This is a genomic window from Thalassobius vesicularis, assembly GCF_004799325.1.
GTDB lineage: Bacteria > Pseudomonadota > Alphaproteobacteria > Rhodobacterales > Rhodobacteraceae > Thalassobius > Thalassobius vesicularis.
Genome location: NZ_SSMD01000002.1, coordinates 164,341 through 218,268, shown reverse-complemented (window position 1 = coordinate 218,268; position 53,928 = coordinate 164,341). Strand labels below are relative to the sequence as shown.

61 protein-coding genes and 1 tRNA gene (2 of these 62 cut by a window edge) are annotated in these 53,928 nt (G+C 63.8%); 27 read left to right on the top strand and 35 right to left on the bottom strand.

Annotation, left to right across the window (positions count from 1 at the left end; genetic code table 11):
* Nucleotides 1-110, bottom strand: partial view of a hypothetical protein gene (locus tag E7681_RS04820; protein WP_136338143.1) — the 5' end (the start) only. The gene continues 475 nt to the left of window position 1, outside the view; the window shows 110 of its 585 coding nt (coding positions 1-110); it begins with the start codon at nucleotides 108-110; its stop codon lies beyond the left edge, outside the window.
* A gap of 367 nt (nucleotides 111-477) precedes the next feature.
* Between E7681_RS04820 and ppk2 the strand changes: the two genes are divergently transcribed.
* The 3 genes from ppk2 to E7681_RS04805 all read left to right on the top strand — a co-directional run bounded on the left by ppk2 (nucleotide 478) and on the right by E7681_RS04805 (nucleotide 4,154).
* A complete protein-coding gene (gene ppk2, locus E7681_RS04815) occupies nucleotides 478-1,497 on the top strand; it encodes a polyphosphate kinase 2 (RefSeq protein ID WP_136338142.1) in 1,020 nt (339 codons plus the stop codon).
* Nucleotides 1,498-1,601: 104 nt separating this feature from the next.
* Nucleotides 1,602-2,657, top strand: coding sequence for an NAD(P)H-dependent flavin oxidoreductase (locus E7681_RS04810; RefSeq protein WP_136338141.1), 1,056 nt, complete (start codon nucleotides 1,602-1,604; stop codon nucleotides 2,655-2,657).
* Nucleotides 2,658-2,795: 138 nt separating this feature from the next.
* Nucleotides 2,796-4,154: an MATE family efflux transporter gene (locus tag E7681_RS04805; RefSeq protein WP_136338140.1), complete on the top strand. Its 1,359-nt coding sequence runs from the start codon at nucleotides 2,796-2,798 to the stop codon at nucleotides 4,152-4,154.
* 81 nt (nucleotides 4,155-4,235) lie between these two features.
* On the opposite strand, the gene E7681_RS04800 is transcribed toward E7681_RS04805, so the two are convergent.
* Both E7681_RS04800 and E7681_RS04795 read right to left on the bottom strand, forming a co-directional pair.
* Complete coding sequence (locus E7681_RS04800) at nucleotides 4,236-4,643, bottom strand: hypothetical protein (protein ID WP_136338139.1); 408 nt, start codon at nucleotides 4,641-4,643, stop codon at nucleotides 4,236-4,238.
* Nucleotides 4,640-5,842, bottom strand: coding sequence for a pyridoxal phosphate-dependent aminotransferase (locus E7681_RS04795; protein ID WP_136338138.1), 1,203 nt, complete (start codon nucleotides 5,840-5,842; stop codon nucleotides 4,640-4,642). The genes E7681_RS04800 and E7681_RS04795 overlap by 4 nt, the downstream gene beginning before the upstream one ends.
* A 93-nt stretch (nucleotides 5,843-5,935) precedes the next feature.
* On the opposite strand from E7681_RS04795, the gene E7681_RS04790 reads away from it, so the two are divergent.
* From E7681_RS04790 to E7681_RS04780, 3 genes are all read left to right on the top strand, one after another.
* On the top strand, nucleotides 5,936-6,337 hold the full coding sequence (locus E7681_RS04790; protein WP_136338137.1) for a helix-turn-helix domain-containing protein: 402 nt from the start codon (nucleotides 5,936-5,938) through the stop codon (nucleotides 6,335-6,337).
* A complete protein-coding gene (locus tag E7681_RS04785; RefSeq protein ID WP_136338136.1) occupies nucleotides 6,334-6,597 on the top strand; it encodes an FAD assembly factor SdhE in 264 nt (87 codons plus the stop codon). Before E7681_RS04790 ends, E7681_RS04785 begins: the two co-directional genes overlap by 4 nt.
* Before the next feature lie 90 nt (nucleotides 6,598-6,687).
* Nucleotides 6,688-7,185 carry a MarR family winged helix-turn-helix transcriptional regulator gene (locus tag E7681_RS04780; RefSeq protein WP_136338135.1) on the top strand — a complete coding sequence of 166 codons (498 nt, stop codon included), beginning with the start codon at nucleotides 6,688-6,690 and terminating at the stop codon, nucleotides 7,183-7,185.
* A 73-nt stretch (nucleotides 7,186-7,258) separates the two neighbouring features.
* On the opposite strand, the gene E7681_RS04775 is transcribed toward E7681_RS04780, so the two are convergent.
* The 3 genes from E7681_RS04775 to E7681_RS04765 are packed head-to-tail and all read right to left on the bottom strand — an operon-like array spanning nucleotide 7,259 to nucleotide 9,977.
* Complete coding sequence (locus E7681_RS04775; protein ID WP_136338134.1) at nucleotides 7,259-7,687, bottom strand: VOC family protein; 429 nt, start codon at nucleotides 7,685-7,687, stop codon at nucleotides 7,259-7,261.
* 24 nt (nucleotides 7,688-7,711) lie between these two features.
* Nucleotides 7,712-9,085 carry a tetratricopeptide repeat protein gene (locus E7681_RS04770; RefSeq protein WP_136338133.1) on the bottom strand — a complete coding sequence of 458 codons (1,374 nt, stop codon included), beginning with the start codon at nucleotides 9,083-9,085 and terminating at the stop codon, nucleotides 7,712-7,714.
* On the bottom strand, nucleotides 9,069-9,977 hold the full coding sequence (locus tag E7681_RS04765; RefSeq protein WP_168733158.1) for a phage tail tape measure protein: 909 nt from the start codon (nucleotides 9,975-9,977) through the stop codon (nucleotides 9,069-9,071). Before E7681_RS04765 ends, E7681_RS04770 begins: the two co-directional genes overlap by 17 nt.
* 209 nt (nucleotides 9,978-10,186) lie before the next feature.
* On the opposite strand from E7681_RS04765, the gene thyX reads away from it, so the two are divergent.
* From thyX to E7681_RS04750, 3 genes are all read left to right on the top strand, one after another.
* Nucleotides 10,187-11,092 (top strand): FAD-dependent thymidylate synthase, encoded by a 906-nt coding sequence (gene thyX, locus E7681_RS04760; RefSeq protein WP_136338131.1) that lies wholly within the window; start codon nucleotides 10,187-10,189, stop codon nucleotides 11,090-11,092.
* Nucleotides 11,062-11,880, top strand: a complete 819-nt coding sequence (locus tag E7681_RS04755) for a hypothetical protein (protein ID WP_136338130.1) — start codon at nucleotides 11,062-11,064, stop codon at nucleotides 11,878-11,880. Before thyX ends, E7681_RS04755 begins: the two co-directional genes overlap by 31 nt.
* Before the next feature lie 199 nt (nucleotides 11,881-12,079).
* Nucleotides 12,080-12,391: an HPF/RaiA family ribosome-associated protein gene (locus E7681_RS04750; protein ID WP_136338129.1), complete on the top strand. Its 312-nt coding sequence runs from the start codon at nucleotides 12,080-12,082 to the stop codon at nucleotides 12,389-12,391.
* Between the two features lie 65 nt (nucleotides 12,392-12,456).
* Here the strand turns inward: E7681_RS04750 and E7681_RS04745 are convergent, their stop codons facing one another.
* Nucleotides 12,457-12,663 (bottom strand): cold-shock protein, encoded by a 207-nt coding sequence (locus E7681_RS04745; protein WP_136338128.1) that lies wholly within the window; start codon nucleotides 12,661-12,663, stop codon nucleotides 12,457-12,459.
* 209 nt (nucleotides 12,664-12,872) lie between these two features.
* Here E7681_RS04745 and E7681_RS04740 point away from each other — a divergent pair, with 209 nt between their 5' ends.
* Entirely contained in the window at nucleotides 12,873-13,190 is a 318-nt protein-coding gene (locus E7681_RS04740) for an ArsC/Spx/MgsR family protein (RefSeq protein WP_136338127.1), read from the top strand.
* A 44-nt stretch (nucleotides 13,191-13,234) separates the two neighbouring features.
* Entirely contained in the window at nucleotides 13,235-13,603 is a 369-nt protein-coding gene (locus tag E7681_RS04735; protein WP_136338126.1) for a hypothetical protein, read from the top strand.
* On the opposite strand, the gene E7681_RS04730 is transcribed toward E7681_RS04735, so the two are convergent.
* Genes E7681_RS04730 through E7681_RS04715 form a run of 4 tightly spaced genes read right to left on the bottom strand, consistent with a single transcriptional unit; the run spans nucleotide 13,560 to nucleotide 16,061 of the window.
* Nucleotides 13,560-14,135: a DoxX family protein gene (locus E7681_RS04730; RefSeq protein WP_136338456.1), complete on the bottom strand. Its 576-nt coding sequence runs from the start codon at nucleotides 14,133-14,135 to the stop codon at nucleotides 13,560-13,562. The two genes, E7681_RS04735 and E7681_RS04730, sit on opposite strands and share 44 nt — an antisense overlap.
* Nucleotides 14,135-14,860 carry an HvfC/BufC N-terminal domain-containing protein gene (locus E7681_RS04725; RefSeq protein ID WP_136338125.1) on the bottom strand — a complete coding sequence of 242 codons (726 nt, stop codon included), beginning with the start codon at nucleotides 14,858-14,860 and terminating at the stop codon, nucleotides 14,135-14,137. Before E7681_RS04725 ends, E7681_RS04730 begins: the two co-directional genes overlap by 1 nt.
* Nucleotides 14,857-15,696, bottom strand: coding sequence for an MNIO family bufferin maturase (gene bufB, locus E7681_RS04720; RefSeq protein WP_136338124.1), 840 nt, complete (start codon nucleotides 15,694-15,696; stop codon nucleotides 14,857-14,859). The genes E7681_RS04725 and bufB overlap by 4 nt, the downstream gene beginning before the upstream one ends.
* A gap of 53 nt (nucleotides 15,697-15,749) precedes the next feature.
* On the bottom strand, nucleotides 15,750-16,061 hold the full coding sequence (locus E7681_RS04715) for a BufA1 family periplasmic bufferin-type metallophore (protein WP_136338123.1): 312 nt from the start codon (nucleotides 16,059-16,061) through the stop codon (nucleotides 15,750-15,752).
* 380 nt (nucleotides 16,062-16,441) lie between these two features.
* On the opposite strand from E7681_RS04715, the gene E7681_RS04710 reads away from it, so the two are divergent.
* The gene (locus E7681_RS04710; RefSeq protein WP_136338122.1) at nucleotides 16,442-17,590 is read left to right on the top strand and encodes an acyltransferase family protein; all 1,149 of its coding nucleotides are present in this window, start codon (nucleotides 16,442-16,444) and stop codon (nucleotides 17,588-17,590) included.
* Here the strand turns inward: E7681_RS04710 and thrS are convergent.
* On the bottom strand, nucleotides 17,550-19,496 hold the full coding sequence (gene thrS, locus E7681_RS04705; RefSeq protein ID WP_136338121.1) for a threonine--tRNA ligase: 1,947 nt from the start codon (nucleotides 19,494-19,496) through the stop codon (nucleotides 17,550-17,552). The genes E7681_RS04710 and thrS overlap by 41 nt on opposite strands.
* A gap of 212 nt (nucleotides 19,497-19,708) precedes the next feature.
* Here thrS and E7681_RS04700 point away from each other — a divergent pair, with 212 nt between their 5' ends.
* From E7681_RS04700 to E7681_RS04680, 5 genes are read left to right on the top strand one after another with little or no spacing between them, the layout of a single operon-like run.
* Entirely contained in the window at nucleotides 19,709-20,464 is a 756-nt protein-coding gene (locus tag E7681_RS04700; protein WP_136338120.1) for an alpha/beta hydrolase, read from the top strand.
* Nucleotides 20,461-21,453: an alpha/beta hydrolase gene (locus tag E7681_RS04695; protein WP_136338119.1), complete on the top strand. Its 993-nt coding sequence runs from the start codon at nucleotides 20,461-20,463 to the stop codon at nucleotides 21,451-21,453. Before E7681_RS04700 ends, E7681_RS04695 begins: the two co-directional genes overlap by 4 nt.
* Complete coding sequence (locus E7681_RS04690; RefSeq protein WP_136338455.1) at nucleotides 21,453-21,890, top strand: VOC family protein; 438 nt, start codon at nucleotides 21,453-21,455, stop codon at nucleotides 21,888-21,890. Before E7681_RS04695 ends, E7681_RS04690 begins: the two co-directional genes overlap by 1 nt.
* Nucleotides 21,891-21,947: 57 nt before the next feature.
* Nucleotides 21,948-22,661, top strand: coding sequence for an alpha/beta fold hydrolase (locus E7681_RS04685; RefSeq protein WP_136338118.1), 714 nt, complete (start codon nucleotides 21,948-21,950; stop codon nucleotides 22,659-22,661).
* Nucleotides 22,658-22,891 carry a hypothetical protein gene (locus tag E7681_RS04680; protein ID WP_246032404.1) on the top strand — a complete coding sequence of 78 codons (234 nt, stop codon included), beginning with the start codon at nucleotides 22,658-22,660 and terminating at the stop codon, nucleotides 22,889-22,891. The genes E7681_RS04685 and E7681_RS04680 overlap by 4 nt, the downstream gene beginning before the upstream one ends.
* A gap of 54 nt (nucleotides 22,892-22,945) precedes the next feature.
* On the opposite strand, the gene phaZ is transcribed toward E7681_RS04680, so the two are convergent.
* Nucleotides 22,946-24,250, bottom strand: coding sequence for a polyhydroxyalkanoate depolymerase (phaZ, locus tag E7681_RS04675; RefSeq protein ID WP_136338117.1), 1,305 nt, complete (start codon nucleotides 24,248-24,250; stop codon nucleotides 22,946-22,948).
* A 126-nt stretch (nucleotides 24,251-24,376) separates the two neighbouring features.
* On the opposite strand from phaZ, the gene E7681_RS04670 reads away from it, so the two are divergent.
* From E7681_RS04670 to E7681_RS04655, 4 genes are all read left to right on the top strand, one after another.
* Nucleotides 24,377-26,167, top strand: a complete 1,791-nt coding sequence (locus E7681_RS04670; RefSeq protein ID WP_136338116.1) for a PHA/PHB synthase family protein — start codon at nucleotides 24,377-24,379, stop codon at nucleotides 26,165-26,167.
* 133 nt (nucleotides 26,168-26,300) lie between these two features.
* Entirely contained in the window at nucleotides 26,301-26,747 is a 447-nt protein-coding gene (locus E7681_RS04665; RefSeq protein WP_136338115.1) for a phasin, PhaP, read from the top strand.
* Between the two features lie 133 nt (nucleotides 26,748-26,880).
* Nucleotides 26,881-27,432 carry a polyhydroxyalkanoate synthesis repressor PhaR gene (gene phaR, locus E7681_RS04660; protein WP_136338114.1) on the top strand — a complete coding sequence of 184 codons (552 nt, stop codon included), beginning with the start codon at nucleotides 26,881-26,883 and terminating at the stop codon, nucleotides 27,430-27,432.
* Nucleotides 27,433-27,437: 5 nt separating this feature from the next.
* Nucleotides 27,438-28,403, top strand: a complete 966-nt coding sequence (locus tag E7681_RS04655; RefSeq protein WP_136338113.1) for a LysR family transcriptional regulator — start codon at nucleotides 27,438-27,440, stop codon at nucleotides 28,401-28,403.
* On the opposite strand, the gene E7681_RS04650 is transcribed toward E7681_RS04655, so the two are convergent.
* The 12 genes from E7681_RS04650 to E7681_RS04595 form a co-directional block, all read right to left on the bottom strand.
* Nucleotides 28,391-29,296: an aminotransferase class IV gene (locus E7681_RS04650; protein ID WP_136338112.1), complete on the bottom strand. Its 906-nt coding sequence runs from the start codon at nucleotides 29,294-29,296 to the stop codon at nucleotides 28,391-28,393. The two genes, E7681_RS04655 and E7681_RS04650, sit on opposite strands and share 13 nt — an antisense overlap.
* Before the next feature lie 57 nt (nucleotides 29,297-29,353).
* A complete protein-coding gene (locus tag E7681_RS04645) occupies nucleotides 29,354-30,568 on the bottom strand; it encodes a DegT/DnrJ/EryC1/StrS family aminotransferase (RefSeq protein WP_136338111.1) in 1,215 nt (404 codons plus the stop codon).
* A 142-nt stretch (nucleotides 30,569-30,710) separates the two neighbouring features.
* Nucleotides 30,711-32,015 (bottom strand): NAD(P)/FAD-dependent oxidoreductase, encoded by a 1,305-nt coding sequence (locus E7681_RS04640; protein ID WP_136338110.1) that lies wholly within the window; start codon nucleotides 32,013-32,015, stop codon nucleotides 30,711-30,713.
* A gap of 134 nt (nucleotides 32,016-32,149) precedes the next feature.
* Nucleotides 32,150-33,508: a glutamine synthetase family protein gene (locus E7681_RS04635; RefSeq protein WP_136338109.1), complete on the bottom strand. Its 1,359-nt coding sequence runs from the start codon at nucleotides 33,506-33,508 to the stop codon at nucleotides 32,150-32,152.
* A complete protein-coding gene (locus E7681_RS04630; RefSeq protein ID WP_136338108.1) occupies nucleotides 33,505-34,185 on the bottom strand; it encodes a type 1 glutamine amidotransferase in 681 nt (226 codons plus the stop codon). Before E7681_RS04630 ends, E7681_RS04635 begins: the two co-directional genes overlap by 4 nt.
* 86 nt (nucleotides 34,186-34,271) lie before the next feature.
* A complete protein-coding gene (locus E7681_RS04625; protein WP_136338453.1) occupies nucleotides 34,272-35,606 on the bottom strand; it encodes a glutamine synthetase family protein in 1,335 nt (444 codons plus the stop codon).
* A 190-nt stretch (nucleotides 35,607-35,796) separates the two neighbouring features.
* A complete protein-coding gene (locus tag E7681_RS04620) occupies nucleotides 35,797-36,603 on the bottom strand; it encodes an ABC transporter permease (RefSeq protein WP_136338107.1) in 807 nt (268 codons plus the stop codon).
* Entirely contained in the window at nucleotides 36,600-37,484 is an 885-nt protein-coding gene (locus E7681_RS04615; RefSeq protein WP_136338106.1) for an ABC transporter permease, read from the bottom strand. Before E7681_RS04615 ends, E7681_RS04620 begins: the two co-directional genes overlap by 4 nt.
* 58 nt (nucleotides 37,485-37,542) lie before the next feature.
* Nucleotides 37,543-38,256 (bottom strand): transporter substrate-binding domain-containing protein, encoded by a 714-nt coding sequence (locus E7681_RS04610; RefSeq protein WP_136338105.1) that lies wholly within the window; start codon nucleotides 38,254-38,256, stop codon nucleotides 37,543-37,545.
* A gap of 42 nt (nucleotides 38,257-38,298) precedes the next feature.
* On the bottom strand, nucleotides 38,299-39,075 hold the full coding sequence (locus E7681_RS04605) for an ABC transporter ATP-binding protein (RefSeq protein ID WP_136338104.1): 777 nt from the start codon (nucleotides 39,073-39,075) through the stop codon (nucleotides 38,299-38,301).
* A 161-nt stretch (nucleotides 39,076-39,236) separates the two neighbouring features.
* Complete coding sequence (locus E7681_RS04600) at nucleotides 39,237-39,677, bottom strand: tellurite resistance TerB family protein (protein ID WP_136338103.1); 441 nt, start codon at nucleotides 39,675-39,677, stop codon at nucleotides 39,237-39,239.
* Nucleotides 39,678-39,716: 39 nt separating this feature from the next.
* Nucleotides 39,717-40,169, bottom strand: coding sequence for a tellurite resistance TerB family protein (locus E7681_RS04595; protein ID WP_136338102.1), 453 nt, complete (start codon nucleotides 40,167-40,169; stop codon nucleotides 39,717-39,719).
* Nucleotides 40,170-40,359: 190 nt separating this feature from the next.
* On the opposite strand from E7681_RS04595, the gene E7681_RS04590 reads away from it, so the two are divergent.
* Nucleotides 40,360-40,878: a hypothetical protein gene (locus E7681_RS04590; protein ID WP_136338101.1), complete on the top strand. Its 519-nt coding sequence runs from the start codon at nucleotides 40,360-40,362 to the stop codon at nucleotides 40,876-40,878.
* Between the two features lie 61 nt (nucleotides 40,879-40,939).
* Here E7681_RS04590 and E7681_RS04585 read toward each other — a convergent pair whose 3' ends face one another.
* The 4 genes from E7681_RS04585 to E7681_RS04570 all read right to left on the bottom strand — a co-directional run bounded on the left by E7681_RS04585 (nucleotide 40,940) and on the right by E7681_RS04570 (nucleotide 45,275).
* Complete coding sequence (locus E7681_RS04585) at nucleotides 40,940-42,583, bottom strand: CTP synthase (RefSeq protein WP_136338100.1); 1,644 nt, start codon at nucleotides 42,581-42,583, stop codon at nucleotides 40,940-40,942.
* 165 nt (nucleotides 42,584-42,748) lie between these two features.
* A complete protein-coding gene (gene secG, locus E7681_RS04580; protein ID WP_136338099.1) occupies nucleotides 42,749-43,111 on the bottom strand; it encodes a preprotein translocase subunit SecG in 363 nt (120 codons plus the stop codon).
* A 133-nt stretch (nucleotides 43,112-43,244) separates the two neighbouring features.
* Nucleotides 43,245-44,801, bottom strand: coding sequence for an alkaline phosphatase PhoX (locus E7681_RS04575; protein WP_136338098.1), 1,557 nt, complete (start codon nucleotides 44,799-44,801; stop codon nucleotides 43,245-43,247).
* A 75-nt stretch (nucleotides 44,802-44,876) separates the two neighbouring features.
* Nucleotides 44,877-45,275: a DUF6524 family protein gene (locus E7681_RS04570; protein WP_136338097.1), complete on the bottom strand. Its 399-nt coding sequence runs from the start codon at nucleotides 45,273-45,275 to the stop codon at nucleotides 44,877-44,879.
* Nucleotides 45,276-45,432: 157 nt separating this feature from the next.
* Between E7681_RS04570 and E7681_RS04565 the strand changes: the two genes are divergently transcribed.
* On the top strand, nucleotides 45,433-46,728 hold the full coding sequence (locus tag E7681_RS04565) for an adenylosuccinate synthase (protein WP_136338096.1): 1,296 nt from the start codon (nucleotides 45,433-45,435) through the stop codon (nucleotides 46,726-46,728).
* Entirely contained in the window at nucleotides 46,728-46,952 is a 225-nt protein-coding gene (locus tag E7681_RS04560) for a DUF2842 domain-containing protein (protein WP_136338095.1), read from the top strand. Before E7681_RS04565 ends, E7681_RS04560 begins: the two co-directional genes overlap by 1 nt.
* On the opposite strand, the gene E7681_RS04555 is transcribed toward E7681_RS04560, so the two are convergent.
* Genes E7681_RS04555 through E7681_RS04540 form a run of 4 tightly spaced genes read right to left on the bottom strand, consistent with a single transcriptional unit; the run spans nucleotide 46,941 to nucleotide 49,832 of the window.
* The gene (locus tag E7681_RS04555) at nucleotides 46,941-47,897 is read right to left on the bottom strand and encodes a glutathione S-transferase family protein (protein ID WP_136338094.1); all 957 of its coding nucleotides are present in this window, start codon (nucleotides 47,895-47,897) and stop codon (nucleotides 46,941-46,943) included. The two genes, E7681_RS04560 and E7681_RS04555, sit on opposite strands and share 12 nt — an antisense overlap.
* A gap of 12 nt (nucleotides 47,898-47,909) precedes the next feature.
* Nucleotides 47,910-48,728 (bottom strand): 4,5-DOPA-extradiol-dioxygenase, encoded by an 819-nt coding sequence (gene ygiD, locus E7681_RS04550; protein ID WP_136338093.1) that lies wholly within the window; start codon nucleotides 48,726-48,728, stop codon nucleotides 47,910-47,912.
* A 55-nt stretch (nucleotides 48,729-48,783) separates the two neighbouring features.
* Nucleotides 48,784-49,188 carry a DoxX family protein gene (locus tag E7681_RS04545; RefSeq protein ID WP_136338092.1) on the bottom strand — a complete coding sequence of 135 codons (405 nt, stop codon included), beginning with the start codon at nucleotides 49,186-49,188 and terminating at the stop codon, nucleotides 48,784-48,786.
* Nucleotides 49,189-49,205: 17 nt separating this feature from the next.
* Complete coding sequence (locus E7681_RS04540) at nucleotides 49,206-49,832, bottom strand: NADPH-dependent F420 reductase (RefSeq protein ID WP_136338091.1); 627 nt, start codon at nucleotides 49,830-49,832, stop codon at nucleotides 49,206-49,208.
* A 121-nt stretch (nucleotides 49,833-49,953) separates the two neighbouring features.
* Between E7681_RS04540 and E7681_RS04535 the strand changes: the two genes are divergently transcribed.
* The 3 genes from E7681_RS04535 (at nucleotide 49,954) to E7681_RS04525 (ending at nucleotide 52,394) form a co-directional block, all read left to right on the top strand.
* Nucleotides 49,954-50,850, top strand: a complete 897-nt coding sequence (locus E7681_RS04535) for a LysR family transcriptional regulator (RefSeq protein ID WP_136338090.1) — start codon at nucleotides 49,954-49,956, stop codon at nucleotides 50,848-50,850.
* Between the two features lie 61 nt (nucleotides 50,851-50,911).
* A complete protein-coding gene (locus tag E7681_RS04530; RefSeq protein ID WP_281277650.1) occupies nucleotides 50,912-51,619 on the top strand; it encodes a phosphatidylserine decarboxylase in 708 nt (235 codons plus the stop codon).
* Nucleotides 51,620-51,623: 4 nt separating this feature from the next.
* Nucleotides 51,624-52,394: a CDP-alcohol phosphatidyltransferase family protein gene (locus tag E7681_RS04525; protein WP_136338088.1), complete on the top strand. Its 771-nt coding sequence runs from the start codon at nucleotides 51,624-51,626 to the stop codon at nucleotides 52,392-52,394.
* 212 nt (nucleotides 52,395-52,606) lie between these two features.
* Here E7681_RS04525 and E7681_RS04520 read toward each other — a convergent pair.
* Nucleotides 52,607-52,681, bottom strand: a tRNA-Glu gene (locus E7681_RS04520).
* Nucleotides 52,682-52,775: 94 nt separating this feature from the next.
* A protein-coding gene (gene recJ, locus E7681_RS04515) for a single-stranded-DNA-specific exonuclease RecJ (RefSeq protein WP_136338087.1) crosses the window boundary here: on the bottom strand, nucleotides 52,776-53,928 show its 3' portion. Its footprint extends 587 nt past the window's final position; 1,153 of the gene's 1,740 nt are visible here — the last part of the coding sequence; the start codon falls outside the window, past its right edge; its stop codon occupies nucleotides 52,776-52,778.

Here is a 53,928-nt window from a genome sequence, read left to right as displayed (position 1 = left end):
GCCGTGGCAGAGCGCACGCGCTCTAGCAGGCCGGGTTTCGGGTCTTCGACGACCTTGGTCTTGTCTGCGATACTGAGACGGTAGATTTCAATTGCACCGGAGTGTTTCATGATGTTGCTCGGGACTGTTTGCTGCTGGTTTGCTTGTCGCCGAAAACGCATGCGGAAAAAACGATCCCATTCGTGCTGTCGGGGGGCTTCGGACGGATGGGGGGCTATCCGTTCGGATGAGAATCGGGGTGAATAATTTGATCACATTCCGCACTGCGAAATGAGCCGGACCATTAATTAATGAATGTGGAAAATGGTCCCACTGGTTAATTTTTTGAAGATGCAAATGATTTATTTTCGAATCGCCTTTTGGCTGGCGCCGTTTTCCGCGTGAAAATGACAAAACCGTAACAAGTTATTGATGCGCATCAAGGCGCTTGGGGCGGGGGTCTGGTAGACTCGGGCCATGTTCAAAAAGGAGTGATGAATGACCGTGACGCCCCCCGCCGCGAAGGCAGAAACCGTTGAAGTGAAAGCCATCGAAACCGCTGCAAACGGGGTGAGTGCGGATGCCGCCTCGGCAGTGGAGAATGCACAGGCTGCCAAGCCCGCCAAGCCTGTCCGCATCAAGCACGTGAAGCCGACGCCGGATCAGGTGCGCCATGCGTTCGAGTCGGGCGAATACCCCTACACCACCAAGCTGTCCCGCCGCACCTATGAGGCGCAGAAGGCCAAGATTCAGGCCGAGCTGCTGAAGGTGCAGCTGTGGGCGCAGGAAACCGGCCAGAAATTCGTGCTGCTGTTCGAAGGCCGCGACGCCGCCGGCAAGGGCGGCACCATCAAGCGGTTCACCGAACACCTGAACCCGCGCTCGGCCCGTGTCGTGGCGCTGAACAAGCCCACCGACGAAGAGCGCGGCCAGTGGTATTTCCAACGCTACATCAACCACCTGCCGACCGCGGGCGAAATCGTGCTGTATGACCGCAGCTGGTACAACCGCGCGGGTGTGGAACGGGTGATGGGTTTCTGCGAGCCGAACGAATACCTGGAATTCATGCGCCAGACGCCCGAGCTGGAGCGGATGCTGGTGCGCTCGGGGATCCGTTTGTACAAGTACTGGTTCTCGGTCACGCAGGCGGAACAGCAGGCGCGTTTCAAATCGCGCGAGACCGACCCGCTGAAGCAGTGGAAGCTGTCTCCGATCGACAAGGCCAGCCTGGACAAGTGGGAAGACTACACCGAGGCGAAAGAGGCGATGTTCTTTTACACCGACACCGCCGATGCGCCGTGGATCGTGGTCAAATCCAACGACAAGAAACGCGCGCGCCTGAACTGCATGCTGCATTTCCTGAACTCGCTGGATTACCCGGGCAAGGATCTGCACATCGCCCATGCGCCCGATCCGCTGATCGTGGGCGGGGCGAACCACGTGATCCACCGCTCGGACCACATCCTGGGCAGCGCGCTGCACCCGGACATGCGCAAGGCGCGCGAGCCTCAGGCGTGATCTGACCCGACGATTGCCAAGGCCGCCGATCCGAAAGGGTCGGCGGTTTCGTCTTGTCCGGGGGATGGGCGCGCGGCTAGGTTGCGCGTCAGGAGGACCCCGTGATGACCGATCTGCTGCAGCGACTGGGGCTGGATTGCCCGATCTTTCAGGCCCCGATGGCGGGCGTGGCGACGCCTGCTCTGGCGGCGGCGGTCAGCAATGGCGGGGCGCTGGGCGCGCTGGGGCTGGGGGCCTCGGATGCGGCAACGGCGCAGCGGATGATCCAAGAGACGAAGGCGCTGACTGTGCGGCCCTTCAACGTCAACCTGTTCTGCCACCGCCCGGCCGTGGCGGATGCGGCGAAAGAGGCCGCCTGGCTGGCGCATATGGCCCCCCAGTTCGCATTGTTCGGGGCGGTGCCTCCTTCTGCTTTGTCCGAGATTTACCAGTCGTTCCTGACCGATGACGCGATGCTGCAAGTGCTGGTGCAGGAACGCCCCGCCGTCATCAGCCTGCATTTCGGCCTGCCCGATGCCGAGCGTCTGGCCGCGCTGAAGGCGACGGGCGCGGTGCTGCTGGCCACGGCCACCAGTCTGGAGGAGGCGCAAGCGATCCAGGCGGCGGGTCTGGACGGGATCGTCGCGCAGGGGATCGAGGCGGGCGGTCATCGCGGCATGTTCGACCCCGAGGCGCCGGATGCGCGGCTGGGCACCCTGGCGCTGGTGCGGCTGCTGACGCGCCACGTCGATCTGCCGGTGATCGCGGCGGGCGGCATCATGGACGGGGCAGGGATCAAGGCGGCGCTATCGCTGGGGGCGGCCGCAGCGCAACTGGGCACGGCCTTTGTCGGCTGCGATGAAAGTGCTGCGGATGCCGACTATCGCCAGGCGCTGACCGGGCCCGGCGGCTGGGCAACGCAGCTGACCCCGGCGGTCTCGGGCCGGCCGGCGCGCTGCCTGCGCAACGCCTATATCGCGTGGTCCGAAGACGCGCCGCGCGACCAGCTGCCCGACTACCCCATCGCCTATGACGCCGCCAAAGCGCTGGCCAGTGCCGCCCGCGCGGCAGGCACGCCGGGCTGGGGCGCGCAATGGGCCGGACAGGGCGCACCGATGGCCCGCCCGATGGCGGCGGGACGGCTGCTGTCGCTGCTGCAGGACGAGTTGCGCAACGCCTGAACCAGGGCGCGCAAATTTCTTTCAAAGAAATTTGTCCGGAATTTTTCAAAAATTCCGCAGCGCCGGTGGCACCGTAGTAATCCGGTGCCCAGCGGGCAGAGGCTTGTCTGTCTCACGGTCCAGCGATAGGGCAGGATGATGACCCCTCAGATGACCCATACGCAGCATTTGCGCGCCATTCTGGTGCTTGGCCTGCCGTTGATCGGCAGCCATGTCGCCCAGTTTGCCATCTGGCTGATCGATGCGGTCATGCTGGGCTGGTACGACGTGCAGGCGCTGGCTGCACAAGTGATCGCGGGCATGGTGTTTTTCGTGCTGTTCATTATGGGGTCGGGCTTTGCCTGGGCGGTGATGCCGATGGTGGCCGAGGCCGAGGCGGCGGGTGATACCACGCAGGTGCGCCGCTACACGCGCATGGCGATGTGGATTTCGATGCTGTTTGGCTTGCTGGTTCTGCCCGTGATGATCTGGGCCGAGGCGGTCCTGTACGCCCTGGGCCAGTCTCCCGAGGTGGTGGCGCTGGGGGCCGATTACCTGCGCGTCGCAGGTTGGGGGATCTTTCCGGCGCTGCTGGTGATGGTGCTCAAATCCTATCTGGCGGCGTTGGAGCGGACACGCGTCGTTTTGTGGGTGACGCTGAGTGCGGTCGCCGTCAACGCGCTGGTCAATTACGTGCTGATTTTCGGCCATTGGGGCGCGCCTGAAATGGGGATCGTCGGCGCGGCCGTGGCCTCGGTCGCGGTGCAGGTGGTTTCGGGCGTGCTGATGGCGTTGTATGCGGCCGTGGCGACGGCCGAGCATGAACTGTTCGTGCGGTTCTGGCGCCCGGATTGGGAGGCGTTCGGCAAGGTGTTCCGCCTGGGCTGGCCGATCGGCATCACCAACCTGGCCGAGGTCGGATTGTTCGCGGCGGCCTCGACCATGATGGGCTGGCTGGGGACGATCCCGCTGGCAGCGCATGGGATCGCGCTGCAAATCGCCTCCTTGACCTTCATGGTGCATCTGGGCCTGTCCAATGCTGCCACGATCCGCGCCGGGCGTGCGCTGGGCCGTGTCAACCGGGCTGAATTGGTGCGGGGCGCGCAGGTCGTGCTGGCGCTGTCGTTGGGGATGGCGCTGCTGACGGTTGTGACCTTTCTGTCCGTCCCCGAGCTGTTGATGGGCCTGTTCCTGTCGCCGGACGAGCCGCAGCGGGATGCGGTTATCGCGCTGGGAGTGCCGCTGTTGGCAGCGGCGGCGGTGTTCCAACTGGCCGATGCCAGCCAGGTGATGGCGCTGGGGCTGTTGCGAGGGGTGCAGGATACCCGCGTGCCGATGGTGATCGCGGCGATCAGCTATTGGGTGATCGGGGTGCCGGTCAGCTATGGGCTGGGCTTCGGGCTGGACTGGCAGGGGCCGGGGGTCTGGATCGGCTTGACCGTCGGCCTGTTCCTGGCCGGGTCGTTCCTGATGGGCCGGTTCTGGTTGCACTCGGTCCGCAAGGTGCCGCAGGGCTAAGCGCGCGTTCGGGGGTGGGGGTCGGAATTTTTGAAAATTCCGGACAAAATTCTTTGAAAGAATTTTGCCCCCGGTCCGAGGTCAGTCTTTCGTTTCGGTGTTCAGACGGTCGGCCTTGCGACGGACCAGCACGCCGCGCAGGTCGTGCATGGCCAGCAAGAGCGCGTCTGTGACGCGCTCCAGCTGGTTGTCGGTGGCGCGGGTTTGCGCCCAGTGCGCGGTCTGGTTCAGGTGGTCCACGGTGCGCAGGATGTCGTCGACCTCGCGCTTGTTCAGCAGCTTCTGGCGCTCGTCCATCCAGTCCTTGATCGCGGCCAGGTCGGCGTCCGACAGCACGCGGTCGCCTTGTGGCTTGATCTCGCCGTTGCGGATGTTGACGGTTGCGATCTGCTCCATGTCCAGACGGCGCTGGCGGTTTTCCGCATCCACGCGGAACACGAATGCGCCGTTGTCGCGGGTGCGGAAGTAGTAGTCGGGCAGGTCGCTCATGTCAGGCTCTTGCAGAAGCCCTGGATGCGGGTGCAGGCCTCTTTCAGTTGCGCGTCCGAGGTGGCGTAGCTGATGCGGAACGCGGGCGACAGGCCGAACGCCGCGCCGAACACCACGGCGACGCCGGTGTCGTTCAGCAGCTCGGTTGCAAAGACCTCGTCATTGGTGATCTTGACGCCCTTGGCCGTGGTCTTGCCGATCAGCCCCGAGATGAACGGGTAGACGTAGAACGCGCCTTCGGGGGTGGGGCAGGTGACGCCTTCGATCTCGTTCAGCATGCCGACGACCAGATCGCGGCGGCGGGCGAACATCACGTTGTTGGGCGCGATGAAGTCCTGCGGGCCGTTCAGCGCCTCGACCGCCGCCCATTGGCTGATCGAGCAGGGGTTCGAGGTCGATTGCGACTGCACCTTGCCCATCGCCTTGATCAGCGGTTCCGGCCCGGCGGCATAGCCGATGCGCCAGCCGGTCATGGCATAGGCCTTGGAGACACCGTTGACCGTCAGGGTGCGCTCGTACAGGCGCGGTTCGACCTGCGCGGGGGTGCAGAATTTGAAATCGTCATAGGCCAAGTGTTCGTACATGTCATCCGTCAGAACCCAGACATGCGGGTGGCGCATCAGCACGTCGGTCAGCGCCTTCAGCTCGTCCCACGAATAGCCCGCGCCGGTCGGGTTCGAGGGCGAGTTGAACAGGAACCACTTGGTGTTGCGGGTGATCGCGCGCTCCAGCTGCTCGGGCGTGATCTTGAAGCTGTTCTCCAGCGTCGCCTCGATGAACACGGGCACGCCGCCGGCCAGCAGCACCATGTCGGGGTAGCTGACCCAATAGGGAGCGGGGATGATCACCTCGTCATCATGGTTCAGCGTGGCCATCAGGGCGTTGTACAGCACCTGCTTGCCGCCGGTGCCGACGGTCACCTGTTTCGGCGTGTAATCCAGCCCGTTGTCGCGCTTGAACTTGGCACAGATCGCCTGCTTCAGCTCGGGGATGCCATCGACGGCGGTGTAGCGGGTCTTGCCCTGCTCGATCGCGCGGATGCCCGCGGCGCGGATGTTTTCCGGCGTGTCGAAATCCGGCTCGCCTGCGCCAAGGCTGATGACATCGCGGCCCTGCGCTTTCAGCTCCATCGCCAGGTTCGACACCGCGATGGTGGGCGAGGGTTTCACGCGGGCAAGGGTCTGGGACAGGAAAGACATGGGGCGGCCTCTGGCGGTTGTTTGTGTTCCTAGCCCGACTGTCTTAGGGTGCGCGCAACAACCGTTCAAGCGCCTTTGGCGGAAAGGAAAGCCATGTCACCGCAAGATCACGACGATTGGTACAGCGCCGAAACCGCAACCCTGGGTGACCGTCTGGCCGCCGCGCGCGATCAGGCCGGGCTGAGCCAGAAACAACTGGCCAAGGGGCTGGGCATCAAGACCGGCACCCTGCGCGACTGGGAGGACGACCTTGCCGAGCCGCGCGCCAACAAGCTGGCGATGATCGCGGGCGTTCTGGGGGTCTCGGTCGGCTGGCTGCTGAGCGGCGAGGGCGAAGGCGTGGACGCCCCGCTTGACGAGGGGGCAGTTTCGCCGGATATGACCGGCGTGTTGAACGAGATGCGCGAATTGCGGGTCCAGATCAGCGGCACGGCCGAACGGCTGGCCCGACTGGAAAAGCGGCTGCGCGAGATCATGAAGGATCAGGACGCATGAGCGAGGAACTGCACGAACATCGGCTGAAGCGGCTGGCCATGCGCTCGATGCGGCGCGGCATCAAGGAGATGGACATCATCCTGATGCGCTATGCCGATGCCAAGCTGGCGGGCATGAGCGATGCCGAACTGACCGAGTACGACGCGCTGCTGTCTGAGAATGACCAGGATCTGTACCAGTGGGTCTCAGGCCAGGTGGCGCCGGATGCGCGGTTTGCCGGGCTGGTTGCGGATATTCGTCAGATGATCGGCGCGGAATAATTCGGATTTTACCGAAAACCCGCGTCGTTTAACCGATTATTGGGGTTTGTTGTCCAGTTTCGCCGGTGAATTACCCGGACGGAGATCAGGATGAGCATACATAACCCCATCAGCACGGGCGACCGCGCCGCCTTCATGGGCGCCTATCTGGAGGCGCTGGCACTGGTCGAACGGCTGCACCGTCTGCTGCTGGACGTGATCAAGGATGAATTCGAACGCGTCGGCGTGCTGGAGATCAACTCGGTCCAGGCGCTGCTGCTGTTCAATATCGGCGACAACGAGGTGACGGCGGGCGAGCTGAAGACCCGCGGCTATTACCAGGGCAGCAACGTCAGCTACAATCTGAAGAAGCTGGTCGAGATGGGGTACATGCACCACCAGCGCTGCGAGATCGACCGCCGGTCGGTGCGCGTGCGGCTGACCCAGAAAGGGCGCGAGATTCGCGACCTGATCTCGGACCTGTTCCTGCGCCATGCCGACGGTCTGGAGGCCAAGGGCGTGCTGGGCCCGGACGGTATCGCCGAAATCACCACCGCCCTGCGCCGGGTGGAGCGCTACTGGACCGATCAGATCCGCTATATCTACTGAGGGGGTGCCGAAATCTTTGAAAGATTTCGGACCGCTTTCTTTGCAAGAAAGCGGCGCCGGTGGCGGATCGGGGTTACCAGTGCCCGGTGTTTTCCATGCTGGCCCAGGGTTCGGCCTTGGGCAGCGGATCGCCCATCTGCAGCAGTTCGACCGACACGTTATCCGGCGAGCGCACGAATGCCATGCGCCCGTCGCGCGGCGGGCGGTTGATCACCACGCCATTGTCCTGCAGGTGCTGGCACATCGCGTAGATATCCTCGACCGCGTAGGCCAGGTGCCCGAAATGTCGGCTGTCCGAGGGCAGGCCATCGTCGCCATCCCAGTTATAGGTCAGCTCGACCGGGCAGTCCTCTTGCCCTTCGGGGGCCATGAAGATCAGCGTGAACCGTCCGGCCTCGCTTTCGATCCGGCGTGTTTCCTTCAGGCCCAGCAGGGCGTAAAAGGCCATGCTTTTTTCCAGGTCCTTCACGCGGACCATCGTGTGCAGATAGCGGATTTTCATTGTGCCTCCTGTGGCCGCGCGGGGTCAGAACCTGGACACGATCCCAAGCGAGACCGAAAACTCGTTGGTTTCGAACCGGCTGACATTCGAGCGCGTCTTTTGCGCCTGCACCTTCAAAGACGGCACGAACCCGGCGTAGTCAAGGTTTTCGAACACGAAATCGGCGCTGCCGAACAGCATGTGATCTTGACGCCCACCCGGCACCACGAAGGGGCCGACGCGATAATCGGGGTAATCCGCCACCGTGCCGCCCAGGCTGAGCGAGACCTTGGCCGGCCCGATCGGACGCGGCAGACCCCAGGCGACAAAGCCCGTCGCGCGCTGGCGGCGGGCGTTGACGTACAGGCTGTCGGCCATCTGAAGCGAGGCGCCATAGCTGAACGTGCCGCCACCTGACAGCTTGGCCGAGACGCTGGCGCGCAGGTCCATCTCGGTGACGGGGGCGCCGCGCTCGGGCTGGGAACGTTCGGCCGCAAGCGACAGCTGGACCTGTTTGCCGGGGGCCAGCGGGACGACGCGGGCACCCTCAATCCGCAGGGAGTTTTGCAGCGGCTGGCCGCCATACCATTGCCGCGACAGCGTCAACTCGGCGCTCAGCAGGCCGGCTTCCTTGCCCAGCGAGCGGCGATGCTCCAGCCCCAACTCGGCCTTGGTATAGGCGAAATCGCTGTTTTCGGCGGCGGGGGCCTGGGCGCGGGCATCGGCGGACAGGGCGACGCGCGACAGATACAGCCGCCCCTTGACGCGGGTCTGGCTGCGGTCGGTCTGCGTGAACCGGTAGCCCAGCGACAGATCGCCCGTCATTTTCAGCCCCGACAGGGCCATCGCGTCGCCGCTGAGCACGCCGACCCACGGCACGCCCGCGATCACGGCATAGGGATCCTCGGCGCCATTGTTGACGTTGTCCGAGGGGGCCATCGACAGGCGCAGCTGCACGTTCCACGGGTTCAGCGCGCGCAGCACGCGGTAGTCGCGTTTCAGAACCTCGCGGGCGCGGTCGTCGGGGGCGTGGTTCCACGAGCGGCGCAACCAGATCTGCGCCATCCCCGGCTGGGCCGATTCCACCGCCAAAGTGGCCGCCAGCTGCGACGCCTGATAACGCCCCAGCCCGGTATCGGCGTAGCGATAGGCCAGCGCGGCCTGACGGCGGGCCAGCTTGGGTTGCCGCATCTGCTGAAAGGCGCGGGCCAGAACGAAATGCGCGTAGGCGTCCGACGGGTCGCGCTGCAGCAATCCGGTGGCGATCTGGGCGGCCAGTTGCGGCTGCCCTTGGGCAAGCGAGGCCGCCGCGATCTGGCGGGCCTCGGCGATCCCCATCGAGACGTCGGCCTTCACCGGCGCCTGGGTCAGCCCCAGCGCCAGCGCGGCCGCCGCCAGTACCTTAGTTGAGCGTGTCACAAATCGGGTCATCGCCAGCCTGGCCGCATTGGGTCAGCACGAACACGCCGATTTCCTCGTCTCCGGTCCAGTTGTAGATGTTGTTGTCGACGTCGTTCAGCGTCAGCGTTCCGGCCACCGAATGCGCGTTGGTGCCGCCGAAAATCCCGCCATAGCTGCCGACCGAGTTGCCGACCGTGCCGTCGAACTCGACCACGCCGGTAAAGATGCCGTCACTGGAAATCGTGCTGGGCACCAGCACCACGTCGGGCAGGGTCACGGCCGGGGTCTCGACCAGGCGGCGGTTGTAGACAGAGCCGTTCACCACGTTGTCGCCGAAGTTGACGTTGATGAAGATGTCGCCCTCAACCCGCGAGGATTGCCCCGGCGCGATTGCCGGGTCGGTGCCAGCCGGGACGGGCAACAGGTTGCCGCCAGCGCCAGCGATATTGGTCACGCCTGCGTAATCGCCGGCATAGGACACCTGTCCGCTGGCCGTCGGCGGCGCGTCGAACCCGCCGCTACGCTGGAAAAAGCCGCCGCCGTAATAACGGTTGAACTGGCCGCCATCGGCCACGGCCCCGGCCATCACCGAGCCATCGGTGCTTTGGGCGACGAGCGCGGTAAAGTGCCGGTCCAGCGGGTCGTCCTGATAGGTGAAGGCGTGGTAATGCGCCACGTCCAGCGCCGCGTTCCGGCGATAGGTCAGGTCCTGCGGGCCGCCATCCACGCCGTTCAGCCGCAACACCAGCGTGTCCGAACTGGCGTTGTACGAGACGCCCTCGACGTTCATCTTCAGCGCGTCGGGAATGTGATCAAGATTGCCGCCCGATCCGATCGAGCCGCCGCCGGTGCCATCCGTGCATCCTGCAAATGCCAAGATGCACAGCAATGAAGCTGTGGTGCGAAACATGCCTGTGGTCCTTGTCGGTTATTTTGCTCGACTTATTGGGGCAAAGGATCAGGCCCCTACCTTCAAAAGTCAACGAAAGATGCCCTTTCGATAGGGAAAAACCCTTGGGGTGTTGCATGGAAAAACCTGCCCGCATATAGCAGTTTTTCCGAAGGCGGACCCCAGATATAGTGTCCGGCGACTCACAGATCATCAGAAGGACCAGCCCCATGCCCGTGACGCCCGAACAACAGGCCGAAATCGACGCCCTGCGCAGCGCGCCTCGCCAGACCCTGCGGGCCGTGTCCGAGGGGATGGAGAGCCATCTTTACACCGCCTATCCCGTGCTGGACCACGGTTTTGTCCGCGTGATCGACTACATGGGCGACGACGCCGCGATCTGTCAGGCCGCCCGCGTCAGCTATGGCAAGGGCACCAAATCCGTGCAGAACGACGAAGGGCTGATCCGCTACCTGATGCGCCACTGGCACTCGACCCCGTTCGAGATGTGCGAGATCAAGCTCCACGTCAAACTGCCCGTCTTCGTCGCCCGCCAGTGGATCCGCCACCGCACCGCCAACGTCAACGAATACAGCGCCCGCTACTCGATCCTGGACCGCGAATTCTACATCCCGGCCCCCGAACACCTGGCCGCGCAATCGGTCGTCAACAACCAGGGCCGCGGCGAAGCCCTGACCGGGGACGAGGCCGCCCGCGTGCTGGACATCCTCAAATCCGACGCCAACCGCGCCTATGACCACTACGAATCCATGATCTCGGAAGACGGCCAGCAGGGCCTTGCGCGTGAACTGGCCCGCATGAACCTGCCCGCCAACATCTACACCCAATGGTACTGGAAGGTGGACCTGCACAACCTGTTCCACTTCCTGCGCCTGCGCGCCGACAGCCACGCCCAGTACGAAATCCGCGTCTACGCCGAGGAAATCTGCAAGATCGTCGCCGACTGGGTGCCCTTCGCCTACCGCGCCTTCGAAGATTATCGCATGGGTGGCGAAACCCTGAGCGCCGCAGCCCTTGATTGCGTCCGCCGAATGCTGAAAGGTGAAACCGTCACGCAGGAGAACTCGGGCATGAGCGCCCGTGAGTGGCGGGAGTTGCAAGAGGTATTGGGGTGAAAGCAAGCCTACTTGATCGAGGATATCTGGCACTAGGAGTAGTCATCGGGTTTTCGGTGACCTTGGTGTCGGTTCTATTGGTTGAACATCTCCATATTATCTCCAGCAACGAAACAATTGTTGGAGCTATCGTCGGCGGAGTGCTGTCCGGGTTGGTCACGCTATTTGCAGTAACAATCGGAACATATTTTGACAACAATCGTGCTGAGCAAGAGCGCTACTTGAGTTTGGAGGCGGAAGCATTTTCAGCTTATTCCAAGGTTACTGATATTCTTGACGACATTACTAAACAGTATCGTCATCATTTTGACTCCACATCTAGTCTCCGTCTGCACTATTCCAAAGGGAGTGAGAAGAAATCTTTGGCAAAACCATTGCAAGGGAAAAGTGAAAAAATTCGGTTCACAACTGACGAGAAAAGTGTGGGATTAAAGTTGAAGTCAATTGTAATTTTTAATGATTTGAATAATTTAGATGCAATTTCGGAGACGTTTCATTTCTTGAGGGAAGAGTATGGAAGGCGTTATTTCGATTTTCAAAAATCTACATTTGAGACCGGAAAACTGGAAATAGAGGGGAGAAATGTTTCCTCTGATGCAAAGGTTCATCCTCTTGATTTGATTGGTTTGGAGGATGCTTCTGAACAGTTTAAGTCTTTTCTCTTTAAGACGCAGCACGAGGTTCGTGAAGCGCATCGTAGATATACGGAAGCCCTCGAAACTCATTTTGGTAAACGGTTTGAATTCGAAATATTAGACTCGCCATCTCAGTCCAAAAATATGTACTAATCCCGCTGATTGGTCCTCTCTACGGCACGGGCCGCGCCCGACCTCCTCCATGGGAGGGCGCTTCGCTTCCTCCCGAGGTCGGCCGCGGCCCTCTGATCGGCCAAAATATTCCTGACAAAAATTCTTCGCCCGCTTGCGCCAGATCAATCTGCGCTTAGCTGTCTGTGTATAGCCTGAAGAAAAACAAGGAGGCACACAGATGCAAATCCACATCTTCACCGATCACAACATCCAGGGCGACGAACGTCTGGCCGAGGTCTGCGAGCAGATCGTTGCGGAGACCATGGCCCCCATCGCCAAGCGTCTGACCCGGGTCGAGGTTCACCTGAAGGACGAGCGCGGACCCAAGGGCGGCGAGGATATCCGCGCCACCGTCGAGGCGCGCCCCGAGGGTCTGCGCCCCTATGCGGCCCATGCCGACGCGACCGACATCCCGCACGCGGTGAAGGCCGCCGCGAAAAAGCTGCGCCAGCGGCTTGAGGCCGAATTCGGCAAGCTGGCCCATCACTGAACGCAAAACAGGCGGCGGCCCGGTGGCCGCTGCCTAACTCGTGTCAATCGGTGCCGGGCAGGGGGTCAGAGCGCCTTGATGTTGCTGGCCATCTGGCGGCCGTCGCGCCCTTCCATCAGATCAAAGCTGACTTTCTGGTTGTCGGCCAGGCCGGTCAGGCCCGAACGCTCGACAGCCGAGATGTGGACGAAAACGTCCTTGCCGCCGCCTTCGGGCGCGATGAAGCCGTAGCCTTTGGTGGTGTTGAACCATTTCACGGTGCCGTTGGGCATGTTCCGTGTCTCCTTCTTTCGTGTCGTATCCCTGAAAATGCAGGGCCATGTGCCGCCGGATCAATGGGCAGGGCGCGGGCCCCGTGAAATCCCGAAAAAACCAATGTCACAGCCCCGATCATTCGGACGAGAATGTAAAAATCAAGCAAAACGGACGTGCGCCGCGTTGGGTTGGTTGATAATCAGGCACAAACACCAAGGGGGACGGGATGAAGATTTACGGGCTGAAGAACTGCGACACCTGCCGTAAGGCCTTGAAATCACTGGACGGTGCGCAGCTGGTGGACATCCGGGAAACCCCGCTGGACGACGCGCTGCTGGATCTGGCCCTGGGACAATTTGCCGAAAATCTGGTCAACACACGCTCCACCACTTGGCGCGGCCTGAGCCCCGAGGAGCGCGCGCACCCCCCGCGCGATCTGTTGCGCGCCCATCCTGCGCTGATGAAACGGCCGCTGATTCAGACCGCCGGGGGGGAATTATTGCTGGGTTGGACCCCTGACACCCGCAAAACCCTTGGCATCTGACTGCGCCGTCCCTACCTGATCCCTACAACACACAGGAGACGCCCATGCGTAACGCAGCCCTTGTTCTTGGCCTGATCGGCGGTCTGATCGGCATGTTGGTCGGCTTTTTCAGCTACGGCTACACCGAGGTGATCGAGCGTTGGGGCGAGGTGGACGGCATGTTCGCGCAGGTGGATGACGTGCAGCTGATCCGGACGGCCAGCTTCTTTGCGCCGCTTCTGGCTCTGGCGGGCGGCGCGATGGCGAAATCGCGCGCACTGTGGGGCGGGGTGCTGATGCTGCTGTCGGCGGCGGGGATGTACCACGCATTCCACTTCAACGTCTTCACCATGTTTCCGATTGGCTTCTGCGCGTTGGGCGGCTTGCTGGCTATTGCGGCCGGGAAACCGGACGAGCCAAAGGCCCATTTCTAAGAACCGCATCCACCGAGACAGGCCCCGCGCCCTTCACCACCAGCGTGACCAGCGCCAGCATCCAGAACGCGCGCTGGTCCAGGATCGCGCCGTCGGGCAGGCGGTCGAACCAGGCACCCAGGGTTGCCGCGTGCTCGATCCCGCCATGGCCGTAGAGGTCGGTCAGCGATTGCACGGTGATGAACCCGATCATCCCCAGCGCCGCCAGACGGGTCATCAGCCCCAGCAGGATCAGCGCGGGCAGGGCGAACTCGGCCACCGTTCCGGCGACCACAACGGCCCAGTGGTGCAGGCCCAGCTGGTCGGAATCGTAGCCCACGGATTCAAACACGCGCGGCCAGATCTGTGCATAGGCCCCGGTCGAGGGCATGAACAGCCCCAGCGGCCCGTCGCCCAGCTTGGTCAGGCCCGAGGCCCAGAAATACCCCGCCAGCACCGCGCCGAACAGGAACCGCGCCAGCGTCGGCAGTAGCCAGTCGACGGCCTCCAGCCGGGCGGTCAGATCGTGATAGAGGGTCAGGGCGCGGGTCATCATTCGTCCTCCGATATCAATGAAATCAAGGCGTTCTGTTGCAGGATCAGCGTCAAGAACGCGGGCAGGTCGGCGTCGGGTTGCAGTGCATCGGTCAGGGTCTGGCCAGTCATCAGCGCCTCCATCAACGCGGCTTGCGGTTCGGCCAGCACGGTCAGCACCGGGTCATACTCGGGCCGGGTGATCAGCACCGATTGCGCCCCGCCCGTGGGTGCGGGGCCATCCCCCAGCGCATAGGCCCGGATTGCCGCGACCGGCCAGTCCGAGCGCATCAGCCGCACCGCAGGCGCGAAGCCGAAGCGGGCGCTCAGCAGGGTTTCGGGCGTCAGGCGGTCCGCCGTGACCGGGGAGGCATCGGCGGCGTGATAGGCCAGCCGCATCTGCCATTCCAGCGCCGCCACATCGGGCAGATAGCCCAGATGCGCCAGCGGCCGGACCCGGGTCAGGTACGCGGAAAACGCGTCACCATACAAAAACATCAGCGGCGATTTGGGCGCGTGATCAGCCACAAAGCCCCGCGCGATCGCCCAGAAATTCGCCTCGCCCAGCAGGGCGGCGGTGGCCGGGAAGCCGTCGCGCAGCGCCTCGATCAGCGACAGGGTGACGTTGTTGCGATAGACGTCGAACCGCTTGCCCGCGCTGTTGCCCCAGCGGTCCAGCAACCCCGGAGGCACCGGCCGGCCCGCGTCACGCAACGCGTCGTGGAATGTGGTTTGGCGGGTCATGCGGGCATCCTTTCGGCGGCGCGGGCGGCCTCGGCGGCCAGAACGGGCCAGTCGGGCACGTCATTGTCCCACTCGATCAGGATCGGTTTCGGCCCGGTCTGCGCCAGCGCGTATTCCAGCAGGGTCCAGACCGGATCGGCCACTGGACGCCCGTGGCTGTCGATCAGCAGGGGGGCGCCCACGTCATCGGCATCCTCGTCGAACCCACCCAGATGGATTTCGCCCACCAGATCCGTGCGATAGGCGTCGATATAGGCGCGCGGGTTGGTGCCCAGATTGGTGGCCGAGACGAAGACGTTGTTCACATCCAAAAGCAGCCCACAGCCGGTGCGGCGCGCGATCTCGGACAGGAACTCCGGCTCCTCCCAGGTCGAGGCGGCGAAGCGCAGGTACGAGGAGGGGTTTTCCAGCAGCATCCGCCGGCCCAGCACCTCTTGCACCTGATCGATGTGATCGCAGACGCGGGCCAGCGTGGCGGCGGTGTAGGGCAGGGGCAGCAGGTCGTTCAGGAACTCGGCCCCGTGCGTGGACCAGGCCAGATGTTCGGAAAAACTGGCCGGGTGCAGCCAGTCGCACAGGTGTTTCAGACGGGCCAGGTGGGCGGGGTCCAGCGGGCCTTCGCCGCCGATGGACAGGCCGACGCCGTGCACCGAAATGGCAAAGCGCTCCGCCAGGTGGCGCAGCATCGCCAGCGGGCGGCCGCCGTCGCCCATGTAGTTCTCGGCGTGGATTTCCAGCCATTGGACCGGGCCGGGATGGGCCAGGATATCCGCGTAGTGCTGTGGCTTGAAACCGACGCCGGGACCGGCAGGCAGGTGGGTGGGGTGGTCGAACATGGGGCACCTATCAGGCAAAGGATGGGGCGGGAAAACCCCGCCCCGTCAGTGGGTTAGCCCTTCATCGGCAGGTCGCGTTCCAGTGCGGTCAGGCTGCCTTTGCGCATGGTGCCGTCCATCATGGCGGGCAGTTCGATCGACATGCAGGTGCCTGCGTCGACCAGTTTGAACGCGTTGCCCTGGTAGTCCACGGTCGAGGTGCCGGCGCAGGTGGTTCCGGGGCCAGCGGCGCAATCGTTCTTGCCCGCCATCGAGACGCCATAGCATTTTTCCTGACCGGCCGCGTTGGCGGCGGGGGCGAATTGAGCGGTCAGAGCGGCGGCCAGAGCGCCAGCGACAGCGGCGGTTTTCAGTGCGTTAGACATGTGTGTTTCCCTTTCCTTTTTGAAACTCGGTCCGGTCGTTGCCGGTATCCAAAAGGCTAGGGTCAGTCCGCATAACGAGCCACTCACAGGCCCGTGCATCACGCCCGCGTCAGCAGGCGTGTGACCGGCGTGAGCCGATGCGCGGGTTTTCGCCGAAATGTTACGGCCCAAAGCGGGGTTTCCGTCGCGCGGCGTCTCTGTCTTCGCCGATTGTTACAGCGGGTCAGGCAGCAAAGCGGGCGGGCCAAGCGTTTCGTGACAGATGTGTCAGCCATTTCGGGGGGGCGGTGTATCCGTCCGTGACGGTGTTCTACCCGTCTCCGTTGCCCGGCGAGGCGTCGGGTCTGCTAGACATACCGCAGGATGAAAGGCACTTGAGGATGTCTAAAACCGGAGCCAAACGCCGCTTTGACGCGCTCGATGAGTTGCGCGGGGTCGCCATCATTCTGGCGATGCTGGACCATGTGAAGGTGCAATTCGTCACCGATGTCCATGTGCTGGTGCCGCTCACGCGGCTGGCGACGCCCACCTTCATCATCATCTTCGGCGCGATGATCGAGATCGCCTATCTCTCCTCTGCCCGCGACGGCGGCTCGGCCCAGACATTGCGCTGGCGCATGGCGCAGCGATTGGTGACGGTGGCCCTGCTGTTCCTGCTGCTGACCGGCGGGGCGGTCGTATCGGGCAACCTTGATCCCCTGACGGGGCTGCGCGCGGCACTATGCCTGGTGCAGGGGCGGTTCAGCGAGATTTTCCTGACCTACGCGGCGCTGTTTGCCCTGATCCTGCTGTTCTGGCGCGGGGTGCTGCGGCACGGCTCGACGCTGGTGCTGATCGGCGCGGCGCTCGGCTGGGGGATGTGGTGGGTGCTCACCCCGGTGGTCGAGGCACCGCCCTATATCGTGGGCTTCCTGTTGGGCATTGGTCAGGGCTACGGCCCGGCCATCCTGCCCGGCCTGACCTTTCTGGGCTTCGGTATGGCCCTGGGCGAGGCTTTGACGGGCCGTCGCAGCGCCATCCTGCCGGCGCTGTTGGTCGGGCTGGCGCTGGTCGTCGTCGGGCTGGAGTTGCAGCACGGCATTCTAGAGGCCGGTCGCCGGTTCCTGGCGCATCGCTGGACCAATCACCCCGGTTATTTCGCCGTGGGCACCGTGGCGGCCTGCGGCATGCTGGCCTGGCTGGCGGTGCTGAAACGGGCAGGGGCGCTGCGTGGCGTCCGGCGCTGGCTGGGTCGCGTCGGTGTCCAGACGCTGTTCATCTACGGGGCCGGAAATCTGGTGCTGAACCTGCTGCCCTACCAGGCGCTCCCGCATTGGCTGGGTATCCCGGTGGCGGCGTTGTTTCTGGGGGGGCTGCTGGTTCTGGCCGTGGCCGGGCGCGAGGCGCGCAACCGGCTGGGGCTGGGCTTGCCCGCGCTTTGGCGGCGCGGCTATGCCCCGGTGCGCGACGCGGTCGCTGCCATGATCGCAGCGCCGCGTCGCCCAAAGCTTAGCGAAGATCGGGCGGGGTCGATTCAGCGGCCAGCGTGACGGCCACCTCGTCCAGTGCCACGGTGCTGGTGCGGTTTTCGCCCAGACGCCGCATCGACACGGTGCGCTCTTCCACTTCGCGGGCGCCGATGGCCAGAATGACCGGCACCTTACCCAGCGAGTGTTCGCGGACCTTGTAGTTGATCTTCTCGTTGCGGGTGTCGGCCTCGGCGCGGATGCCTGCGGCTTGCAGCTTGGCGACCACCTCGTGCACGTATGCGTCCGCTTCCGACACGATCGAGGCAACGACCACCTGACGCGGGGCCAGCCAGAACGGCAGCTTGCCGGCGTGGCTTTCGATCAGGATGCCGATGAAACGCTCGAAACTGCCCAGAACTGCGCGGTGCAGCATGACGGGGCGGTGTTTTGCGCCGTCCTGACCGATGAAGTTCGCGTCCAGACGGTCCGGCAGGTTGGGGTCAACCTGCAGCGTGCCGCATTGCCACTGACGGCCGATGGCGTCGGTCAGGGTGAATTCCAGCTTGGGCCCGTAGAACGCGCCTTCGCCTTCCTGGATCTCGTACTCGTAGCCAGCCGCGTTGCACGCGTCGCCCAGGGCCTTTTCGACCCGGTCCCAGCTTTCCTCGGACCCGATCCGCTTTTCGGGGCGGGTGGACAGTTTGATCGTCCAGTCGTGGAATCCCAGATCGGCATAGATCATGGCCAGGAACTGGATGAACTTCTTGGTTTCCGATTCAATCTGCGCATCGGTGCAGAAGATATGCGCGTCGTCCTGCGTGAACCCGCGCACCCGCATGATCCCGTGCAGCGCGCCCGAGGGCTCATACCGGTTGCACGAGCCAAACTCGGCCATGCGCAGCGGCAGGTCGCGATAGGATTTCAGGCCCTGATTGAACACCTGCACGTGGCAAGGGCAGTTCATCGGCTTCAGCGCGTTGACGGTCTTTTCGCGGGCATGATCCTCGTCCACTTCGACGATGAACATGTTTTCCTGGTAGTTGTCCCAGTGGCCCGAGGCCTCCCACAGCTTGCGGTTCACCACCTGCGGGGTGTTCACCTCGACATAGCCGTCGCGCTGCTGCTGGCGGCGCATGTAGTCCTGCAGCGTGGTGTAGATGCGCCAGCCGTTTGGGTGCCAGAAGATCTGGCCCGGCGCTTCCTCTTGCATGTGGAACAGCTGCATTTCGCGGCCCAGCTTGCGGTGGTCGCGCTTGGCGGCTTCTTCCATCATGGTTTCCCAGGCCTTCAGGTCCTGGCGGTTCTTGAAGGCCACGCCGTAGATGCGTTGCAGCATCGGGCGGGTGCTGTCGCCCAGCCAGTAGGCGCCCGCAACATGGGTCAGCTTGAACGCATCCGCCGGCACCTGGCCGGTATGTTGCAAGTGCGGGCCGCGGCACAGATCCTGCCAGTCGCCGTGCCAGTACATCCGCAGATCCTCGCCTTCGGGGATGCGGGCGATCAGCTCGACCTTGAAGGGCTCGCCGGCGTCCTCATAGTGCTTGATCGCGCGGGCGCGGTCCCAGACCTCGGTTTTCACGGCCTCGCGCGCGTTGATGATCTCTTTCATTCGCGCTTCGATCTGGCCCAGATCTTCGGGGGTAAACGGTTCTTCGCGGTCGAAGTCATAGAACCAGCCCTGATCGCGGACCGGCCCGATCGTGACCTTCACGTCCGGCCAGATTTCCTGCACGGCGCGCGCCATGATGTGCGCCAGGTCGTGGCGGATCAGCTCCAGCGCCTCGTCATCGTCCTGCATGGTGTGGATGGCGATTTTCGCATCGGCATTGATCGGCCACTGCAGATCCCAATGCGCGCCGTTCACGCTGGCGCTGATGGCTTTCTTGCCCAGCGATTTCGAGATGCCCTCGGCCACCTCGGCCGGGGTGATCCCGGCGGGGAACACGCGCGAATTGCCATCGGGGAAGGTAAGGGTGACGTCTGCCATATGCGGCCTCCTCGTCAGTTTGGCGCCCACGGAACGCCCGGTTGCGGGTTATGTGTGCCTCCTTTTGAATCGCGTCTGCGCGCAAGTCAAGGACACCCGCCCGCCGCAGAGGGGCCAAAACGCGGACGCAGCGGATTTGCCACGATTGCCCCCTTGCCCCGACCGCGCGGAATGGTCCACAGTCCGGTTAATATTTTGTAAACAGAGATCACATGTCCTTGCCCGATTATCTGCACACCCCGCATGGCCGCCGTATTGCGTATCACCAAAGCGCGGGAACCGGCCCCGGAGTGGTATTTCTCGGCGGTTTCAACTCGGACATGGGCGGCACAAAGGCGACCTATCTTCAGGATTGGGCCGAACGCACCGGCCGCGCTTACCTGCGCTTTGACTATTCCGGACACGGCGACTCCTCTGAAAAATTCGAGGACGGCTGCATCGGTCACTGGGCCGAGGACGCCGCCTGCGCCATCTCCGAACTGACCGAGGGGCCGCAGATTCTGGTCGGCTCGTCGATGGGCGGGTGGATTTCACTGCTGATGACCCAGCGCATCACCGCGCGCGTGGCGGGCCTTGTCACCATCGCCGCCGCCCCCGATTTCACCGAAGACAGCATGTGGGACAGCTTCACCGACACCCAGCGCGCCGAGGTGATGGAGCAGGGCGTGACCCTGCTGCCCTCGGAATACGGTGATCCCTATCCGATCACCCGCCGCATGATCGAGGACGGCCGCAACCAGCTGGTTCTGCGCAGCCCGCTGCCGCTGCCCTTTCCGGTGCGCTTTCTGCAAGGCACGGATGACGCCGATGTCGATATGTCCGTGGCCCTGCGCCTGCTGGATCACGCCACCGGCCCGGACATGCGCCTGACGCTGGTCAAGGGCGCGGATCACCGCTTCTCGGACCCCGAGGAGCTGGGCCTGATCACCGCCGCCATCGAAGAAATCCTGACAAAGATCGCGCCATGAAACGGACGCTCCGGCAGATTGCGTGGGTATTTCTGCTGGGCGTGTTGTCGCTGGCCGCGGTGATGTGGGCCTATGGCCCCTACGAGCCCGTCAATCCCGAAACCGGTTTCAACACCGCCCGCATCGGCGACGATCCCGCCGCCTTTCTGGCCGCGTCCGAGGCGCCCTATGCCGACCTGTTGCCCCATGCGCGCAAGCGTATCGTCTGGGCGGGCGAACCCGGCCAGAAAACCCCGCTGTCGGTGATCTTCCTGCACGGCTTTTCCGCCAGCGCCGAGGAGCTGCGCCCGCTGCCCGATGACGTGGCCGCCGCCCTTGGCGCGAACCTGTTCTACACCCGCCTCACCGGCCACGGCCGCAGCGATCCCGACGCGTTGAACGAAGGCACCGCCGACCGCTGGCTGCGCGACGCCGCCGAGGCGCTGGAGATCGGCCGCCGCATCGGCGAGCGTGTCATCGTGCTGTCCAACTCGACTGGCGGCACCCTTGCCGCGCTGTCCCTGACACAACGCGATCTGCGCGAAAACGTGGCCGGGGTGGCTTTTCTGTCCCCGAATTTCGGCATCAACAACCCCGCCGCGCCGCTGCTGACCATGCCCGCCGCGCGCCAGATCCTGCCAAAACTGCTGGGCACCCGCCGCAGCTGGACCCCGCGCACGCCCGAGCAGGGCCTCTACTGGACCACCGACTACCCGTCCGAGGCCGTCATGCCCCTTGCCGCCGTGGTCAAGGCCGCGCGAGAGGCGGATTACACGCAGGTCGATCTGCCCGCGCTGTTCTACTTCTCGCCTCTGGATCAGGTCGTCGACGCCACCCGGACCGAGGATTTCCTGCTGCGCTGGGGTGGCCCCGTCACCGTCCACCGCATCACCGAACTGCCCCCCGGCGATGACGAACATCACCACGTTCTGGCCGGCCGCGTGCTGTCTCCGGGCAACACGCCCGACGCCACGCGCGCCGTGCTGGACTGGATCAAGGGCCTGAAATGATGGAGCAACGCGTCAGCCTCATCACCCTCGCGGTCGATGATCTGGACCGCGCCGCGGCCTTCTACACCGCGATGGGCTGGACCCGCGCCGAAACGCCCCCCGGCATCGTCGTGTTCGACCTGCTGGGCCAGTCACTGGGCCTGTACCCGCGCGCCGATCTGGCCCGCGACATGGGCCTGTCTCCCGACGAGTTGGGCACCGGCGCGATGACGCTGGCCTGCAACACCCGCAGCCGCGATCAGGTCCAGACCCTGTTCGACGCCGCCGTTTCGGCCGGGGCGCGCGTTCTGAAACCGCCGCATGACGTGTTCTGGGGCGGTCATATCGCCTATGTCGCCGATCCCGACGGCCATATCTGGGAACTGGCCTGGAACCCTCACGCCCCCTTGCGGCAGGACGGCGCGTTTCGTTGGGCGGGCTATCCCGGGGCCGGTTGACAATGCCGGGGCCGCGCCGAAAAGTGCCGCCATGTTTGGTGATCAGGAGTGGGTGAGATGAACGAACCGCTGGTTCTGCTTCCGGGAATGATGTGCGACGCGCGCCTGTTCGGGCCGCAACTGACCGATCTCTCGCGCGATCAGGTGGTCACCGTCGCCCCCATCACCCAAGGTGACCGGGTTGAGGAGATCGCCTCGTCCATCCTGCCGCTGTTGCCGCAGCGATTTGCGCTGGCCGGGCTGTCGATGGGCGGCATCGTGGCGATGGAAATCCTGCGCCGCGCGCCCGAACGTGTCACCCGTATCGCCCTGATGGACACCAACGCGCTGGCCGAAACCCCCGCCAGCGCCGCCGCCTATGAACCGATGATCATCGGCGCCAAGTCCGGCAAGCTGGATCAGGTGATGCGCGACCTGATGCGCCCCGATTTCCTGGCCCCCGGTCCCCACCGCCCCGAGGTGCTGGCCGCCTTTCAGCAGATGGCCCGCGATCTGGGCCCCGAGGTCTTTGTCCGTCAGGTCCGCGCCCTGCAACGCCGCCGCGATCAGCAGGCGACCTTGCGCAAATGCAAATGCCCCGCGCTGGTGCTGTGCGGCGAACATGACGGGCTGACCCCGCTCAAACGCCACACCTTCATGGCCGAGCTGATTCCCTACGCCCATCTTGCCGTGATCCCCGAGGCGGGCCACCTGCCGACGCTGGAAAACCCCGCCGCGACCAACGCCGCCCTGCGCGACTGGCTGCGGATGCCGCTGGTGCTGCGCACGTGAAACCGGCCGGGGAAAAGGGCAGCCTGCGCCGCCTTGTGGCCCGCGTGCAGCTGTGGACCCGCACCCATCTGCCCCCCGGTCTGCGCCTTCTGGCCGGTTTGTTGCTGATTCTGGGCGGGGTGTTCGGATTCCTGCCGGTGCTGGGGTTCTGGATGATTCCCCTCGGGCTGGCCGTTGCCGCGCTGGACGTGGTGCCGCTGTGGCGCTGGATCACCGGGCGCGGCAAATGAAAAGGGCGCGAAGGTTTCCCCTCGCGCCCGTCATTCTTTAGCAACCGGATCGGATTACGACGCGGCCGTGGTCTTGGTGTTGTCTGCCACGACTTTCGGCTTGGCCGATTTCGCCGATTTGACCGGATCGCCCGAGTTGGCGTCGATGAAATCCAGCACCAGCGGGCGGATGTTGTCGCGCCAGCTTTTGCCAGCGAAGATGCCGTAGTGGCCGGCGCCCGGCTCCAGGTGGCTGGCTTTCTTGCTGTCCGGCAGGCCGGTGCACAGGCGCAGCGCGGCGATGCACTGACCGGGGGCCGAGATATCGTCATTCGCGCCTTCGACGGTTTTCACCGCGACGGTCGTGATCTTGCCGATATCCACTTTCTTGCCCTTCACGGTGAATTCGTTCTTGGCGATTTCACAGTTCTTGAAGATACGCTCGACGGTGGACAGGTAGAATTCGGCGGTCATGTCCATGACGGCAAGGTATTCGTCGTAGAAGCGGTTGTGCGCGTCGTGATCCGACGCCTCGCCGCGCACCACGCGCATGATCTGGTCCGAGAACGCCTTGGAGTGACGGTCGGCATTCATCGACATGAACGAGGACAGCTGCAGCAGGCCCGGATAGACCAGGCGGCCAACGCCCTTATATTTAAAGCCAACGCGCTGGATCATCAGCTCTTCCAGCTGGCCCATGGTGACGCGGTTGCCGAAATCGGTCACGTCGGTGGGGGTTGCGTCGGGGTCGATCGGACCACCGATCAGCGTCAGCGAGCGGGGCTGCGCGGCGGGCTCTTCCTCGGCCAGGTAGGCGGTGGCGGCCAGCGTCAGCGGTGCGGGCTGGCAGACGGCGATCACATGGGTGTCCGGACCCAGGTGCTTCATGAAATCGACAAGATACAGCGTGTAGTCTTCGACGTCGAACTTGCCTTCGGACACGGGAATGTCGCGCGCGTTATGCCAGTCGGTGATGTACACCTCACAGTTGACCAGCAGCGACTTCACGGTCGAGCGCAGCAGGGTCGCGTAGTGGCCCGACATCGGGGCGACCAGCAGGATCTTGCGCGGCTGTTCTTCGCGGCCCGAAACGTTGAAGTGAACCAGGTTGCCGAAGGCGCGTTCCACCACGGTGTCGATGTTGACCAGGTGGTCCTTGCCGTCTTCGCACGTGAAGGTGCGAATGCCCCAGTCGGGCTTGGCGACCATGCGCTCAAAGGTGCGTTCCGTGACCTGTCCCCAAGCCGACATCCACTGCAAAGCAGGGTTTGGCACCCACGAAAAAACCGGATAGGATGCAAAGGACAGGGCGGAGGCACCCAACCATTGGTTCGTGTTACGGAAAGTTTCCATAAGGTCGTATGTCGCCATATAGCGCATTTAGGTCTCCATGTTGCCGGTGTTCACCGGGGCTTTCCGTCGCGCTGCCCTGCAAAAGAACGACAGGTTTACCTGTTCACCGAAAATAATGCTGCGTGGCAGCGATACTAGTGGGGAATCATTAATATGACAACAAAAGAGGATGTCGCAGGCGAAAATTTGGAACGCCTGAACGCGAATCTCGCCAAGGTAGAGGAACTCTCGAAGCGATTGATTGCGGCGATGTCCAGCCGGAAGGCCGCAAACCCTACGTTGAACGGCCCCGATCAGGAGATGTTCATGAACGCGGCCACCTCCTATTGGCAGGAGATGGCAAAGAACCCCGCGCGCCTGTTCGAGACCCAGATGGAGTATTGGGGCAAGTCTGTCCGCCACTTCCTCGAGGCCCAGCAAGCGATGGCCCAAGGCATGGAGGCGCCCGAAGATTCCACCCCGACCGACCGGCGCTTCTCGAACCCCCTGTGGAAGACCAACCCCTATTTCAATTACATCAAGCAGCAATACATGCTGAACTCCGAGGCGTTGAAGAACGCCGTCGACAACATGCCCGATCTGGACAAGACCGAGCGCCGCCGCCTGACCTATTTCACGCAGCAGATCGTCGACCTGATGTCGCCCACCAATTTCCTGGGCACCAACCCCGACGCGCTGGAAAAGGCGATCAAGACCGACGGCGAATCCCTGGTGAAGGGCCTGGAAAACCTTGTCGCCGACATCGAGGCCTCGGGCGGCGAGCTTTTGGTGCGCCTGTCCGACGTCAACGCCTTCAAGGTCGGTGAAAACATCGGGGCCACCCCCGGCAGCGTGATCTACCGCAACCGCATGATGGAGCTGATCCAGTACAAGCCGACCACCGAAGAGGTGCACGCGACCCCGCTGATCATCTTCCCGCCGTGGATCAACAAGTTCTACATCATGGACCTGAAGCAAGAGAACAGCCTGATCAAGTGGATCACCGATCAGGGCTATACCCTCTATGTCGTGTCCTGGGTGAACCCGGATGAATCCTATGCCGATACCGGGCTCGAGGATTACATTCAGGACGGCTACCTGACCGCCATCCGCGAGGTGAAGGCGATCACCGGCCAGGATCAGGTCAACGTGATCGGCTACTGCATCGCCGGCACCACGCTGTCGATGACGCTGGCATGGATGAAGCACCAGGGCGACAACTCCGTCAAATCGGCCACCTTCTTTACCGCGCTGACGGATTTCTCGGATCAGGGCGAATTTACCCCGTTCCTGCAGGATGACTTCATCGACGGGATCGAGAAAGAGGTCGACGAACACGGCGTTCTGCGCTCGTTCATCATGTCGCGCACCTTCTCGTTCCTGCGCTCGAACGATCTGGTCTACGGTCCGGCGATCCGCAGCTACATGCTGGGCGAGGCACCGCCTGCCTTTGATCTGCTGTTCTGGAACGGCGACAGCACCAACCTGCCGGGCAAGATGACCAAGCAGTATCTGCGCAAGCTGTGCCAGGCCAACGAGTTCGCCGAGGGCGGGATCGAGCTGATGGACGACCGTCTGCAAATCGCCGACGTGGACATCCCGGTCTTCTTCATCGCCTGCGAGACCGACCACATCGCGGCGTGGAAAGACAGCTACCGCGGGGCGCAAAAGATGGGATCGTCGAACAAGACCTTCCTCGTCTCGGAATCCGGCCACATTGCGGGCATCGTGAATCCGCCGTCGAAAAAGAAGTATGGCCATTACACGAACACCGATATGTCCGGCACGCCTGACGAATGGATGAAGGGCGCCAAGTTCCACGAAGGCTCGTGGTGGCCGCGCTGGGAATCCTGGCTGGCCAAGCGGTCCGGCAAGATGGTTCCGGCCCGCGAACCCGGCGATTCGAGCCATCCGGTGCTGTGCGCAGCGCCGGGAACCTATGTTCTCCCTAGGTCAACTCGCTGATTTCCCTCCATAATTGAAAATATGCTGCGGCGCAGAAAAATAATCTTGATTTTCTGCGCCGCAGCATTCATATTCCTTTCAGACGCACAGAAACCGGGGTGGGCCCGGGATGCGCACCAAAAGGAATTTGAACATGGCAAAAGCTGCACAAGACTTCACCGCGATCATGAAAGACGTCCTGGGTTCGTTCCCCGTTGACACCAAAGCTTTCGAAGACGCGTTCAAAACCCAGGCAACCCTGAACGAAAAGCTGGCTGGCGTTGCTCTGTCGGCTGCTGAAAAGTCGTCGGACATCTCGGCCAAGTGGACCAAAGACACCCTGTCCAAGCTGGCAGACATGGCCAAAGCCAAAGCCGAGCCCGCTGACTACGCCAAAGCCCTGACCGATTTCGCATCGGCATCGGCTGAAGTTGCTGCCGAGAACATGGCCGCCTTCGCAGAAATCGCGAAGAAAGTTCAGATGGAAACCGTCGAGCTGCTGATGGCTGCTGGCAAAGACATCACCGAAGAAGCCTCGGCTGCTGTGCAGAAAGCTGCAAAAGAAGCAACCGTCGCGGCCAAGAAAGTCGCAGCGAAGTAATTTCGCAATCGCCGCATCGACCTCCTCCCAAAACAGATGCGTAGCGTGGGGCGGGCTTATTAAGCCCGCCCTTTCTTTTTGTTTTTTTGTGTCGTACGCTTTTGCTGCAACGCTGCATCACGGGAGGACGCCCATGGCCGAGGACACAAAGCCGCTTCTGATCAAACGCTACGCCAGCCGTCGTTTGTACAACACTGAAACCAGCGATTATGTCACGCTCGAGGACATCGCCGGCTTCATCCGCGAAGGGCGCGAAGTCCAGATCGTTGACCTGAAATCCGGCGATGACCTGACCCGTCAGTACCTGCTTCAGATCATCGCCGAGCACGAAAGCCGCGGCGAAAACATCCTGCCCGTGAACATCCTGACCGACCTGGTGCGCACCTACACCAACTCGGCCGGTTCGATGGTGCCGCAATTCCTGCAAAGCTATTTCGACATGATGCGCGATGGTCAGGAAAAGATGATGGAAAGCATGAGCAAGGCAAACCCGATGGCCAAGATGCCCGGGTTCGAAGCCATGCAAGCCCAGCAAGAGGCGTTCCTGAAGGCGATGACCAGCGGTCTGGGCAAGCAGTGGGGCAGCTCTGGTCCCGCGAAAGAGGCCGAGGGCGAGGACAACCTGGACGCCATCAAGAAGCAACTGGCCGATCTGCAGTCCAAACTGTCCAAGATGGGCAAATAAGCTGAATGGTTGACAGCCCGGGGCGTATCACGCTCTGGGGGGTCGAAGTGTTCGTGGCCACCGCCGAAGAGGGCAGCATCTCGGCGGCGGCGCGGCGTCTGGGCGCCAGCCCGTCGGCCATTTCCCAGCAGCTGACCAATCTCGAAACCGCGATGGGCGCCACCTTGCTGCATCGCAACGCGCGCCCGATGGCGCTGACCCCGGCCGGAGAGTTGTTCCGCCGCCGGGCCTCGGCCATTCTGAACGAGGCCGCGCAGGCCCGGGCCGAGCTGGCGATGGCCGACATGACCGCGCTGACCCGCTTTCGCCTTGGCGCGATCGAGGATTTCGAGGCCGACGTCACCCCCCGCCTGCTGATCGGTCTGGCCGAGCGGCTGAAGGGCAGCCAGTTCCTGCTGGAAACCGGGGCCAGCCATCACCTGCATGACCAGCTTGACGCTCGCGCGCTGGACGTCATCATCGCCGCCGAAATGGGCCCCCCCGCCGACTGGGCCGAGGTGCACCCGATCCTGACCGAGGGCTTCGTCGCCGTTCTGCCCAAGGGCCGCGTCGACCCCGGCGCCGACCTGATGGCGCAGTTGCAGACGCTACCGCTGGTGCAGGTCACCACCCGCCATTACATGGGCCGCCTTTTGGCCGCGCATCTGGCCCGTCAGGGCCTGCATCTGCCCCACCGGTTCGAGCTGGACAGCTATCACGCCATCCTCGCCCTTGTCGCGCAGGGGGTGGGTTGGTCGATCCTGCCGCCGCTGGCGCTGATGCGGGGCCGCCGCTTTGCCGGGGCGCTGGACGTGGTGCAGCTGCCCTTTGCGCCGCTGACCCGCACCATCGCCGTCACCGCCCGGCGTGACATCCTGCAGGACATGCCCGAACAGCTCGCCGCCCAGCTGAAACCCATCGTGGCCGAGGTCATCCTGGACCCCGCCGTCGCCGCCTATCCGTTCATGCGCGACGTGCTTCAGTTGGCGTAAACCACCTCCAGCCGCAGATCCGGGCGCAGCATCCAGTCGAAATAGCTCTCGCGGATGGCCATCCCCTTGGGCCCCGGCGCGGCATTGCCATAGCGCGTGTCGTTGACCTGCGCCACCGGCACCACCCCGCCCGAGGACGTGCTCAGGAACACCTCGTCCGCCTCCAGCAGCTCGTGCAAGGGCAGGGCGCGCACCTCGATCTGGTATCCCTTGTCCGCGCAAATCTCCAACACCGTGCGCCGGGTCAGCCCCTCCAGCACGCCGCGATCCGGTGTCACCACCCGGTTGCCGAAAATCGCGAACACGTTAAAGCCCGGCCCCTCGGTCACGTTGCCCGCATGGTCGGTCAGCAGCGTCGTATCGCAGTCGCGATCCTTGGCCGCGAACAGCCCCTGCGTGAAATCCCCCCAGTGATAGTTCTTGGCCCGCGGGTTCACGCAATCCTCGGGGATGCGGTGGATGTCGTCGGGGATGTAGACGCGCACGCCCTCGGCGATCCGCGCGGGCGGGATGATGTTCACATAGGGCACGCACCAGCCGATGAAATGGTTGGCGCAATAGCGCGGGTCGCGCGTCCCCGGGATTAGCGGCGAGCCCCGCAGCGCCACCATTGCCACATAGGCATCCCGCAGCCCCGAGGCCGCCACCATCTCGATCAGCGCGGCGCGGATCTGGCCGCGATCCAGACCCACGTCCAGCCGAACTGCCGCCATCGAGGCCATGAACCGGTCCAGGTAGTCGTCCAGCCGGAAAAACCCGCCGCGCCAGACCGGCACCACGTCATAGGTCGCGTCGCTATGGGTCAGGCCCCAGTCCAGCACCCCGATGCTGGCCTCGCCGATCGGCACCACGCGCCCCTTGACCCAGGCCGCGCCCGCACTGAAATCCGTCATCGCCTTGCTCCCTGTTGTTGAGAGCAACCCTGCGGCGACCTCCGCCCGAAGTAAAGCTCAGGCGTAGGCCCGCAGGTTCCCCATCACGTCCTGCGCCGCGCGGATCAGCGCCTCGGCGATCAGGTCCAACTCGGGCAGTTGCAGGCGCGCGGGCAGGCGGGCGTCGCAGGCCTTCATCAGCATCGCGCGGGTCTGCGGCAGGTCGGGGATCGCCTCCATGAACTGCCAGTTCCAGAACGCCCGCGCGTTGTCGGTGCTGATGCCAAAGATCTGCACCTTGACCCCGCGCTTGGCCGCCGCCCCCTCGAACGCGCGCACCTCGTCGTCGTTCATGCCCACCAGGTTGAACTGGATCGAGTCCGGCGCCCGTTCTTCGGGCCCCAGCTTTTCGGGCACGTTGATCCACGGCGAGCCGTTCAGCTTGGCCGCGACGTAATCATGGTTGCGCCGCCCGTCGCGGACCCGGCGCGCGACCTCTGCGATCTGCGGGCGCACCAGCGCGGCGGACAGGTTGTTCAGACGCAGGTTGTACAGCGGCAACTGGTTTTGCCAGCGCGCAAACGCCTCGGCCAGCGCCTGCGCATCCGCGTCCGTCTGGGCGTGGTGCTTCTTCCAGTTATGCTCATATGCGCCCGACATGATGACCGCCCGCGCCACGATATCCGCGTCGTCGGTGATCAGGATGCCGCCCTCGCCCGAGTTCAGCAGCTTGTAGCTTTGGAACGAGAAGCAGCCGACCTTGCCAAGCGTTCCGATTTTCCTTCCGTGCCAGGTGGTTCCCAAAGAATGCGCCGCATCCTCGATCACAGGAATGCCGCGGGCGTCGCACAGCCGCATGATCGCGTCCATATCCGAGGTATGGCCGCGCATGTGGCTGATGATCACCGCGTCGATTCTATCGTCCAGCCGGGTTTCAAAATCGTTAATATCCAGGCGATAATTGTCGGCGACCTCTGCCAGAACCGGCTCGCAATCCGCATGCACGATCGAGGACGGCACCGCCGCAAAGGTGAACGCCGGGATCAGCACCCGCGCGCCGCGCGGCAGCCCCAGCGCCTTCAGCGACAGGAACAGCGCGGCCGAGCACGACGACACCGCCAGCGCATATTTCACGCCCATGAACTGCGCGAATTCCTTCTCCAGCAATGTCACCGGCGCGTTTTCGGGCGCGGTATAGCGGAACAGGTCGCCGGTCTGCAGCAGGCGCTCGATCTCGGCGCGGGCGGCTTCGGGGATCGGTTCGGCATCGTAGACATTGGGGGGCAAAGTCATTTCGGATTTCCTGAATAGTCTTTTCGGTTTTGTTAAAGGAAAATCCGGGGCGGGCCAAATGAATTTCCGATGACATCAGCGTACGAAAAACCCCGGAAACCTTACGATTCCCGGGGTTAACTGGATGTAAACGGGGCGTTTTTCAGATGCCCAAACGGTCGCGCAAGCTGAACCATGTCATCGCCAGCACCAGCAGAGGGCTGCGCAGCGCGGCCCCGCCCGGAAAGGCCGGCGTTGGCATTTTCTCCATGATATCAAAGCCTTCGGCGTCGCCTTGAATGGCCTTGGCCATCAGCATCCCGGCATGGGTGGCGGTGCCGACCCCATGCCCTGAATAGCCCGAGGCCGACATCACCGTCTTGCCCACCCGCGCCAGCAACGGCAGCCGTTTCATCGTTATTCCCAGCGTTCCGCCCCAGGCGTAATCGATCCTAACATCCTGAAGATGCGGGAAAATTTCCAACATCGGCTTGCGCACCTTGGCGGCAATATCGTTGGGGAAACGATAGCCATAGCTCTCGCCTCCGCCAAACAGCAGCCGTCCGTCATGCGACAATTTGAAGTAATTCACGACGAATTTTGTATCCGCCACGGCAATGTCCCGCGCCAGAACGGTTTTCGCTTTGTCTCCAAGGGGTTCCGTCGCCACAACGAAGTTGTTGATCGGCATCACCCGCGCCGCGACCTTGCCGTTCAGCCCGCCCATATAGCCGTTGCACGCCAGGATCACATGGTTGGCCTGCACATGGCCCTGATCCGTCCGCACCGTGTTGGGGGCACCCTCAACCACTTGATGCACATGGGTATTTTCAAAAATCCGCACGCCCGCTTTCTGTGCGGCCCGCGCCAGACCCAGCGCCAGGTTCAGCGGATGCAGGTGCGCCGCGCCCATATCCAGCAGCCCGCCCTTATAGGCCGGCGAGGGGCAAATCTCCGCGCACTCTTCCTCACTCAGCGCGCTCAGATGGTCATAACCGTAGTCGCGCTGCATATGCTCGACATAGCCGTGCAGATCGCGTACCTCGCCCGCGCTGAACCCGGTCCAGGCAATACCCGGCCGCAAGTGGCAGTTAATTTCATGCTTTGAAATCAACCCCTTGACCAGATCCTTCGCCTCTTCGCCCAGATCCCACAGCCGCCGCGCATGATCAAGCCCAACGATCTTCTCCAGGCTCTCCTGATCCTGCCTCTGGCCGCTGCCCAACTGCCCGCCATTGCGCCCCGAGGCGCCAAAGCCCACGCGATGCGCCTCCAGCAACACCACGTCGAACCCGGCCTCCGCCAGGTGCAGCGCCGCCGACAGCCCGGTATAGCCGGCGCCCACCACGCAGACATCTGCCCGCTCCGCCCCTTTAAGTATCGGAAACGGCGCCAGAAAATCCGCCGTCGCCGCATACCAGCTTTCGGGGTATTCCCCCCGCACGTCATTGGAATAGAGCAGGTCCACAGTGCCCCCTTCTTCTTTTTCCAAATATCCTCGGGGTGAATTGGCCATAGGCCAAGAGGGGCAGACAGCCCCTGACCCCGCGCGCCTACGGCGCGCAAAACCTGCGCCGTCCGGCTTGTCCGGACGGCACCGCCTTATACGTTCAGCAACAGGTGCTCACGCTCCCACGGGCTGATCACCTGCAGGAATTCCTCGTATTCCGAGCGTTTCACGATCGAGTATACCCGCGCGAAATCCGGGTGCAGTATCTCGTGCAGCTTGGTCGCTTCCTCGAACTGGTCCAGCGCGTCGCCCATCACGCGGGGGATATCCTCCTCGCCCTCATAGGCATCGCCCTTGAAGCTGGGGCCTGCGCGTTTTTCTTCCATCAGGCCCAGATATCCGCAGGCCAGCGAGGCCGCGATGCCTAGGTAGGGGTTGCAATCCATGCCGGCCAGACGGTTCTCGACCCGGCGCGATTGCGGGCCGGACAGCGGTACGCGGATACCCGTCGTGCGGTTATCCCGACCCCAGGCCAGGTTGATCGGCGCCGCGTGGTCGCGCACGTAGCGGCGGTACGAGTTCACATAGGGCGCCAGCACCGCGATGGCCGAGGGCAGGTGGTTCTGCAAACCCCCAATGAAGTGGAAGAACGCGTCCGTCTCACCGCCCTGCGGGCCCGAGAACAGGTTGGTGCCGTCCTCCATGTCGATCACCGAGTGGTGGATGTGCATGGCACTCCCCGGCTCGTCCGCGATCGGTTTGGCCATGAATGTGGCGAAACAGTTGTGCCGCAGCGCCGCCTCGCGGATCAGGCGTTTGAAGTAGAACACCTCGTCCGCCAGCCGCACCGGGTCGCCGTGTTGCAGGTTGATCTCCAGCTGACCGGCGCCGCCTTCCTGGGTGATGCCGTCGATTTCCAGACCCATGGCTTCGGCGAAGTCATAGATGTCGTCGATCACGGGGCCGAACTCGTCCACTGCCGACATCGAGTAGGCCTGACGCGCCGCGGCCGGACGGCCCGAGCGGCCCATCATCGGCTCGATGCTCTTGGCCGGGTCCAGGTTGCGGGCGACCAGGTAGAACTCCATCTCGGGGGCCACGACCGGCTGCCAGCCTTGCTTGTTGTACAGCTCGACCACCCGCTTCAGCACGTTGCGCGGCGAGTAGGGGATCGGCCGGCCTTTGCGGTCGAACGCGTCGTGAATGACCTGCAGCGTCGTGTCGCCCGTCCAGGGCGCGGCAATTGCGGTGGTCATGTCGGGGCGCAGGATCATGTCCCGCTCGATGAACCCCTCGTCGCCAGCCGCTTCGCCCCAGTCGCCGGTGATCGTCTGATAGAAGATCGAGTCCGGCAGGTGGAAATACGCCTGCTTTTCAAACTTGCCGGCCGGCACGGCCTTGCCGCGCGCGATGCCCGGCAGGTCGGCGACGATGCATTCGACCTCGTCCAAGCGGCGGTCCGCCAGAAAGGTCTGGGTGATTTCGGGTAGGGTACTGATCCAGTCACTCATATCTTTTCCCCCTTCAGGACCGCCGCCATCTTCTGGCCAAGGGCCGCGTTGTCCACGGGTTGTGTCAGGTTTTCGGTTGCGCGGGCGATCAGATCGTCGGGGACGACGCCCTTGGCGCGGTAATCCAGCAGGCCGCCGATCACCGTCGCGGTGAATTCGGGGTGGGGCTGGATCGTCAGGATGTTGTCGCCATAGGCCAGCATGGCGTTTTCGCAAAAGTCGTTCGAGGCCAGAACCCGCGCGCCCTCGGGCCGCTGCACGACCTGGTCCTGGTGCCACGCGTTCAGCTGCACCGGCGCGCCGCCCATGTCATAGGTCTGACGGCCGGTCGCCCAGCCGCCCTGGAACTTCTCGACCTTACCGCCCAGGGCCTGCGCGATGATCTGGTGGCCAAAGCACACGCCGACCATCGGCTTGCCGCTATCGCGGATCTGACGGATCAACGCCTCCAGTGGGGGCAGCCAGGCGTGGTCTTCGTAGACGCCGTGGCGCGATCCGGTGATCAGCCAGGCATCGGCATCGTCCGGGCCGTCGGGGAACTGGTTGTCCACCACCTCCCATGTCTGGAAGTCGAACCCGTGCCCGTCCAGCAGGCGGGCGAACATCGCCGGATAATCCCCCGAGGTTTCCACCACGGGATCAGGCGCATAGCCGGTTTGCAGAATGCCGATTTTCATAAATCACCAGTTGGTTGATGGCTATAAACCTAGTCCCGCCCATCCAGCGGAACAAGGGGAGGCCGCCGCCCGCGGCCCCCATTCCGTCAGACGGTATCGAGGTAGATCTCGACCTGCTCTTCAGGGGTCAGTTCGTTCATGTAGAACATCTCTTGCCGCTTGGTCAGCACGAAGTTGCGGACCAGGTCGGCGCTGAAGATGCGCTTGACGATGTCGCTGTTTTCGAAGGCGCTGATCGCCTTTTCCCAGTTGTCCGGGATCTGCGGCAGGTCCAGCGCATAGGCGTTGCCGGTGATCGGTTCGGGCGGGTCCAGCCGGTCCTCGATGCCGATCAGGGCCGCGCCCAGGATTGCCGTCAGCAGCAGGTAGGGGTTCACGTCGCCGCCGGCCACGCGATGTTCCATCCGCCGTGCCTTGGGGCTGCCCGAGGGCACGCGGATCGCCGAGGTCCGGTTTTCATACGCCCAGCAGATCCCCGTCGGCGCGTGCGCGCCCGGCACCATCCGGTCATAGCTGTTCGAATGCGGCGCAAAGATCAGCGCGCTGTCGTGCATCGCGTGGATGCAGCCCGCGATCGCCTGGTGCAGCAGCTTCGATCCCTGCGGCGTGCCATCGTCGAACACGTTGTTGCCGTTCTTGTCGATCAGCGAGAAATGCGTGTGCAGACCCGAGCCCGCGTAATCCTCGTACGGCTTGGCCATGAAGGACGCCGCAAACCCGTGTTTGCGCGCCAGACCCTTGACCAGCATCTTGAACAGCCAAGCGTCGTCGGCGGCGCGCAGGGCGTCGTCGCAATGCATCAGGTTGATCTCGAACTGGCCCAGACCGGCCTCGGAAATCGCGGTGTCGGCGGGGATGTCCATCTCCTCGCACGCGTCGTAGAGGTCGGTAAAGAACGTGTCGAAACTGTCCAGCGCGCGGATCGACATGGTTTCCGCTGCCTTCCGGCGCTTGCCGGATCGCGGGCTGATCGGGATGCGCAGGTCGCGGCCCGAATCGTCGATCAGGAAGAACTCCATCTCCATCGCCACGACCGGGGTCAGGCCCAGATCCTTGAACCGTTCCACGATGGCGCGCAGCGCGTGGCGCGGATCGCCGTCATAGGGGCGGCCGTCCTCGCGGTACATCCAGATCGGCAGCAGCGCGGTCGGCGCCTCCAGCCAGGGCATGGGCATGAAGCCCCGCTCGGTCGGGCGCAGCACGCCGTCAGCATCGCCGCTGTCGAAAATCAGCGGGCTGTCGTCGATATCTTCGCCCCAGATGTCCAGGTTCAACACGGAAAGCGGGAAGCGTGTGCCGTCCTCGACCACCTTATCCGCAAAGCGGGTGGGGACGCGTTTGCCGCGCGGTTGTCCGTTCAGATCCGCCGCGGCCACACGAATTGTTCGCACCTCGGGGTGCTTTCTCAGCCAGTTCTTCATCATCTCACAGATGAGGCCGTCCCTGCAGGCCAGACGCAAGAAAAACTTGCGTCACATACGTGCCGGGGCCATGCCCTTGGTCCCTTTTGCTTTTGTTATGATCAAATTTTCGGCAGCGGACAGTGGCTGTAAGTTACCCCATTCTTAGTTATCCTACCGGCGTCCGTGCAATTTGATCAAATATTTTGTACTACCGGATCAGTCGAGGACGCAAGCGAATTTTGCGACGGTATTCTTGCGGAAGGTGACGGTTCAGGCGTTTGTTGATCAACCCGAAGACGGTGATGACGATCAGCGTCAGCAGGATGAAGTAGCCCGCCAGAATCGGGTAGGGGATGAACGGGTTGAACGTCTTTTCTGCGAAATAGCTGGCGTAATACAGCGCGTCGCCCTGTTGCCGCCAGGCCGGGAAGCCCGAGAAGAACACCAGCGTGGTCGCGTGGAACAGAAAGATCGCCTCGTTCGTGTAGGCGGGCCAGGCCAGTCGCAGCGTGGTCGGCCAGGTGATGCGGCGGAACTTCTTCCAGCCGCTGAATCCATAGGCATCGGCGGCCTCGCTTTCGCCCTTGGGGACGGTGCGCAGCGCGCCGTAAAAGATCTCACCCGAGTAAGCGGCGGTGTTGAAGAACAGCACCACCAGCGCGCCGATCCACGCATCGGTGAAGGGGGCAAAGGCGGGCACCAGTTTCTTCAGCGACAGGAACAGGAAGTAGCCAAAGAAGAACTGGATGAACAACGGCGAGCCGCGGAACACGAAGATGAACCATTCCGCAGGCTTGCGGATCACCGGGTTGGTCGCGTTCTTGCCCATCGCCAGCGCGGTCGCCAGAAAGAACCCGGCGATCAGGGCCACGATGCCGAAATAGATGTTCCACAACATGCCCGAGCCGATCAGCGTGAACTGGTGGCACAGGGTGAAATCGGTCTTGGGCAGCAGCCGCTCGCCAATCCCAAGCGAGCGCAGGCCGTAATCCTGGATGATCTGAAGGCAGCTCATGCTTCGGCCCTCCGCATCGCTTCGCCTGCGGCGGTGGCTTGTCCGTGCGACAGGCGGCGCATGATGCGTTCCAGCACGATCTCGGAAACACGGGTGAAGCTCAGGTAGAACACCAGCAGCCCCAGGAAGTACCACAGCCGCCAGTCGGGATGCGGGTAATCGGTGTAGCGCGGGGTTTTCGAGGCACCAAGCTCGCGCGCCCAATACACGATGTCCTCGACCCCCAGCAGGAACAGCAGCGGCGTGGCCTTGATCAGCACCATCCACAGGTTCGACAGGCCGGGCAGGGCATAGACCCACATCTGCGGCACCAGCACCCGCCAGAACGCCTGCCTGCGGGTCATGCCATAGGCATAGGCGGTTTCCATCTGCGCATGGGGGACGGCCCGCATCGCGCCGTACAGCACGTTGGCCGCAAAGGCGCCGAACACGATCGAGAAGGTCAGAACCGCCAGGCTGAAGCCATAGACCTCATGCACCCATTGCGGCGCGTCGTTCAGCGGCAGTTTCGCGGCCGCGCAGACGACGAAATCGTTGCCCTGACGGATCGGCTGATCCCAGTCGGGGCATTTGATCTGGTGGCGCAGCCACTCGAATCCCTGGTCCAGCGCGATCACGAAGAACAGGAAGAACGCGATGTCCGGCACCCCGCGCACGATGGCGATGTACAGCTTGCCCACCCAGCTGAGCGGCGCGATATGCGACTTGGCCGCCATCGCCCCGGCAAAGCCAAAGGACAGCGCGACCGGCGCGGTGATCGCCAGCAGCAACAGCACCGTCCCAAGCGAATAGAACAGCATCATGTGCTTGGTCGTCGTCAGGTAGCAGCTGAGCCAAGTCAGCCCTTCCAGCGTCGAGGGGTCGGTGCAATAGGGGAACATCGGTCAGATCCGGATGGGGCAGGGGCGCATCACGCCCCCGCCGGTTTCAGGGGATGGCTTAGAATGCCTCGCCGATTTCCCACTTGGCGATCAGCGCGTTCAGGCTGCCGTCATCCTTCATCGACTGGATCGCGGCGTCGAACTTGTCGCGCAGCGCCGAGTCGGACTTGCGGATGCCCATGCCGACACCGCCGCCGATCAGCTCTTCGCGGTCCAGGAACATCAGCTTGTCGTTCGAGCCGACCATGTCCTTCAGGCTGGCCTTGTCGGCCAGAACGGCATCGGCTTCGCCGTTCAGAACTGCGGCCATTGCTTCGTCAGCCGTTGCGAATTCGACCAGCTTCCAGCCCTGCGCGGCCACAAAGGACGCCTGGATGGTGTTGGCCTGCGCCGCGACGACGCCGTTTGCCAGGTCCACATCGGTGCTCAGCGCGGCATAGGCCGAGGGATCGGGCTGGGTGTAGTTCTGGGTGAAGTCGATCTTTTCCTTGCGCTCGTCGGTGATCGACATGCCCGCGATGATGGTGTCGTAGTTGCCCGACACCAGGTTCGGGATGATCGAATCCCAGTCGTTGGTGACCCATTCACAGGTCAGTTCGGCGCGTTTGCACAGCTCGTCGCCCAGCTCGCGCTCGAACCCGTCCACTTCGCCCTTGTCGTTGACAAAGTTGTACGGAGGGTAGGCGCCCTCGGTGCCCATGCGGATGGTTTCCGCCAGGCCCATGCCTGCGGTCAGGGCCAGCACGGCGGTCGTGAGGATCAGTTTCTTCATGGTTTGCTCCCGTTGAGTTGAGTTATCGCCCGTCGTCGCCCCTTACAGGTGCGAGGTGACCGACAGGAATTGTTGCAGCCGTTCGGTCTGCGGATTGCCGAACAGCTGATCGGGCGCGCCTTCTTCTTCGATGCGGCCCTGATGCAGGAAAACGACGTGATCGCTGACATCATGCGCCATTTTCATGTCATGAGTCACGATCAGCATGGTGCGCCCTTCGGCGGCCAGGTCCTTGATGACCTTGACCACTTCTTGCTCCAGCTCGGGATCCAGCGCACTGGTGGGTTCGTCGAACAGAATCGCCTGAGGCTCCATGCACAGCGCGCGCGCGATCGCGGCCCGCTGCTGTTGCCCGCCCGACAGCTGCGCCGGGTAGACGTCGCATTTGTCGCCGATGCCGACCTTGTCCAGATAGGCGCGCGCGGCGGTTTCCACCTCGGCCTTGTCGCGGCCCAGCACCGTCACCGGCGCCTCCATCACGTTTTGCAGGATGGTCAGGTGGGCCCACAGGTTGAACTGCTGGAACACCATCGACAGGTTGGTGCGGATGCGCAGTACCTGCTTGGCGTCGGCGGGCTGGCGATGGTGGCCGTTGCCTTTCCATTTCACCGGCTCGCCGTCGAACAGGATGTCGCCCTGCTGGCTGTCTTCCAGCAGGTTGGCGCAGCGCAGGATGGTGGATTTCCCCGACCCCGAAGAGCCGATCAACGAGACGACATCGCCGCGATGCGCGGTAATATCGACACCCTTGAGCACTTCGAGCGAGCCATAGGCTTTGTGTAGTCCCCGAATCTGGATGACTGGTTCATTTGCGGACACGTCCGACCCCGGTCTTTTTTGTTGTTGTTCTGAGTCCGGTAGTAGGGCGGAAAAATCGACGTCACGCAACGTACAAAGCGCCGAAATGCGGACGGAATCGACACAGTTTACCCGCCGTCAACGTCACATTGCCGTAGGTTTTGCCAGTCAGGCTTGTACGCTCAGGGTTGATTTTCCACCCGCTGGCGGGCCATCGCGCTGTCGCGGTCGTTGATCCCCAGCAGGTTCGAGACCAGCCGCAGCAGCGCGTCCTCGGCGTCGTCGCGGCTGCCATCGGCCAGTACCACGGCCCACAGCGCCTCGATGACGGCGATGCGGTCGTCATGCGCGACGGCATCCTTGATCGCGCGGGTGAAGCGCACGGTGTCGGGGGCCTCTGTCTCCAGCTGGGCGGCGTCGGCCAGCAGCTGTTCGGCACCCTCGGGCGACAGGCCATAGCGGCGGGTGACGATCTTCAGGATGCGCGCGCGTTCCTCGGCATCGAAATGCCCGTCCGAGCGCGCAACCCGCACCAACAGCGCCGTCAGCGCCAGGCGCGCGTCGGTGTCGGGCAGGGGGGCGGGGCCGGGCTGAACCAGCCGCTTCAGGAAATCTGCAAACATGTCTGGCATATAGGCGCTTTGGGTCGGCGCGCCAATGGCTTATCCCTGTTCGTCCAGTTGGCGCACCGCACTGGCGCGGGCCAGCGCGTTGTCGGCCTCGGACAGGCCCAGGGCGTGCTTGGCGCGGTCGACCACGGCCAGTTCCTCGGGGCGTTCGGCGCCATCGGCCAGCGCGACCTGCCACATCGCCTCCAGTGCACCCAGCCGTTCGTCGAAATCCACGCCCTCGCGGATCATTTCCGAGAACACATCCATATGCGGCGCGTGTTCCTCCAGCCGTTCGCAGGTGGCGCGCATTTTTGCCGCAGCCACCACGTTCAGTCCGAACAATTGCTGAAAAATCCGGTCGATCCGGCGGATCTCTCTGACGTTGTAGTTGTGGTCGGACTTGGCCACTCGCACCAAAAGCGCACCCAGGGCCAGTTTCTCGTCTGGCTCGGGTAAGTCCTTGGGTTTGTTGCCTTTGAAGTGACGGAACAGGTGCGCGAACATATGCCAACGCTACGCGCGCTTGCGATTCTCGCAAAAGGAAAAGACGCGCTTCGCCGGTGATGCGCGCAGATTTTGTGGCAATGCGGCGACAGTGCGATTGCCTCAGACCTGTCACAATTCGTCCGCAAAAATTCCCACAATGGTTAATACAACCTAAAGGGTAGGGGCGAAAACCAGCAGGAGTTCGGCGATGAACCGGATTGTTTCGAAAGAGTGGGACGGGCTGACGGCGGAGACGCCAAGCGATCCGACTCGCGCGGCGGCAGACGCTGCGATTGCTTTCGATTGGGATACCGGCGACATGCGCGTGCTGGGGCGCCTGATGTCAAAGGTCGGGCTGGATCTGGCCACCGCCGTGCAGGTTTTCCTGAACGGCCGGCCGCAGGATTTCAACCACATGGCCAAGGACGACGTGCCGCTGCAGGACAGCGCGCGCTGCGCGATGCTGGACTGCCTGCACCGCAAGATTCAGTGCGGTTTCTACCTGCCGGATCACGAGGTCGGCCTGGCCCCCGTCCGCGCTCAGGCCGAGGACTGGATCGCCCGGCAAAGGCTGGACCGCACGCAGGGCCGTGTCGGCCGCTGGGTGTTCGACGAGGCGAAATTCGCCGCGATTTCAGACAATGGCCCGCTGACCATCGTCCGGGCCGAGCGCAAGGACTCGCGCCCCACCTTCCTGCGGGTGCTGATGGAGCCGATCTGGCTCTGACCGAGAACCTGAAACGCAAAACGGGGCCCGCTGGGCCCCGATTTCGTTTCTGAGCCGCTGATCAGACCAGGCGCGAGGCATCCACCGCCGCGCGCACGAAATCCTTGAACAGCGGATGCGGCGCAAAGGGCTTCGACTTCAGCTCGGGGTGATATTGCACGCCGATGAACCAGGGGTGGTCTTTCCACTCCACGATTTCCGGCAGGCGGCCGTCCGGCGACATCCCCGAGAAGCTCAGCCCGCAGGCTTCCAGTTTCTCGCGGTACTTGATGTCCACCTCATAGCGGTGACGGTGGCGTTCCTCGATCGCGGTGCCGCCGTAGACCTGCGCGACCTTGGACCCTTCGGCCAGAACCGCGTTATAGGCGCCCAGACGCATCGTGCCGCCCTTGGCGTCGTTGGCCTTGCGCTGCACGGTGGCGTTGCCCTGCACCCATTCCTTCAGGTGGTAGACGACCGGCTCGAACCGCTTGGCGCCAGCCTCGTGGTCGAATTCCTCGGATCCCGCTGCCGAGATGCCGGCCGCGTTCCGCGCCGCTTCGATCACGGCCATTTGCATGCCCAGACAGATGCCCAGATAGGGGATCTTGCGGGTGCGTGCGAATTCCGCCGCCTTGATCTTGCCCTCGGTGCCGCGCTCGCCAAAGCCGCCGGGCACCAGGATCGCGTTGAAGCCTTCCAGATAGGGGGCCGGGTCCTCGTTGTCGAAGATTTCGGCGTCCACCCACTCGACCTTGACCTTGACCCGGTTGGCCATGCCACCGTGGGTCAGCGCCTCTTTGATCGACTTGTAGGCGTCCTCCAGCTGGACGTATTTGCCCACGATCGCGACCTTCACCTCGCCGTCGGTGTGGTGGATGCGGTCGACCACGTCCTCCCATTTCGACAGGTCGGGGCGCGGGGCGGGCGAAATGTCGAACGCATCCAGAACCGCCTGGTCCAGCCCCTCGCGGTGATAGGCCAGCGGCGCTTCGTAGATCGAGTTCAGGTCGTAAGCGGCGATCACCGCCTCTTTGCGCACGTTGCAGAACAGCGCGATCTTCTCGCGCTCTTTCTCGGGGATCGGGTGCTCGGACCGGCACACCAGCACGTCGGGCGCGATCCCGATGGATTGCAGCTCTTTCACGCTGTGCTGGGTCGGCTTGGTCTTCAGCTCTCCGCTCGCCGCCAGATAGGGCAGCAGCGTCAGGTGCATAAAGATGCACTGCCCGCGCGGCTTGTCGTGGCTGAACTGGCGGATCGCCTCAAAGAAGGGCAGCCCCTCGATGTCGCCGACCGTGCCGCCGATTTCACACAGCATGAAATCGACCTCGTCATCGCCGATCGACAGGAAATCCTTGATCTCGTTGGTGACGTGCGGAACCACCTGGATCGTTTTGCCCAGGTAATCGCCGCGGCGTTCGCGCTCCAGCACGTTGGAATAGATTCGCCCCGAGCTGACCGAGTCGGTCTTGCGCGCCGGCACCCCGGTGAAGCGTTCGTAGTGGCCCAGGTCCAGGTCGGTTTCCGCGCCGTCGTCCGTGACGAACACTTCGCCATGCTCGAACGGGCTCATCGTGCCGGGGTCCACGTTCAGGTAGGGGTCCAGCTTGCGCAGCCGCACCGAGAACCCGCGTGCCTGCAACAAAGCCCCCAGCGCTGCCGAGGCCAAACCCTTGCCCAGCGAGGACACAACACCACCCGTGATGAAGATATATCGAGCCATTCCGGCGTCTCCCGTGTTTTGTCCGGCATCTCTGCCAAATGCTCGGCCCCAACGGTTTTGAAAACCGCAGCTCCACGGGACTCAAGCCATATCAGATTCGCAAAAAAACGCAAGATGACCGCAAGATGCTGTTGCGGTCATCCGCTGAAAAACAAGCGGTAGTGGTCAGTCCGCGCGGGGGACGATCGGGCCGCTTTCACCAGCCGACGGCGGCAGCAATGCGTTGCCGGGCGCGGGCTCTGCCGGGGTGGTTTCCTCCGCTGCCGGGGCTTCGCCGCCCAGACGGTCCAGAACCGAGCTGCCGGCCGATTTCTCGGCTGCGATCACGGTCAGCGCCAGCGAGGTGCAGATGAACGCGATGGCCAGTCCCCAGGTCACCTTGCTCAGGGCCGTGGCTGCCGCGCGGGCCGAAATCGCCCCGCCGCCGCCGCCCATCCCCAGGCCGCCACCTTCGGACCGTTGCAGAAGCACGATGCCGATCAGCGAAAGCGCCAGAAGAAGGTGGATGATGAGAACGACGTTTTCCATTGCAGCCTGCCCAAGATGTCTGTCCGCGCCTATTTAGGCAAAACCCTTCCCGCCCGCAACCCGCCATTCCTGACGAAAGGCATCATTCCCGGTTCAGACGTATATGATCGGCCAAAGGCCGCATGGTGGCGGCTTAGTTTTCCGGTCGGAACAGCCACAGCGCATTGTTTTCATGCGCGCCGCTGTCCTCGCCGATCACCACGTCGCCATTGGCCAGCACCACCAGGTTGTCGGGGTTGGCGATCGCGTCGACCGCGCAGGCATTCGCCGGGTCCGACGCGCTGAACGCCCCGCCCGCGACGACCGGCACCATCTTGTCGACATTATATGCGCCATCCAGTCGCATCTGGTAGACGACGCCGCACCGCGCTTCGCCCAGTTGCAGGTCACCTTTGGTGTCCGACATGCCCTTGGTCACCTCGGACATCGCCATATACATGTAGGGGACCGAGCCATCGCGGGCCCCCTCGTAATGGATGTTCACACCTTCCATCTTGCGGAACTCGGCGGTGGCGCCCTTGGCCTTGGCGGCCTTGCGGCTTTCCAGAAACGCGGCGCGGTCGTCCGTGGCCTTGCCCTCGGCCCAGGCGACAACATCGGCGTCGCTCAGATAGCTGCTGTCGTCCCCGTGATCGGCCTGGCTTATGCCGTCATAGTCGCGCACCCAGCCGTCGATCTGCGTATCCGTCCCATGCGCCAGCTCGATCCACTCCAGCTTCAGCGGGGTCAAGGCCGCATCCGCCCCCGGCGCGCCCATCTGCGTGGCCTTGGCCGCAAACAGCGTGCCCGCGCTCAGATCCCCCGCGCGATCGGCCACGAATTTAAAGAACACCGTGTCCAGCCCGTCATCCGACAGGTACACCGTCCGCTGATCCGGCATCACCACCGCGTTTTCATGGCTGAACCGGCCCAGAGCGCGGCGTTTCACCGGGGTGGCAGCACCAGCGGGATCGGTGATTTCCACGATCAGCCCGTAATCATAGGGGTTGGGGTAGGTGCCCAGGTACTGCTCCAGCGCCTCGGGGCCGTTGATGTACTTGTAATAAGGGTTGTTCCAATCGGCGGTGTCGTCGAAATACAGCTCCTCCGAGGTCAGCGGCGTCCCCCACGGTGACAGCGTGCCAAAGCAGTTCACCCAAGTGCCGCGCACGCCCGAGAAATCCAGCATCCGCGCGTCCGAGCGATCCACCGTCCACGTCCCATCCGCCGCGCGGGACATCTTGACCCGGCTCATCCCGCCGGGGCGGTCCTCGAACGCGGTGAACAGATAGCCCTGACCCGCGCCCGTTTTCACAAACGCATTGAAATCGGGGCGGTTAGAGGTCCGGATGCGGCCCGCAGCCCCCTCGATCACGCCGATCACGTCGAAATCACCCTGCTGCAACAGGATCTGGTAGGCGCCCAGACTGGTCCGGACCACGGCCTTGTCGGCGGCGTCTGTCGGCACCGGCTGCGCCCCCGCGCCGAAATCAGCATTGGCGATCACCCCGATGGTCGCCTTGGCAAAGGCCGACTCCAAACTGCCCGAGGGGTGCTGCACGTTCATGAACAGATCCGCGCCCTCGACGAACAGGCCCGTCACCTCGGCCCCCAAGGGGACGGTGGCGATGCGCGTCAACTCTCCGGCCCGGGCCGCGGCGGTCAGGCAGGTGGTGGCGGTCAGGGCGGCGAACAGCGTCTTGGCGAGCATGGGATTCCTCCGGGCTTGGCGCACCGACTCGATACTCTGCCCCGGCTCCGCAACGGCCACATGACAGAGACAGGCTTATTCTTCGTCCACGTCGTCCACATCGGCCTGACCGGACAGGCGACGCCGGATCAGGCTCCAGCTCAGGCCGACGCCCAGCACGATCGACAGCGCGAAAATTCCCAGCCAGGTCATCATCGTCTGGTTCTTGATGTCCAGCAGGCCGTAATCGTACAGCACCCACAGCATCGCCGCGATGATCGCCAGCACCAGGAACATCCCGAAGGCCCCGATGCTGCGCAACGTCGCGCGCAGGTAGATGATGTAGCCCACCGTCAGCAGCAGCCCCAGCAGCACGCTCATCGGCAATTGCGTCTGATAATTCGCGCTGACCCAGTGGACATAGTTCACATCCGTCGGGTTGAACGTGGCCCCCAACAGGATGAACGCAACCATCCAGCGCAGAAAAAACCCCATGACACCCCCCGGAAATCGTAATTTGGTCTGAACTTGGTCCAATGGATCGCGCAAACCTTGGCCCGTGTCCAGACCTGCGGCGAATTTGAGGTTTCACTGCCCGACACAGCCATATATACGGGCGCGGGTTTGATCCGCATTATACAGAGGACCAGCAATGGCAAACGTCGTCGTCGTCGGCGCCCAGTGGGGCGATGAGGGTAAAGGCAAGATCGTGGATTGGCTGTCGGAACGCGCCGACGTGATCGCGCGCTTCCAGGGCGGCCACAACGCCGGCCACACGCTGGTGATCGACGGCACCGTCTACAAACTGCATGCGCTGCCTTCGGGTGTTGTGCGCGGCGGCAAGCTGTCCGTGATCGGTAACGGCGTCGTGCTGGACCCCTGGCACCTGGTCAAGGAAATCGCCACCATCCGCGCGCAGGGCGTCGAGATTACCCCCGAAACCCTGATGATCGCCGAAAACACCCCGCTGATCCTGCCGCTGCACGGAGAGCTGGACCGCGCCCGCGAAGAGGCCGCCTCGAAGGGCACCAAGATCGGCACCACCGGTCGCGGCATCGGCCCGTGCTACGAGGATAAAGTCGGCCGCCGCGCCATCCGCGTTGCCGATCTGGCCGACCCCGCGACGCTCGAGGCGCGCGTCGATCGTGCCCTGCAGCACCACGATCCGCTGCGCAAGGGCCTGGGCATCGACCCCGTGGATCGCGCCGGTCTGATCGCGCAACTGACTGAAATCTCTAAGGAAATCCTGCCCTACGCCGCACCCGTCTGGAAGGTGCTGAACGAAAAGCGCAAGGCCGGCAAGCGTATCCTGTTCGAAGGCGCGCAGGGCTCGCTGCTGGACATCGACTTCGGCACCTACCCGTTCGTGACCTCCTCGAACGTGATCGCGGGCCAGGCGGCGACCGGCGTCGGCATCGGGCCGGGCTCGATCGACTACGTGCTGGGCATCGTCAAGGCCTACACCACCCGCGTCGGCGAGGGCCCGTTCCCGACCGAGCTGCATGACCAAGACGGTGAACGTCTGGGCCAGCGCGGCCACGAATTCGGCACCACCACCGGGCGCAAGCGTCGCTGCGGCTGGTTCGACGCGGCCCTGGTCCGTCAGACCTGCGCGATTTCCGGCATCAACGGCATCTCGCTGACCAAGCTGGACGTGCTTGACGGGTTCGAAACCCTGAAGATCTGCGTTGCCTATGATCTGGACGGCGAGCGTCTGGACTACCTGCCCACCGCCGCTGACCAGCAGGCCCGTTGCAAACCCATCTACGAGGAAATGCCGGGCTGGAGCGAGTCGACCGAAGGCGCGCGCAGCTGGGCCGACCTGCCTGCCAACGCGATCAAATACGTCAAGCGCGTCGAAGAGCTGATTGACTGCCCCGTCGCGCTGCTCTCCACCAGCCCGGAGCGGGACGACACGATCCTCGTGACCGACCCGTTCGCCGACTGATGGCGCTGCCCTACAAGACACGCCGCCGCCTGGCGCTGCTGATCCTGCTGATCGGCTTGCCGGCCTATATCGCGGCGGCGTGGTATGTGACCTCGCTGTTCGAACGGCCCTCGATCCTGGTCGAGTTCGTGATCTACGTGGCGCTGGGCTTTGTCTGGGCGCTGCCGTTCAAGTTCATCTTCAAAGGGGTCGGTCAGGCCGACCCCGACGACTCAGGCAAGTAACGCCTCGATATGGGCCGGCCCGGCGGGCCGGATCCCTTTCGGGTTCAGCGCCTTGATCGAGTAATACCCGCGCGTGATGTGATCCATGTTCACCGTCTCGCGCACCCCCGGCAGCCGCAAAATCCGCTCCATATACGCCTGCAGGCGCGGGTAATCCGCGATCTGGCGGCGGTTGGTCTTGAACAGCCCGTGATAGGCCGCGTCGAACCGGATCAGCGTCACGAAGGTGCGAATATCCGTCTCGGTCAGCCGGTCGCCAAACAGGAAATCGCCCGTCAGCATCCCCTCCAACTCGTCCAGTAGTGCGAACACACCCTCGTTCGCCTCGTCATAGGCGGCCTGACTGCTGGCGAACCCGGCCTTGTAGACCCCGTTGTTCAGCAGGTCATAAATCCGCGTGTTCAGCGCGTCGATCCGGTCGGCCAGATCGGCCGGGTAAAGGCGATGCTCGGACGGCACCAGCCCCTCGAACGCGGTGTCGAACATCCGCAGGATGTCGGCGCTTTCGTTATTGACCATCACCTCCTGTTTCATGTCCCACAGCACCGGCACGGTTGCCCGCCCCGTGAAATCCGCGTCGGCCCGAGAATACACCTCGTGCAGATAGGTCGATCCGAACAGCGGATCGTCCTGCGCCCCCGGATAGCCGCCAAACTCCCACCCCTGGGCGCCCAGGGTGGGGTTCAGCACCGTCACCGGAATCAGTCCGGCCAGCCCTTTCAGTTGCCGCGCGATCAGCGTGCGCGACGCCCAGGGGCAGATCAGCGCCACGTACAGCCGATAGCGACCGGCCTCGGCCCGAAATCCGCCCGTGCCCGTCGGCCCCGCGCTGCCATCAGGCGTGATCCAGTTACGGAAGCTGGAGACCTGACGCACGAACCGCCCCTGTTCATCCGCCTTTTGCACCGGTTGCCAATCGGTCGTCCATTTTCCGTTCACCAGCATCGCACGCAGTCCTTAATAAAACACAAAGCTGCGCATCGAGACGCTGGCAATGTCGATCGTGTCATTCATGAACACCAGCTCGTCCTTGGCATCCGCCGCCCCTGCGATCGTCAGCGCGGGCAGGTAGTGATCGACCGAGGGGTGCGCCATGCGCAACAGGTTGCCCAGCCCCGCGCGGTCGGCCAGCGCGTCCATGTTGCGGGCCTCAAGGTTGCGCGCAAAGGTCTGGTCGAACTCCAGCGCCCAATCATAGGGTTTCGCGCCGAACCGCATGGTGCGCAGGTTGTGCACGATGTTGCCGCTGCCCAGAATCAGCACGCCGCGATGACGCAGGGCGGCCAGTTCGCGCCCGATCTGGACGTGGTGCGACAGGTCTGCGGCCATGTCGATCGACAGCTGGAACACCGGCACATCGGCGTTGGGATACAGGAACTTCAGCACCGTCCAGGCGCCGTGATCCAGGCCCCAGGTGTCGTCGCCCTCGACATGGTGGCTGCCCAGCAGGCTGATCACCTCTTTGGCCATCTCGGGCGACCCCTCTGCGGGATAGCTTTGCTGGTACAGCTCGTCCGGGAAGCCGTAGAAATCGTAGATCGTGCGCGGGAATTGCGAGACGTCCACCAGCGTGGTGCCCCGCGTCATCCAATGCGCCGAGACCACCAGGATCGCCTGAGGACGCGGCAGTGCCTTGCCCAGCTCGCGCCACGAGCGCGAATATTGCGTGTCTTCGATGGCGTTCATCGGGCTGCCATGGCCCAGGAACACGACGGGCATCTTGTCGGATGCTTTCAGACGGTCGCGCAGCGCCTGCAGGGATTGGGTGACGGACATGTCATGTTCCTTTCTGAATGGGGGCAGGGCGCCCAATCGGGCGCCCGCCTTTGCGTTACTTGCGGCCCAGCGGGTACAGCTGCCAGGCTCCGCCGCCGATCAGGGCCAGAGCCGCCTGCGCAGCCGCCCACATCAGCGGGTATTCCATGCCGCCGCCGGGGTTGGACCAGCCAAAACCCGCGCCGCGGTGGGCGAACAGGGCCGCGCCCAGCAGCACCGGCACCAGCACCAGCGACACCAGTTGCGTCGCGATGCCCAGCACCAGGGCCAGGCCGCCGCCGACTTCGGCCAGAATGGTCAGGTAGGCCACCCAACCCGGCAGGCCAATCGAGTCAAAGAACCCGGCCGTGCCCGCAGGCGTGAACACGAACAGCTTCACCAGGCCATGATACAGGAACAGCAGGCCGGTCGTCACGCGCAGCAGGGCGGCGCCGTAGGGGGCGAATTTCAGGTCGATCATTGTCTCTCTCCTCAGTCTCAGGCGACCCAGGCCGGGGCAATGCCCACGCCCGCGCCCAGCATGTAGCCGAATTGGATGTTCATGTAGCCCAGCGGCTCCAGGTAGCGGGCGTTCGACAGCCCGCCAGCGGCGCGCGCGTCCAGACCCATGTCCTTGGCGATGCCGATCACCACGTCACGGGCGGCCTCGTCATCGCTGGCCACAAAGGTTTGCAGCGGCTGGCCGTTCACGCTCAGGCCCGCAGGATAGTGCTGGGCGAAGATCGTGTTGAACGCCTTGACCACGCGGGCCCCCGGCACCAGCTTTGCGATCTCTTCCGCGGCCGAGCTGTCATGCCCCAGCAGCAGACCCGAGAAATCCTCTTTCACCGGGTTCGACAGATCGACGACGATCTTGCCGGAGAAATCCGCGGCCTTTACGACCTCTGCCGCCGCGCCATAGGGCGTGGCCAGGATCACCACCTCGGCCGATTTCACGGCGGTTGCGATGTCGGCGGCCTGAACGGTGACGCCCTCGGCCTTCAGTTTCGCGGCAGCGTCCACGCCGCCCTTGGTGTCGGCGACAACGACGCCGTGCTTGGTTTTGCCCAGGGCCAGCGCGATCCCTGCGCCGATATTCCCGGTTCCGATGATTGCGATATTCATCTGTCTCTCCTTGGCGGGGCGCTGCGCCCCTTCGATGAGGTGAATATGCCGCTTGCCATTCGCGAATGAAATGACGACTATATGGAATGACTATCGCCATTTTGTTCCTAAAGGGTGGGCCATGGACCTGATCGACGGATTGCGTGCCTTCGTGGCGACGGCGCAAAGCGGCTCTTTCACCGGGGCGGCGGACCAGATGGGGATTTCCAACCGTCTGACCTCGAAATACGTGGCCGAGCTTGAGGCCCGCCTTGGCACCCGCCTGTTGCAGCGCACCACCCGCCGCGTCGGCCTGACCCCGGCGGGCGAAGAGCTGCTCGCCCGCGCCCCTGCGCTGCTGGATGATCTGGATGACGTGCTGGGCGCCGTCACGGACGAGGCGCGCGGCTTTACCGGCATGATCCGCATCTCGGCCCCCGTCACCTTTGGCGAGATCTACGTCGCCGACCTGCTGGCCCGTTTCGCCGCCCCCCATCCCGATCTGGCGATCGACCTGCGCCTGTCCGACAAATACGTCGATCTGGCCAGCGACGGCATCGACCTTGCCTTTCGCATCGGCACCCCCGACATGTCCGCGCTGAAACAGCGCCGTCTGGGCCAGATCCGCAGCCGCCTGATCGCCGCCCCCGCCTATTTGCAGCAACACTCCGCGCCGACATGCCCCGCCGATCTGGCGCGCCATGTCTGCATTCTGGACACCAACCGCCGCACCGCCGGGCGCTGGGTTCTGAACGGTCCAAAGGGCGAAGAAACCGTCACCGTCCCCGGCCGTTTCCACGTCAACAGCGCCCGCGTCGCCCGCGCACTGGCGCTCGAAGGGCAGGGCGTCGCCTTTTGCCCCGATTTCGTGCTGGGTGATGACATAGACGCGGGCCGGCTGGTCAATCTGCTGCCCGAATACCAGACCGCGGCGATTCCCTTCAGCGCGGTCTGGCTGGAAACCCGCACCCTGCCGCGCAAGGTTCGTGCCCTGATCGACTTTGCCGCAAACGACGCCCGCCGCTTCGGGGGCAGCTAGGGCAGGGGGGCTTGCGGCAATCAGGCGTTTGCAAAGTCGTCCGATTGCTCTATTCAGCCCTATCACCGTTGATCAAAAGACCGGAGCGACCATGTCCGTCTCGATGCTGTCCACCTTCGTGAAACCGATGCACCCCGAAGGGCGCAAGTTCGTCGCCGTCTTTGCGGCCGTGACGCTGCTGCTGTTCTGGCTGTGGGAGCCGCTGGGCTGGATCGGCACCGGCCTGACCGTCTGGTGCTACTACTTCTTCCGCGACCCCGAGCGTGTGACCCCCTCGCGCCCCGGCCTGATGATCTCGCCGGCCGATGGCGTCGTGTCGCTGCTGGAACCCGCCGTGCCCCCCGCCGAGCTGGGCCTTGGCGATCAGCCGATGACCCGCATCTCGGTGTTCATGTCGGTCTTTAACTGCCACGTGAACCGCCTCCCGCACGAGGGCACCATCACCGCCGTCGCCTACCGCCCCGGCTTGTTCCTGAACGCCTCGCTCGACAAGGCGTCCACCGATAACGAGCGTAACGGCCTCGCCATCGAAATGGCAGACGGCCGCAAATACGGCGTCGTGCAGATCGCGGGCCTCGTCGCCCGCCGCATCCTGTGCTGGTCGCGCGAAGGCCAGTACCTGGAAACCGGCGAGCGTTTCGGCCTGATCCGCTTCGGCTCGCGCCTCGACATCTACCTGCCCGAGGGCGTCGCCCCGCTGGTCGAGATCGGCCAGACCATGATCGCCGGCGAAACCGTGCTGGCCGATCTGGGCACCCCGGCGGAGTAACCCGATGAAGCGCCTCATCACCCGCGACCCGTCCAGCGACCAGGTGCCTTTCCTGTTGCTGTTGCCGAATCTGGTGACGCTGACCGGCATGTGCCTTGGCCTCACCTCGATCCGCTTCGCCATGGACGAGCGGTTCTCGGTCGCGGTGCTGTTGCTGTTGTTGGCGGCGCTGATCGACGGGCTGGACGGGCTGCTGGCCCGCCGCCTCTCGGCCACCTCCAACTTCGGGGCCGAGCTCGACTCGCTCTCCGATTTCCTGTGCTTCGGCGTGGCGCCCGGCATTCTGGTCTACCAGTACCACCTTGCGCCCATCGGCAGCCTGGGCTGGATCGCCGTGCTGATCTTCGCCGCCGCCTGCTGCCTGCGTCTGGCCCGCTTCAACGTCATGCGCGGCACCGGTGACCCGTCCGAGGAAGAGGTCGCCGACAAGAACAAGACCTATTTCGTCGGTGTGCCCGCCCCCGCCGGCGCGATGCTGGGCCTGCTGCCCGTCTTCGCCACCCAGGCCGGGTTCCTGTCGATGGACACCCCGGCGCTGCTGATGGCCGTCTGGCTGGGCTTCGTGGCCCTGCTGATGGTGTCGCGGCTGAAAACCATCTCGCCCAAGGGCCTGCGCATTCCGCGTGGCATGGTGGCCGTTCTGATGTTCGCACTGGTCTTCGGGATCGGGTTGATCTTCACCCGTCCGTGGACGCTGCTGGTGGTCGTGGATCTGGCCTACGTGGCGCTTCTGATCCAGGGCATCATCAAGGCGCGCGGGCGGCTGTTTTCCTAATCGGCCAGCGTACGATTCTTCGCAAAAATCTGACGATTTCGCGCCCTGACGGATCGTGCCTTTCGCACACGCGCCGCTCACACCCCGTTCAGAATTAACCATTCTCGCCGGGCAAACTTCACCCATCGCATGAGGATCGCCGCACAACCCGTTGCGGGCACACGTAATTCGCTCCCCGCTGGGGCGTGTTAACGATTAACTCTAGGGGAAAATGGCAGCCCGTAGGGGAATCGAACCCCTCTTTCCAGGTTGAAAACCTGGCGTCCTAACCGATAGACGAACGGGCCAAACCGTTGGCGTGAGGCGTCTTCTAGTCAGGTACCGTCGCCTCCGCAAGGGAAAAATTCGCCCCTTTTGGCGAAATTTTCACATTTTCTTTGCTCAGGCGCGGGCAGCGTCCTCCAGCCGTAACTGGACAGTGCGGCGGCCATTCCAGACGTTAACCTCCAGCCGCCCGGCCAGGTGGAACCGCGCGCCGTTGTGGCCTTCCAGCAGGGGGCCAAGCTCGGTGTCGTAGGCGCCAAAGCAGATCGCCTCCAACCGCGCGCCCAGCCCGTCGCCAAAGCTCAGTTTCAGGTGGCTGTCGCCGATGCGCTTGGTGAAATGGATCGCCACGTCCGGGAACGCGAACCGAGGCGCCGGGGCCCCCGCGCCAAAAGGCCCAGCCTTTTCAATCTCTTCCACCAGCTCCAGCGTGGCCGCGCCGGGCATCAGCAGGGCGTCCAGCTTCAGGTCTGCCGGGCCGCCTTCGCCCGCGCCTTGGCGGGCCAGCAGCTCGGACAGGCGGGCCATCGCGGGTTCCAGCTGGTCGCGCGCCACGGTCAGACCGGCGGCCATCTTGTGCCCGCCGCCCTTGATCAGCAGCCCTTCGGCGGCCAGCCGCTGGATCGACGCGCCCAGGTCCACGCCCGAGATCGACCGACCCGAGCCTTTCCCTTCGTCCCCGTCCAGCCCGATCACGACCGCCGGCCGGTTGGTCGCCTCTTTCAGGCGGCTCGCCACGATCCCCACAACGCCCGGATGCCACCCCTCACCGGCGGCCCAAACCAGCGGCGCGTCCAGCCCGCGTGCCTCGGCCTGCGCCATCGCGGCGGCGCGTACGGTGGCCTCGATCTCGCGCCGCTCGCTGTTCAATTCGTCCAGGCGTTCGGCTAAGGCCTTGGCTTCCAACGGGTTTTGGCAAGCCAGCAGGCGCGCGCCCAGATCGGCCTGACCGATCCGCCCCCCAGCATTGACCCGGGGCCCCAGCAGGAATCCCAAATGGTACGTCGTCGGAAACTGGTCCATCCGCGAGACATCCGACAGGGCCACCAGACCGGGCCGCTCGCGCCGCGCCATGACCTTCAACCCCTGCCGAATCAGCGCCCGGTTGACCCCGATCAGCGGCGCAACATCCGCCACTGTCGCCAAGGCCACCAAGTCCAGCATCGCCATCAGGTCCGGCCCCGCAACACCCTCTGCGCGCATCTGCCGGTTTGCCTCGACCAGCATCAGGAACACTACGGCCGCGGCGCACAGATGCGCCAGATCGCCG

Coding starts and splice junctions, on each gene's coding strand:
- E7681_RS04750 (WP_136338129.1), top strand. CDS start 12,080: ATGCAAATCCACATCTTCACCGATCACAACATCCAGGGCGACGAACGT.
- E7681_RS04585 (WP_136338100.1), bottom strand. CDS start 42,583: ATGGCTCGATATATCTTCATCACGGGTGGTGTTGTGTCCTCGCTGGGC.
- E7681_RS04655 (WP_136338113.1), top strand. CDS start 27,438: ATGGTTGACAGCCCGGGGCGTATCACGCTCTGGGGGGTCGAAGTGTTC.
- E7681_RS04670 (WP_136338116.1), top strand. CDS start 24,377: ATGACAACAAAAGAGGATGTCGCAGGCGAAAATTTGGAACGCCTGAAC.
- secG (WP_136338099.1), bottom strand. CDS start 43,111: ATGGAAAACGTCGTTCTCATCATCCACCTTCTTCTGGCGCTTTCGCTG.
- E7681_RS04810 (WP_136338141.1), top strand. CDS start 1,602: ATGACCGATCTGCTGCAGCGACTGGGGCTGGATTGCCCGATCTTTCAG.
- E7681_RS04610 (WP_136338105.1), bottom strand. CDS start 38,256: ATGAAGAAACTGATCCTCACGACCGCCGTGCTGGCCCTGACCGCAGGC.
- E7681_RS04745 (WP_136338128.1), bottom strand. CDS start 12,663: ATGCCCAACGGCACCGTGAAATGGTTCAACACCACCAAAGGCTACGGC.
- E7681_RS04535 (WP_136338090.1), top strand. CDS start 49,954: ATGGACCTGATCGACGGATTGCGTGCCTTCGTGGCGACGGCGCAAAGC.
- E7681_RS04645 (WP_136338111.1), bottom strand. CDS start 30,568: ATGACTTTGCCCCCCAATGTCTACGATGCCGAACCGATCCCCGAAGCC.
- E7681_RS04695 (WP_136338119.1), top strand. CDS start 20,461: ATGAAACGGACGCTCCGGCAGATTGCGTGGGTATTTCTGCTGGGCGTG.
- E7681_RS04730 (WP_136338456.1), bottom strand. CDS start 14,135: ATGACCCGCGCCCTGACCCTCTATCACGATCTGACCGCCCGGCTGGAG.
- E7681_RS04790 (WP_136338137.1), top strand. CDS start 5,936: ATGTCACCGCAAGATCACGACGATTGGTACAGCGCCGAAACCGCAACC.
- E7681_RS04600 (WP_136338103.1), bottom strand. CDS start 39,677: ATGTTTGCAGATTTCCTGAAGCGGCTGGTTCAGCCCGGCCCCGCCCCC.
- E7681_RS04545 (WP_136338092.1), bottom strand. CDS start 49,188: ATGATCGACCTGAAATTCGCCCCCTACGGCGCCGCCCTGCTGCGCGTG.
- E7681_RS04690 (WP_136338455.1), top strand. CDS start 21,453: ATGGAGCAACGCGTCAGCCTCATCACCCTCGCGGTCGATGATCTGGAC.
- phaR (WP_136338114.1), top strand. CDS start 26,881: ATGGCCGAGGACACAAAGCCGCTTCTGATCAAACGCTACGCCAGCCGT.
- E7681_RS04635 (WP_136338109.1), bottom strand. CDS start 33,508: ATGAGTGACTGGATCAGTACCCTACCCGAAATCACCCAGACCTTTCTG.
- phaZ (WP_136338117.1), bottom strand. CDS start 24,250: ATGCGCTATATGGCGACATACGACCTTATGGAAACTTTCCGTAACACG.
- E7681_RS04575 (WP_136338098.1), bottom strand. CDS start 44,801: ATGCTCGCCAAGACGCTGTTCGCCGCCCTGACCGCCACCACCTGCCTG.
- E7681_RS04630 (WP_136338108.1), bottom strand. CDS start 34,185: ATGAAAATCGGCATTCTGCAAACCGGCTATGCGCCTGATCCCGTGGTG.
- E7681_RS04780 (WP_136338135.1), top strand. CDS start 6,688: ATGAGCATACATAACCCCATCAGCACGGGCGACCGCGCCGCCTTCATG.
- E7681_RS04620 (WP_136338107.1), bottom strand. CDS start 36,603: ATGAGCTGCCTTCAGATCATCCAGGATTACGGCCTGCGCTCGCTTGGG.
- E7681_RS04785 (WP_136338136.1), top strand. CDS start 6,334: ATGAGCGAGGAACTGCACGAACATCGGCTGAAGCGGCTGGCCATGCGC.
- E7681_RS04805 (WP_136338140.1), top strand. CDS start 2,796: ATGACCCCTCAGATGACCCATACGCAGCATTTGCGCGCCATTCTGGTG.
- E7681_RS04555 (WP_136338094.1), bottom strand. CDS start 47,897: ATGCTGGTGAACGGAAAATGGACGACCGATTGGCAACCGGTGCAAAAG.
- bufB (WP_136338124.1), bottom strand. CDS start 15,696: ATGTTCGACCACCCCACCCACCTGCCTGCCGGTCCCGGCGTCGGTTTC.
- E7681_RS04590 (WP_136338101.1), top strand. CDS start 40,360: ATGAACCGGATTGTTTCGAAAGAGTGGGACGGGCTGACGGCGGAGACG.
- E7681_RS04710 (WP_136338122.1), top strand. CDS start 16,442: ATGTCTAAAACCGGAGCCAAACGCCGCTTTGACGCGCTCGATGAGTTG.
- E7681_RS04715 (WP_136338123.1), bottom strand. CDS start 16,061: ATGTCTAACGCACTGAAAACCGCCGCTGTCGCTGGCGCTCTGGCCGCC.
- E7681_RS04795 (WP_136338138.1), bottom strand. CDS start 5,842: ATGTCTTTCCTGTCCCAGACCCTTGCCCGCGTGAAACCCTCGCCCACC.
- E7681_RS04735 (WP_136338126.1), top strand. CDS start 13,235: ATGCGTAACGCAGCCCTTGTTCTTGGCCTGATCGGCGGTCTGATCGGC.
- ppk2 (WP_136338142.1), top strand. CDS start 478: ATGACCGTGACGCCCCCCGCCGCGAAGGCAGAAACCGTTGAAGTGAAA.
- E7681_RS04740 (WP_136338127.1), top strand. CDS start 12,873: ATGAAGATTTACGGGCTGAAGAACTGCGACACCTGCCGTAAGGCCTTG.
- thrS (WP_136338121.1), bottom strand. CDS start 19,496: ATGGCAGACGTCACCCTTACCTTCCCCGATGGCAATTCGCGCGTGTTC.
- E7681_RS04800 (WP_136338139.1), bottom strand. CDS start 4,643: ATGAGCGACCTGCCCGACTACTACTTCCGCACCCGCGACAACGGCGCA.
- E7681_RS04525 (WP_136338088.1), top strand. CDS start 51,624: ATGAAGCGCCTCATCACCCGCGACCCGTCCAGCGACCAGGTGCCTTTC.
- E7681_RS04565 (WP_136338096.1), top strand. CDS start 45,433: ATGGCAAACGTCGTCGTCGTCGGCGCCCAGTGGGGCGATGAGGGTAAA.
- E7681_RS04595 (WP_136338102.1), bottom strand. CDS start 40,169: ATGTTCGCGCACCTGTTCCGTCACTTCAAAGGCAACAAACCCAAGGAC.
- E7681_RS04775 (WP_136338134.1), bottom strand. CDS start 7,687: ATGAAAATCCGCTATCTGCACACGATGGTCCGCGTGAAGGACCTGGAA.
- E7681_RS04540 (WP_136338091.1), bottom strand. CDS start 49,832: ATGAATATCGCAATCATCGGAACCGGGAATATCGGCGCAGGGATCGCG.
- E7681_RS04700 (WP_136338120.1), top strand. CDS start 19,709: ATGTCCTTGCCCGATTATCTGCACACCCCGCATGGCCGCCGTATTGCG.
- E7681_RS04625 (WP_136338453.1), bottom strand. CDS start 35,606: ATGAAGAACTGGCTGAGAAAGCACCCCGAGGTGCGAACAATTCGTGTG.
- E7681_RS04570 (WP_136338097.1), bottom strand. CDS start 45,275: ATGGGGTTTTTTCTGCGCTGGATGGTTGCGTTCATCCTGTTGGGGGCC.
- E7681_RS04560 (WP_136338095.1), top strand. CDS start 46,728: ATGGCGCTGCCCTACAAGACACGCCGCCGCCTGGCGCTGCTGATCCTG.
- thyX (WP_136338131.1), top strand. CDS start 10,187: ATGCCCGTGACGCCCGAACAACAGGCCGAAATCGACGCCCTGCGCAGC.
- E7681_RS04615 (WP_136338106.1), bottom strand. CDS start 37,484: ATGTTCCCCTATTGCACCGACCCCTCGACGCTGGAAGGGCTGACTTGG.
- E7681_RS04665 (WP_136338115.1), top strand. CDS start 26,301: ATGGCAAAAGCTGCACAAGACTTCACCGCGATCATGAAAGACGTCCTG.
- E7681_RS04765 (WP_168733158.1), bottom strand. CDS start 9,977: ATGTTTCGCACCACAGCTTCATTGCTGTGCATCTTGGCATTTGCAGGA.
- E7681_RS04650 (WP_136338112.1), bottom strand. CDS start 29,296: ATGACGGATTTCAGTGCGGGCGCGGCCTGGGTCAAGGGGCGCGTGGTG.
- E7681_RS04685 (WP_136338118.1), top strand. CDS start 21,948: ATGAACGAACCGCTGGTTCTGCTTCCGGGAATGATGTGCGACGCGCGC.
- E7681_RS04725 (WP_136338125.1), bottom strand. CDS start 14,860: ATGACCCGCCAAACCACATTCCACGACGCGTTGCGTGACGCGGGCCGG.
- ygiD (WP_136338093.1), bottom strand. CDS start 48,728: ATGTCCGTCACCCAATCCCTGCAGGCGCTGCGCGACCGTCTGAAAGCA.